Source organism: Rhodococcus sp. MPR-R1B (genome assembly GCF_058793255.1).
The window spans coordinates 1-57,671 of record NZ_JBXAFO010000022.1 but is presented as its reverse complement, the minus strand read 5'-3'; the positions used below and the strand labels follow the sequence as shown (position 1 = coordinate 57,671).

General features: G+C 62.1%; 50 protein-coding genes and 1 riboswitch (1 of these 51 running past the window's edge). Of the genes, 21 read left to right on the top strand and 29 right to left on the bottom strand.

Annotated elements, in window-relative coordinates; genetic code table 11:
• Nucleotides 1–1,274, top strand: the 3' portion of a protein-coding gene (locus tag AC1Q61_RS24950) for a PucR family transcriptional regulator (protein ID WP_054187874.1). The gene continues 244 nt to the left of window position 1, outside the view; the window shows 1,274 of its 1,518 coding nt (coding positions 245–1,518); its start codon lies off the left edge, out of view; it ends in the stop codon at nt 1,272–1,274.
• Here the strand turns inward: AC1Q61_RS24950 and AC1Q61_RS24945 are convergent.
• The 4 genes from AC1Q61_RS24945 to AC1Q61_RS24930 all read right to left on the bottom strand — a co-directional run bounded on the left by AC1Q61_RS24945 (nt 1,251) and on the right by AC1Q61_RS24930 (nt 7,869).
• Nucleotides 1,251–4,442: an NAD-glutamate dehydrogenase domain-containing protein gene (locus AC1Q61_RS24945; protein WP_042922730.1), complete on the bottom strand. Its 3,192-nt coding sequence runs from the start codon at nt 4,440–4,442 to the stop codon at nt 1,251–1,253. The two genes, AC1Q61_RS24950 and AC1Q61_RS24945, sit on opposite strands and share 24 nt — an antisense overlap.
• 127 nt (nt 4,443–4,569) lie before the next feature.
• The gene (locus tag AC1Q61_RS24940; protein ID WP_042452042.1) at nt 4,570–6,258 is read right to left on the bottom strand and encodes a flavin monoamine oxidase family protein; all 1,689 of its coding nucleotides are present in this window, start codon (nt 6,256–6,258) and stop codon (nt 4,570–4,572) included.
• Nucleotides 6,255–7,100 carry a carbon-nitrogen hydrolase family protein gene (locus AC1Q61_RS24935; protein ID WP_042922733.1) on the bottom strand — a complete coding sequence of 282 codons (846 nt, stop codon included), beginning with the start codon at nt 7,098–7,100 and terminating at the stop codon, nt 6,255–6,257. Before AC1Q61_RS24935 ends, AC1Q61_RS24940 begins: the two co-directional genes overlap by 4 nt.
• Before the next feature lie 133 nt (nt 7,101–7,233).
• Nucleotides 7,234–7,869 (bottom strand): helix-turn-helix domain-containing protein, encoded by a 636-nt coding sequence (locus AC1Q61_RS24930; protein ID WP_042922735.1) that lies wholly within the window; start codon nt 7,867–7,869, stop codon nt 7,234–7,236.
• 146 nt (nt 7,870–8,015) lie between these two features.
• Here AC1Q61_RS24930 and speB point away from each other — a divergent pair, with 146 nt between their 5' ends.
• The gene (speB, locus tag AC1Q61_RS24925) at nt 8,016–8,972 is read left to right on the top strand and encodes an agmatinase (protein WP_003941134.1); all 957 of its coding nucleotides are present in this window, start codon (nt 8,016–8,018) and stop codon (nt 8,970–8,972) included.
• Here speB and AC1Q61_RS24920 read toward each other — a convergent pair.
• On the bottom strand, nt 8,936–9,610 hold the full coding sequence (locus tag AC1Q61_RS24920) for a class I SAM-dependent methyltransferase (RefSeq protein ID WP_073512083.1): 675 nt from the start codon (nt 9,608–9,610) through the stop codon (nt 8,936–8,938). The two genes, speB and AC1Q61_RS24920, sit on opposite strands and share 37 nt — an antisense overlap.
• 91 nt (nt 9,611–9,701) lie before the next feature.
• Here AC1Q61_RS24920 and AC1Q61_RS24915 point away from each other — a divergent pair, with 91 nt between their 5' ends.
• Both AC1Q61_RS24915 and AC1Q61_RS24910 read left to right on the top strand, forming a co-directional pair.
• On the top strand, nt 9,702–10,157 hold the full coding sequence (locus tag AC1Q61_RS24915) for a hypothetical protein (protein WP_230359464.1): 456 nt from the start codon (nt 9,702–9,704) through the stop codon (nt 10,155–10,157).
• A gap of 163 nt (nt 10,158–10,320) precedes the next feature.
• The gene (locus tag AC1Q61_RS24910) at nt 10,321–11,922 is read left to right on the top strand and encodes an ABC transporter substrate-binding protein (protein ID WP_492651216.1); all 1,602 of its coding nucleotides are present in this window, start codon (nt 10,321–10,323) and stop codon (nt 11,920–11,922) included.
• Nucleotides 11,923–12,051: 129 nt separating this feature from the next.
• On the opposite strand, the gene AC1Q61_RS24905 is transcribed toward AC1Q61_RS24910, so the two are convergent.
• From AC1Q61_RS24905 to AC1Q61_RS24895, 3 genes are all read right to left on the bottom strand, one after another.
• Nucleotides 12,052–12,306: a hypothetical protein gene (locus AC1Q61_RS24905; RefSeq protein WP_225989420.1), complete on the bottom strand. Its 255-nt coding sequence runs from the start codon at nt 12,304–12,306 to the stop codon at nt 12,052–12,054.
• Nucleotides 12,307–12,313: 7 nt separating this feature from the next.
• Nucleotides 12,314–12,691, bottom strand: a complete 378-nt coding sequence (locus AC1Q61_RS24900; RefSeq protein ID WP_020906032.1) for a metal-sensitive transcriptional regulator — start codon at nt 12,689–12,691, stop codon at nt 12,314–12,316.
• 198 nt (nt 12,692–12,889) lie between these two features.
• Entirely contained in the window at nt 12,890–13,696 is an 807-nt protein-coding gene (locus AC1Q61_RS24895; protein ID WP_007727104.1) for a DUF8832 domain-containing protein, read from the bottom strand.
• A 251-nt stretch (nt 13,697–13,947) separates the two neighbouring features.
• On the opposite strand from AC1Q61_RS24895, the gene AC1Q61_RS24890 reads away from it, so the two are divergent.
• From AC1Q61_RS24890 to AC1Q61_RS24880, 3 genes are all read left to right on the top strand, one after another.
• Nucleotides 13,948–15,378 (top strand): MFS transporter, encoded by a 1,431-nt coding sequence (locus tag AC1Q61_RS24890; RefSeq protein ID WP_041814608.1) that lies wholly within the window; start codon nt 13,948–13,950, stop codon nt 15,376–15,378.
• A gap of 73 nt (nt 15,379–15,451) precedes the next feature.
• On the top strand, nt 15,452–15,979 hold the full coding sequence (locus tag AC1Q61_RS24885; RefSeq protein WP_020906029.1) for a carboxymuconolactone decarboxylase family protein: 528 nt from the start codon (nt 15,452–15,454) through the stop codon (nt 15,977–15,979).
• Nucleotides 15,963–17,285 (top strand): MFS transporter, encoded by a 1,323-nt coding sequence (locus tag AC1Q61_RS24880; RefSeq protein ID WP_178377292.1) that lies wholly within the window; start codon nt 15,963–15,965, stop codon nt 17,283–17,285. The genes AC1Q61_RS24885 and AC1Q61_RS24880 overlap by 17 nt, the downstream gene beginning before the upstream one ends.
• Nucleotides 17,286–17,363: 78 nt before the next feature.
• On the opposite strand, the gene AC1Q61_RS24875 is transcribed toward AC1Q61_RS24880, so the two are convergent.
• Nucleotides 17,364–17,642 carry a YHS domain-containing protein gene (locus AC1Q61_RS24875; RefSeq protein ID WP_073512084.1) on the bottom strand — a complete coding sequence of 93 codons (279 nt, stop codon included), beginning with the start codon at nt 17,640–17,642 and terminating at the stop codon, nt 17,364–17,366.
• 269 nt (nt 17,643–17,911) lie between these two features.
• On the opposite strand from AC1Q61_RS24875, the gene AC1Q61_RS24870 reads away from it, so the two are divergent.
• Nucleotides 17,912–18,871 (top strand): DMT family transporter, encoded by a 960-nt coding sequence (locus tag AC1Q61_RS24870; protein WP_334552260.1) that lies wholly within the window; start codon nt 17,912–17,914, stop codon nt 18,869–18,871.
• Here the strand turns inward: AC1Q61_RS24870 and AC1Q61_RS24865 are convergent.
• Nucleotides 18,861–19,535, bottom strand: coding sequence for a TetR/AcrR family transcriptional regulator (locus AC1Q61_RS24865; RefSeq protein WP_042450572.1), 675 nt, complete (start codon nt 19,533–19,535; stop codon nt 18,861–18,863). The genes AC1Q61_RS24870 and AC1Q61_RS24865 overlap by 11 nt on opposite strands.
• A 158-nt stretch (nt 19,536–19,693) precedes the next feature.
• On the opposite strand from AC1Q61_RS24865, the gene AC1Q61_RS24860 reads away from it, so the two are divergent.
• Nucleotides 19,694–21,196: an MFS transporter gene (locus AC1Q61_RS24860; protein ID WP_020906025.1), complete on the top strand. Its 1,503-nt coding sequence runs from the start codon at nt 19,694–19,696 to the stop codon at nt 21,194–21,196.
• 355 nt (nt 21,197–21,551) lie between these two features.
• Here AC1Q61_RS24860 and AC1Q61_RS24855 read toward each other — a convergent pair whose 3' ends face one another.
• Together AC1Q61_RS24855 and AC1Q61_RS24850 are read right to left on the bottom strand one after the other, a co-directional pair.
• Nucleotides 21,552–23,159, bottom strand: a complete 1,608-nt coding sequence (locus AC1Q61_RS24855; protein ID WP_218695577.1) for an ABC transporter substrate-binding protein — start codon at nt 23,157–23,159, stop codon at nt 21,552–21,554.
• A gap of 134 nt (nt 23,160–23,293) precedes the next feature.
• Nucleotides 23,294–23,872, bottom strand: a complete 579-nt coding sequence (locus AC1Q61_RS24850) for a CGNR zinc finger domain-containing protein (RefSeq protein WP_042450527.1) — start codon at nt 23,870–23,872, stop codon at nt 23,294–23,296.
• Nucleotides 23,873–23,935: 63 nt separating this feature from the next.
• Between AC1Q61_RS24850 and AC1Q61_RS24845 the strand changes: the two genes are divergently transcribed.
• Both AC1Q61_RS24845 and AC1Q61_RS24840 read left to right on the top strand, forming a co-directional pair.
• A complete protein-coding gene (locus tag AC1Q61_RS24845) occupies nt 23,936–24,313 on the top strand; it encodes a hypothetical protein (protein WP_042450525.1) in 378 nt (125 codons plus the stop codon).
• A gap of 93 nt (nt 24,314–24,406) precedes the next feature.
• Entirely contained in the window at nt 24,407–24,751 is a 345-nt protein-coding gene (locus tag AC1Q61_RS24840; protein WP_042450522.1) for a hypothetical protein, read from the top strand.
• Here AC1Q61_RS24840 and AC1Q61_RS24835 read toward each other — a convergent pair whose 3' ends face one another.
• Nucleotides 24,752–25,963: a saccharopine dehydrogenase family protein gene (locus tag AC1Q61_RS24835; RefSeq protein WP_192711815.1), complete on the bottom strand. Its 1,212-nt coding sequence runs from the start codon at nt 25,961–25,963 to the stop codon at nt 24,752–24,754.
• Nucleotides 25,956–26,954 (bottom strand): alpha/beta hydrolase family protein, encoded by a 999-nt coding sequence (locus AC1Q61_RS24830; RefSeq protein WP_042450570.1) that lies wholly within the window; start codon nt 26,952–26,954, stop codon nt 25,956–25,958. The genes AC1Q61_RS24835 and AC1Q61_RS24830 overlap by 8 nt, the downstream gene beginning before the upstream one ends.
• Nucleotides 26,955–27,097: 143 nt before the next feature.
• On the opposite strand from AC1Q61_RS24830, the gene AC1Q61_RS24825 reads away from it, so the two are divergent.
• On the top strand, nt 27,098–27,976 hold the full coding sequence (locus tag AC1Q61_RS24825; RefSeq protein WP_042450568.1) for a DNA-binding transcriptional regulator: 879 nt from the start codon (nt 27,098–27,100) through the stop codon (nt 27,974–27,976).
• Here AC1Q61_RS24825 and AC1Q61_RS24820 read toward each other — a convergent pair.
• The 8 genes from AC1Q61_RS24820 to AC1Q61_RS24785 all read right to left on the bottom strand — a co-directional run bounded on the left by AC1Q61_RS24820 (nt 27,955) and on the right by AC1Q61_RS24785 (nt 37,898).
• Entirely contained in the window at nt 27,955–28,569 is a 615-nt protein-coding gene (locus AC1Q61_RS24820) for an LLM class oxidoreductase (RefSeq protein WP_003941149.1), read from the bottom strand. The genes AC1Q61_RS24825 and AC1Q61_RS24820 overlap by 22 nt on opposite strands.
• A gap of 210 nt (nt 28,570–28,779) precedes the next feature.
• The gene (locus tag AC1Q61_RS24815; protein ID WP_192711813.1) at nt 28,780–30,105 is read right to left on the bottom strand and encodes an aminotransferase class V-fold PLP-dependent enzyme; all 1,326 of its coding nucleotides are present in this window, start codon (nt 30,103–30,105) and stop codon (nt 28,780–28,782) included.
• A 53-nt stretch (nt 30,106–30,158) separates the two neighbouring features.
• A riboswitch (SAM riboswitch) is annotated at nt 30,159–30,273 on the bottom strand.
• 60 nt (nt 30,274–30,333) lie between these two features.
• Nucleotides 30,334–31,869: a PucR family transcriptional regulator gene (locus AC1Q61_RS24810; RefSeq protein WP_228401772.1), complete on the bottom strand. Its 1,536-nt coding sequence runs from the start codon at nt 31,867–31,869 to the stop codon at nt 30,334–30,336.
• Nucleotides 31,866–32,924, bottom strand: a complete 1,059-nt coding sequence (locus tag AC1Q61_RS24805) for a DUF917 domain-containing protein (RefSeq protein WP_064111468.1) — start codon at nt 32,922–32,924, stop codon at nt 31,866–31,868. The genes AC1Q61_RS24810 and AC1Q61_RS24805 overlap by 4 nt, the downstream gene beginning before the upstream one ends.
• A gap of 6 nt (nt 32,925–32,930) precedes the next feature.
• Nucleotides 32,931–34,040: an S-methyl thiohydantoin desulfurase family protein gene (locus AC1Q61_RS24800; RefSeq protein ID WP_492651217.1), complete on the bottom strand. Its 1,110-nt coding sequence runs from the start codon at nt 34,038–34,040 to the stop codon at nt 32,931–32,933.
• Nucleotides 34,037–35,617 (bottom strand): hydantoinase/oxoprolinase family protein, encoded by a 1,581-nt coding sequence (locus AC1Q61_RS24795; protein WP_260646446.1) that lies wholly within the window; start codon nt 35,615–35,617, stop codon nt 34,037–34,039. The genes AC1Q61_RS24800 and AC1Q61_RS24795 overlap by 4 nt, the downstream gene beginning before the upstream one ends.
• 30 nt (nt 35,618–35,647) lie before the next feature.
• Entirely contained in the window at nt 35,648–37,015 is a 1,368-nt protein-coding gene (locus AC1Q61_RS24790) for a purine-cytosine permease family protein (protein WP_003941174.1), read from the bottom strand.
• 151 nt (nt 37,016–37,166) lie between these two features.
• Entirely contained in the window at nt 37,167–37,898 is a 732-nt protein-coding gene (locus AC1Q61_RS24785; RefSeq protein WP_070161574.1) for an SDR family oxidoreductase, read from the bottom strand.
• Nucleotides 37,899–38,142: 244 nt separating this feature from the next.
• Between AC1Q61_RS24785 and AC1Q61_RS24780 the strand changes: the two genes are divergently transcribed.
• Complete coding sequence (locus AC1Q61_RS24780) at nt 38,143–38,283, top strand: hypothetical protein (protein ID WP_003941170.1); 141 nt, start codon at nt 38,143–38,145, stop codon at nt 38,281–38,283.
• Here AC1Q61_RS24780 and AC1Q61_RS24775 read toward each other — a convergent pair.
• The gene (locus tag AC1Q61_RS24775; protein ID WP_370852740.1) at nt 38,271–38,735 is read right to left on the bottom strand and encodes a hypothetical protein; all 465 of its coding nucleotides are present in this window, start codon (nt 38,733–38,735) and stop codon (nt 38,271–38,273) included. The genes AC1Q61_RS24780 and AC1Q61_RS24775 overlap by 13 nt on opposite strands.
• Before the next feature lie 3 nt (nt 38,736–38,738).
• Between AC1Q61_RS24775 and AC1Q61_RS24770 the strand changes: the two genes are divergently transcribed.
• The 6 genes from AC1Q61_RS24770 to AC1Q61_RS24745 all read left to right on the top strand — a co-directional run bounded on the left by AC1Q61_RS24770 (nt 38,739) and on the right by AC1Q61_RS24745 (nt 48,899).
• Nucleotides 38,739–39,041 (top strand): ribosomal protein L7/L12, encoded by a 303-nt coding sequence (locus AC1Q61_RS24770; protein WP_256261735.1) that lies wholly within the window; start codon nt 38,739–38,741, stop codon nt 39,039–39,041.
• Between the two features lie 428 nt (nt 39,042–39,469).
• On the top strand, nt 39,470–41,323 hold the full coding sequence (locus AC1Q61_RS24765) for a BCCT family transporter (RefSeq protein ID WP_007727149.1): 1,854 nt from the start codon (nt 39,470–39,472) through the stop codon (nt 41,321–41,323).
• A 122-nt stretch (nt 41,324–41,445) separates the two neighbouring features.
• On the top strand, nt 41,446–45,339 hold the full coding sequence (locus AC1Q61_RS24760) for a Pls/PosA family non-ribosomal peptide synthetase (RefSeq protein WP_193595782.1): 3,894 nt from the start codon (nt 41,446–41,448) through the stop codon (nt 45,337–45,339).
• A gap of 11 nt (nt 45,340–45,350) precedes the next feature.
• Nucleotides 45,351–46,652 carry a M1 family metallopeptidase gene (locus tag AC1Q61_RS24755; protein WP_050655931.1) on the top strand — a complete coding sequence of 434 codons (1,302 nt, stop codon included), beginning with the start codon at nt 45,351–45,353 and terminating at the stop codon, nt 46,650–46,652.
• A 148-nt stretch (nt 46,653–46,800) separates the two neighbouring features.
• A complete protein-coding gene (locus tag AC1Q61_RS24750; protein ID WP_037129298.1) occupies nt 46,801–47,316 on the top strand; it encodes a DUF1449 family protein in 516 nt (171 codons plus the stop codon).
• Between the two features lie 11 nt (nt 47,317–47,327).
• Nucleotides 47,328–48,899, top strand: a complete 1,572-nt coding sequence (locus AC1Q61_RS24745) for a flotillin family protein (RefSeq protein ID WP_003941083.1) — start codon at nt 47,328–47,330, stop codon at nt 48,897–48,899.
• A 45-nt stretch (nt 48,900–48,944) separates the two neighbouring features.
• Here the strand turns inward: AC1Q61_RS24745 and AC1Q61_RS24740 are convergent, their stop codons facing one another.
• Entirely contained in the window at nt 48,945–50,219 is a 1,275-nt protein-coding gene (locus tag AC1Q61_RS24740) for an MFS transporter (RefSeq protein WP_221741676.1), read from the bottom strand.
• Nucleotides 50,219–50,863 carry a GntR family transcriptional regulator gene (locus AC1Q61_RS24735; protein ID WP_007727164.1) on the bottom strand — a complete coding sequence of 215 codons (645 nt, stop codon included), beginning with the start codon at nt 50,861–50,863 and terminating at the stop codon, nt 50,219–50,221. The genes AC1Q61_RS24740 and AC1Q61_RS24735 overlap by 1 nt, the downstream gene beginning before the upstream one ends.
• Nucleotides 50,864–51,038: 175 nt before the next feature.
• Here AC1Q61_RS24735 and AC1Q61_RS24730 point away from each other — a divergent pair, with 175 nt between their 5' ends.
• Nucleotides 51,039–52,160 (top strand): GGDEF domain-containing protein, encoded by a 1,122-nt coding sequence (locus AC1Q61_RS24730; protein WP_042450505.1) that lies wholly within the window; start codon nt 51,039–51,041, stop codon nt 52,158–52,160.
• Between the two features lie 14 nt (nt 52,161–52,174).
• Here AC1Q61_RS24730 and AC1Q61_RS24725 read toward each other — a convergent pair whose 3' ends face one another.
• The 4 genes from AC1Q61_RS24725 to AC1Q61_RS24710 form a co-directional block, all read right to left on the bottom strand.
• On the bottom strand, nt 52,175–52,972 hold the full coding sequence (locus tag AC1Q61_RS24725; RefSeq protein ID WP_042922761.1) for an SDR family NAD(P)-dependent oxidoreductase: 798 nt from the start codon (nt 52,970–52,972) through the stop codon (nt 52,175–52,177).
• 77 nt (nt 52,973–53,049) lie between these two features.
• Nucleotides 53,050–53,748 (bottom strand): class F sortase, encoded by a 699-nt coding sequence (locus AC1Q61_RS24720; RefSeq protein ID WP_042922789.1) that lies wholly within the window; start codon nt 53,746–53,748, stop codon nt 53,050–53,052.
• 129 nt (nt 53,749–53,877) lie between these two features.
• On the bottom strand, nt 53,878–55,323 hold the full coding sequence (locus tag AC1Q61_RS24715; protein ID WP_492651218.1) for a hypothetical protein: 1,446 nt from the start codon (nt 55,321–55,323) through the stop codon (nt 53,878–53,880).
• Nucleotides 55,324–55,942: 619 nt separating this feature from the next.
• Complete coding sequence (locus AC1Q61_RS24710; RefSeq protein WP_007727180.1) at nt 55,943–56,401, bottom strand: carboxymuconolactone decarboxylase family protein; 459 nt, start codon at nt 56,399–56,401, stop codon at nt 55,943–55,945.
• 47 nt (nt 56,402–56,448) lie between these two features.
• On the opposite strand from AC1Q61_RS24710, the gene pdxR reads away from it, so the two are divergent.
• Entirely contained in the window at nt 56,449–57,600 is a 1,152-nt protein-coding gene (gene pdxR / locus AC1Q61_RS24705; protein WP_492651219.1) for a MocR-like pyridoxine biosynthesis transcription factor PdxR, read from the top strand.
• Nucleotides 57,601–57,671: the final 71 nt, after the last annotated feature.

Genomic DNA, 57,671 nt, shown 5'->3' with positions numbered 1-57,671 from the left:
TCGGGACCGGCCTTTCCCACGAGAGTGTGCCCACAGACCTGATTGCCGCCGCCCGCAGCCGCGGACTCCCCCTGCTGGAAGTGCCGTTCACGACCCCGTTCGCGGCAGTCACGCGCGCGGTGATGACCCGTCTGAGCCAGCAGGAATACGAATCGGTACTCCGCGCGGCAGAAGTACAGACGCGCATCACCCGCGTTGCACTGCGCGGTGGCGTGTCTGCCATCGTGCGCGAACTGGCCACGGCCACAAAAACTTCGGTGGCGTTTGTCGGAGATCGGATCACCGCGGTGCATCCGGCAAACCAGAAGTCGTTGATCACCGAGGTTCGCGCGGTCGCGGCGACCACCCGCGATCCCAACGCTCCGGCGTCGATCTCGCAGAGCACACCCGAACGGACGCTGACACTGTCCCCCGTCGGCGTCACCGACAGCTGGCACGGCTACCTCGCCATGGCGGGCGCCGGGCCCCTGAGCAATATCGACAGAGTGTTACTCGGGCATGCGGTCTCGCTGCTCACTCTCGAACTCGAGAAACCGGTTCGACTACGGGCCGAGCGAACTCGACTCAACGCCATGGCTTTCGGGCTCTTACTCGACGGCCGAATCCCCGAAGACAGTGTGCCGTCGTACTTGGACGAGGCAAGCGACACGCACGGCAACATTCGTGTCGTCCACGTTCGCGGATCCGGACTCGGCCCCGTTCTTCGCGAACTCGACAACGCTCTCGCGCGAGCAGGCCGGCCGTTGTTCGCGCAATCCGAGGACGGTTCGCTGACCGTCCTCCTCCGCGGAACCGACACAATCGACACCGCCAAAACACTACTGGCGCAGCTCTCCCCCACCGAAGCGAAAGCCGTGCGTGCCGGAATCAGCACCCCTCACCGTCTTCTCGACGCACCCCGCGCACTCGTCCAGGCCCGCGCCGCGGCCAACCTCACGACGGCTACGGCGCGCATTCTCGAGTTCGACGCTCTGAGTGGTTCGACGATTCTGGCATCCGAGTCTGCCCGTGAGGCATTGATCGCCATGGCTGCGGACACCATCCCGGTGTTGACGGAACACGACCAGGCACACGGAACCGCACTGGCCGCGTCTTTGCGCGCCTATCTCGAGGCAAACGGCCAATGGGAGTCGGCTGCAGCCGAACTCGGTGTTCATCGGCACACCCTCCGAGGTCGCATCGCACGCATCGAGGAACTGCTGCAATGCGACCTCGGACAGGCCAGGGTCAGAGCCGAACTGCTGCTATCGCTACTCGCCTGGGAGGGCCGCTGAACCCTCCTCCGCGTGCACCGAAGCGAAGCTCGACGCACCGCGGACGAGTAGTTCGAGTTCGGCGTCGACCGTGCAGAGACGGGCGGTGTCCAGCGCTCCACTGCGGCTCACGCTCGACATCAAAGCCGTGAACCGGCGCACCGTTTGCGGATTGGCGGCGGTCCACAACTCGACGACCTCCGGAATACCTTCACCGAGCGCACCGGACACGAGGTCCGCGAAACGCGCCGTCAACCTGGCATGGACGGCAGCGCTGCCCATGACCTCCCAATGCGAGGCACCGACGGCGACGTCGACGCCGCCGAGAACATCGCCCAGATCGAGAGCGTCGGAGAGTTCCCGATAGATCGCGGCTGCGGCCGCGGCCGTCGTATTCTCCTGCAGTGCAATGTCTGCCAGGGCGAGCGCTCCGAAAGACGCCTCGATGCGCTCGCTTGCCGACAAACCGTCGGTGAGTTCCCGCACCGGGGCTGCCCACCGATCGATGTCGGCGCGCGGGTTCACGGTGAACCGGCCGGCAGCACCCGGGCGGCGCAACACCCAGCTCATTTCGGATTCCAACAGCTGCTGCAAGCGATCGAGAGCCTTCAGCTGTTCGGTGGCACTGAGATCGGAGTTCAGGATTTCACGTCGAAGGTCCTCCGTTCCAAGCACTTCGCTGACTACGGCGTAGGCCAGAGCCGCTTCCGGACTGCGAACTCCGAGGTGTTCCTCGAGCCGGAACAACACGCCGGGGCCGACGCGGTTGACCAGTTCGTCGACAACCGAGGTGATGATGATGTCGCGGCCCAACCGATGTGCGTGGACTGCGTCCGGTGCGGCCTCGACGACGGAGAGCGGGAAGTACTGCGGGAGACGATCGGCGAAGATCTGATTGTCCGGGACCGTCGATGCGCCCAGTTCCGCAGTCAGTACGTTCTTCGACTGCGCCACCAGCACAGCAAGTTCCGGCCGCAGGAGACCCTGCCCGGCACGCGCCCTGACCGCCAGCGCCTTGGCGTCGGGCAGAGATTCTTCCAGTCGCTTCATGGCGCCCGCCGAGACGAGGTTCTCGATCAACCGCTCGTGCTGATCGAGCAGGGCCGGTGCGCGGTGCTCGGCCAGGCTGATCGCGAGGGTCTGATCTTCACTGGCCTCGAGCACCGATGCGGCCACCTCGTCCTGGGCCGCCGCGAGTAGTTCATTGCGCGAGGTCGAGTCCAACGCTGCGAGTGCGATCTTGATGTTGACCTCACGGTCCGAGGTAGCCACGCCGGCCGCGTTGTCGATGAAGTCGGCGTTGATTCGGCCTCCGCCAGCGGCATATTCGATGCGGGCACGCTGGGTGAAGCCGAGGTTGCCGCCCTCACCGACCACCGTCGCACGCAACTCGTCAGCGCTGACGCGAACTGCGTCGTTGGACGGATCGGCCGCGTCGACGTTGCTTTCGGTCGACGCTTTCACGTAGGTACCGACGCCGCCGTTCCACAACAGGTCCACCGGAGCACACAGGATCGCTCGGATCAGTTCCTGCGGGGTCAAGTTCTCCTCGGTGATTCCGAGGGCCGCACGCGCCTCGAGCGGAAGGCGGATCGACTTCGCGCTCCGCGGCCAGACGCCACCGCCCGGCGACATCACGGTGCGATCGAAGTCGTCCCAGGACGAGCGCGGCACGGTGAAGAGGCGAGCGCGTTCGGCAAAGCTCGTCTCGGTGTCGGGGTTCGGGTCGATGAAGATGTGGCGGTGATCGAATGCCGCGACCAGACGGATCTTGTGCGAGAGCAACATTCCGTTGCCGAACACGTCGCCGGACATGTCCCCGATACCCGCGACGGTGAACGGATCGGTGTCGACATCGAGGTCGCGCTCGGCGAAGTGCCGTCGAACCGCTACCCAGGCGCCGCGAGCGGTGATGCCCATCGCCTTGTGGTCGTAGCCGGCCGAACCGCCGGAAGCAAAAGCGTCGCCGAGCCAGAAACCACGCTCGACGGCGATGCCGTTCGCGACGTCGGAGAACCGCGCTGTCCCCTTGTCTGCTGCCACGACGAGATAGGAGTCTTCACCGTCGTACTCGATTACTTCTGCCGGGTGTACCGCAGCGCCGTCGACGATGTTGTCCACCACGTCCAGCAGGCCGCGAATGAAGGTGCTGTAAGACTCCTGCACCTGCGCCGGAGTCGGTGACGACGTGCCCCGAACCACGAACGCGCCCTTGGCTCCCGAAGGAACGATCGGCGAATTCTTCACGCTCTGGGTCTTCATGAGACTCAGAGCCTCGGTGCGGAAGTCCTCGTATCGATCCGACCAACGCAGGCCACCACGGGCGACGGAGGAACTACGCAGATGCACGCCTTCGACATTGGTTGCGCTGACGTAGATCTCGCGGAAGGGAACGGTCTTCTGCGGAGTGGAGAGCAACTGCGAGTCGATCTTGAACGACGCGTACGGTAGCGGTTCGCCGCTCTCACCGCGGAGGTACCAGTTGGTGCGCAGAGTCGCCTGCAGGAACGAACGCACGCCGCGCAAGACGCGATCCTCGTCGAGAGTGTCTGCACCGTCGACTGATTCGTCGATAGCTGCCGTTGCGGTAGCCACAGCTGTCTCACGCACACCCGCCACGGCGGGGTCGAAACGCGCGGTGAAAAGTTCGATCGCCTGCCGTACGAAGAGTGGCTTCGCTGCCAACACTCCGACGATGTAGCTCTCGGACAAACCGATACGAGCCTGAGCGAGGAAACGGCACGCAGCGCGCAGCAACTCTGCATCGCGCCAGGTGATGTCTGCTCGTCCGATCAGACTGGAGAACGCATCCATCCGGGTCTGTCCGGCGATGACGGCTTCGAAGGCGTCCGCCATCTTCTCCAGCGCACTGCCGTCGAAGGTGCTCGGCTCGAAGGTGAAGTAATGCGCCGAACCCAGAACGGTCGGAAGCGGGCGGTGCGTCGAAACTCGGAGTCCGAGAGACTCGAAGTTCTCGCACAGATCGGAGAGGGAGGGCTCTCCGGACGGCCACAGCACCACGCAGGTCAGATCGTCACTGTTCAGGTTGTCACCCTGACGGAAGACGAGTCGCTGGCCCGCTGCTGCCAATTCGGCGACCAGTTCGAGCGCCGGGTCACCGGATCGATCACCGCCTGCCGGTCTCGATTCTGCAGCTGCGGTCTTGGTCGCCGATGATGTGCTCGCCATTGAACACCCTCCTGGAAATTATTGGATCCGAACACTTTCCAGTGTTGCGTGGATCACCGGAAAGAGGTCGTGCCCGATAGGAGTACCAACCCCCATCGGGCACGACATTTCGGCAGTTGCGGTGAGCTCAGTCGCCCAACCTGATCGGAGCAAGCTCCTCGAACACGTCGCCGGGTCCGGGATTCTCGGCAGGCGCAGCGCCGCCGAGATGGTTGACGACGCCCCATACCGCGTTGATCGCGGTCTGGATCGCGCCCTCAGCCCAGCCGGCGGTCCACGACACGTCGTCACCGGCGAGGAAGATTCCCCGATGACGCGGTTCGAGATCATTCTGCACGAAGTGGGAGAACAGGCGCTCCTGGTAGCGGTAGTGCCCCGGAAGGTTCGCCTTGAATGCGCCCATGAAGTCGCGCTCGGTTTCCCACGACAGCGTCACCGGGCTCGAGATGATGTGGCTGCGGAAGTCAACGCCGGGGTAGATCTCTTCGAGAGAGCGCAGCATGATGTTCATGCGCTCGGTGGCGTCGAGCGCCAGCAGCTTCAGCGAATCGTCCGACCAGGTGTACGACAAGCAGATCAGGCCTGGCTTGCCCTCGCCTTGATCGAGCAGGTAGGTGCCGCGACTCATACGGTCGGTCAGTGTCATCGACACCGAATCACGGCCGGTCACGGGGTCCTTGTCCTTCCAGAACGGGCGGTCGACGAGAACGAACACCTTGGTCGAACCCATGTAGTGAGTTCGCTCGATCGCAGTCCAGTGGTCGATCGGGAACAGATCGTCGTCACACCTGATATTGTTCAGCAGCATCCAACTCTGCACTGTCACAACGGCACTCGCATAGGTGCGAATGAAACCTTCGGAGTCGGTGACCGTGATGTTGCCGGGCTCGGTACGCCGGAGTTCGGTGACGCGGGGACGCGTCTCACCGTCGTTGAGCGAAGCGACCGTAGTACCGGCAGGCCAATGCGCCATGTGCGCCGGGGCGCGGTTCCACAACCGCATCGGCAGCTGCTGCGATCCACCGACGATGCCGCGGTGGTCGTCGTCGGCGGCCGTGATGACCACACGAAGGATTTCGAGGATCGAATTGGGGTAGTCGGTATCCCAACCGCCCGTACCGAATCCGACCTGTCCGAACACTTCCCGCATGTGGAAGGACTTGAAGTGCTTCGACGCGGCGAGGAATCCGTAGAACGTCTGGTCGTCGTAGCGCACCACGAGGTCGTTCCAGATCCGCTTGATTTCTGCGGTGTCGCGGTCACGAATGGCCTGCTGCAACGGAATCAGATCGGCATGCTCTTCGAGAGTGCGCTGCCAGGCCTGCGCCACCTCGGTGTAGATCGGCGGCAGATCCTCGAGAGTGTGCGCGTAGTGGCTCTCGCCCTTGAGATCGATGACGGTGCTCGGCGTGACCTCGGCAAGGGGATTGGGGAACTCTTCGGTCTGCAGACCCAGTTCGTTCAGGTAGTGGAACAACGTCGTCGACGACGGTGGGAAACGCATTGCGCCCATCTCGGCGACCACCCCGGGGTGCCCGTCGAACTCGACCGACCGCATCCGGCCACCGATCTGATCAGCTTCGTAGACAATCGGTTTGAGACCGACCTTGAGCAACTCGTAGGCCGCGATCATGCCGGAGAGTCCGCCACCGATCACGGCAACTTCTGTACCCAGTGCCAGATCGGGCACCGAGCCGAGTCCTGCCGGACTGGAAACGTAGTCGTCGTACGGGAACGGAAAATCCGGCCCGAACATCGTGAGGGGCGGCTGCTTGCCGGGTTCCGAGGAACTGTCCGGAGCTACTGGGATGGTCATCTACGGTTCTCCTTGGAGACAGTCGTGACAGAAAGGTCTGGATACAGATCGAGGCGTCGATCGTCGAGATGCGTGTTGAGGGTGCGCGATTGCGAGACGGTGGCGGCGGCGATATCGGCGAGGAGCAATTCCGGGCCGACCCCGGCCCTCGCCAACTCGGCACCGTCGGGCGCGATGGCGCACGAGAGACCGCAGTAGGTCAGCTCGGTTTCGGCGCCGCAGCGATTGACGTAGGTGACAAACATCTGACTCTCGTATGCGCGGGCCGGAACCACTTGCTGCGCAATGTGTTCGTACGGAGTCATCAAGCCTGTCGGCACGATGAGCCATTCTGTACCGGCGTCGGCGTGTGCCCGAACCGCTTCGGGAAACTCCACGTCGTAGCAGATCAACAATCCGCAGCGGATACCCTCGAAATCGAACCCGACCACCAAGGTCTCACCTGGCCGAAAGTGCTCACGGTCGAGCGTGCCGAACAGATGCGTCTTGCGGTAGTGCGCAAGCGAAGTGCCATCGCGGTCCACCACCTGCACGCTGTTGTAGACGTCTCCCCCGTCGAGTTCGGGGTAGCCGTAGACGACTGCGATGCCGGCACTTCGAGCAATCGCGGCGACGGAATCGAAGATGGGGCCGTCGGCCGATTCCGCGCGTAGCGACACCAGTTCGCCGATGTCGTAGCCGGTTGCGGACATCTCCGGCGTCAGCAGGATCTTCGCACCGGATGCTGCAGCCTCGCGGGCAGCAGTGTCGATTGCAGCGAGGTTGAACTCCACCGACGCAAAGGTGTCCGGGGTGGTGAGCGGACCTTGGAACAGGCCAACTCGAACTGAATCGACATGCATGGTGCGCTCCTTCAGGAGTTCCGTGACGCCAATTTTCGACGGTGTGTGTGACGGGGACAACTACCAGCGTGACGGGTGTCGCCAATCATGTCAACTCTTGTTTCCTAAGAATCAACATTCACGGATTCGAGTCTCACGAAGACGACGCGCGGGGCCCTTCCGGCAATGCCGGATTCAAGACCCACAGAACCTTCGCCAGAATTGAGCCTTCGGCCTGAAAACTATGGTTGTGCGTCGGCGTGAATGTGAAGGAATCGCCCGCCGCAAGTACGACGTCTTCGGCATCGACGGCCTCACCGTTCGGATCCGTCCGACCACCCTCGAACGAAACCCGCAAACCGCCCTCGAGCACGTGTACGAAGTTCACGTCGATCGGCAGACTGTAGAACTCCCGACCACTTCCGCCGCCTGGTTCCAGCTCGCCGAGCAGCACCTGGATTCGACGCTCGTTGGTAGGCGTGAGCAGGTACTCCGTCATCTTTTCGCCACCGAAGCTGATTTGCGGCATGGCGTCGGCGCGGACTACTTCACCGGCGGACGCATTCTCGAACAGGGATCCGACGGGGATCTCGAGCACCGCGCACACCTTGATCAGGGTCGCCACCGACGCGTTGACGTGATCGCGCTCGAGTTTCGAGAGATACCCCTTGGTCACACCACAGGCCTCGGCCAGGTCGTCGAGGGTCAACCGCTTCGATTGACGTGCCGCCTTGAGCCTCGCCCCGATGCGCGGTCCGATCGGCTCGACCGCTTCCTTCGCCTTGGCCACTGAACCCACTCCTTCACGACCGCCGTGTCCCTTTCAGGAAACAGGGGTTGACAACCGAGCCTCTTGAAGAAACCATACTTGCTCAGAGAGCTACATCACTGAAGGGCGCCCGGTGTGCGCCGAATCGAGAGCAGGGACCTCTGCACATGGCTACCAACAACCCCGGATCGTTCATCGGACCCGTCGACGCCACGCGCGTCCCCCGCTACGCCGAGCCGACCACCTTTGCGCGTCTCCCGCGCCTGGACGAGGTCTCGCGCGCCGACGTGACGATCCTCGGCATCCCCTTCGATTCGGGTGTCAGCTACCGCCCCGGTGCCCGGTTCGGTCCGGGGCACATCCGCGCTGCGTCGAAGCTGCTGCGTCCGTACAACCCAGCGCTGAAGGTCTCGCCCTTCGCCAACCAGCAGGTAGCCGATTTCGGCGACATCGGCGTCAACCCCTTCGACATCCAGGAAGCTCTCACGACGGTTCAGTCCGCCGTCACCGACCTGCGCGCCGACGGTTCCTCCGTGCTCACGCTCGGCGGCGATCACACCATCGCACTGCCGATCCTGCGTTCACTGGCCCGCGATCACGGCCCGATCGCCGTCCTGCACTTCGACGCTCATCTCGACACCTGGGACACCTACTTCGGTCAGCCTTTCACCCACGGCACCCCCTTCCGCCGCGCCAGCGAAGAGGGCCTGATCGACATGGAGCGTTCGCAGCACATCGGCATCCGTGGACCGCTCTACAGCGAGAAGGACCTCGAAGACGACCGCGTCCTCGGCTTCCAGGTGATCCGCAGTGACGACTACGAGGTCGACGGTGTCGCCAGCATCGTCGAGCGCATGCGTAAGCGCCTCGACGGTGGCCCGGTGTACGTCTCCGTCGACATCGACGTACTCGATCCCGCCCACGCTCCGGGCACCGGAACACCCGAAGCGGGCGGCATGACCTCTCGCGAATTGTTGAACACACTGCGTGGGTTGGTGGGGCTCAACGTGGTCGGCGCCGACATCGTCGAGGTAGCGCCGGCGTACGACCACGCCGAGATCACCGGTATCGCAGCGGCCCACGTCGCTTACGAGTTGCTGTCGGTGCTCGCACTCAATCGCTGAAGCAGCACAACGGTATCCGTCGTGTGATGCATCTCGGGGTTCGCGGGAAGATCACGTTCCCGCGACTCCGAGACCAACACCTTCCAACCATCGGTGAACAGCGACTCCACGTATTCGGGTGTATGGAGCATGGCCCGATGGTGCTCGGTCGGCGACTCGTGAGGTGAGTGGCCCACGATCAGCAAATGCCCGCCGGGCGCGACCAGATCTCCGAGAGCACGGAACAATTGCCCGCGCGCGGGTTCGAGCATATGGAAGAACTGCGCGGACACCAGATCGAACGAGCGCCCCTGCGGATCCCACTTCGTCAGGTCGGCTTCCAGCCATTCGATGTCGACGCCCTCGCCCTCGACGTGAGCCTGGGCGCGGCCGAGCGCAACCGACGAGATGTCGGTGCCGGTGACCTTCCACCCGCGACGCGCCAACCACAAAGCGTCGGCACCTTCGCCGCAACCGACGTCGAGTGCCGTGCCCGGTTCCAGGTCGGAGGCTTCGGCAATCAACTGTGGGTTGGGATTTCCGCTCCAGCGCGCGGGGCGTTCCTCGTACAGCGAGTTCCAGAACTGTGCGTCCGCCTTGGCGTACGGATTCTCGGTGGTATCGGAGTTTTCGTGGTGATTGTGGTGTTCGTGGCTCATGCACCCAGGATGAACGACCCTCCACAACTCACGCAACCATCTTTGCTGAAACAGCAACTTCTCCATTTCGACGCCCTGCTAACGTCACGTCGTGGCCGGTGGATTTCCCGTGTTTCGTCTCTACTGCAGCTCAGCGGGCCCATACGTTTTGTGTTGTGCGCATTTCCCCGAGTTCACCGGTTCGAACTCGGACGAAGAGTTCAGCGTCCAGCAGAGCTTCGACCGCGCAGTCGAGAAGATTCTGCGCGATGCATCCTTCGAACCGACTACCTTGACTTTGGTCGGCGAGCAGCAGGGCTATCCCGTCGGAGACCGACTGTTCGATACGACAGTTCCGCGTACCGGAACCGTCTCGTACGCGTTCCAAGAAGCCGGACCGCCGTGGATCGTTCTCGGCCTTGATGTTTCGGCGGACGAATTCTGGTCCGAAATCGACGACGACGCAGACCTCCACGGTCTCGGCCCCACCTCCCCGTTGAGGTCAGTTCCAGCAACCGTGCTCACGGAGACCGGGTGGCCACGACGAAGTGACCTCGACTCCCCGTGAACTGAACCAGAACTCCAACCTTCGTGAAATCGAACAAAAATCCGCCCGATTTTCGTGAGGATCGACCGAGATGCCCGTCACGTCCTACGCCAAGATTTAGCGGTCACACCCGACTGCGCCCTCACGATTCACTCCCGGGCCCCGGCTCCTTCACGGAGGCACAATGAAACACCGCTCCTATTCGACGCTTGCCGCGACCGCGGGGCTCGCGCTCGTATTGTCGGCTTGCAGCTCGGGAGGCACGTCCTCGGGCTCCGGCGGCGGTGAGCCTCTGACTGACAGAACCTTCCGGTACGCGTTGCAAGGCGATCCGGGTGCACTCAACCCGATCATGTCCGGCTCTGCGGCAACCGCGGAAATTTCGAAGCTGGCGTACGACTCCCTGGTCTACCAGGATCCTGAAACCAGTGAATTCAAACCATGGTTGGCCGAGAAGTGGGAAGAAACGCCGACCTCCGCGTCCTTCACCATTCGTGAAGGCGTGACCTGTACCGACGGGTCGACGCTGACTGCACAGACCGTCGCGAACAACATCAACTTCGTAGCCGATCCAGCCAAGGGTTCACAACAACGCGGCACCACAGTTCCCATCGGCGCTTCGGCCACTGCCGATCTCGCCACCCGCACCATCACGGTAACCACTCCGGCGCCGACCCCGTTCCTCCTCCTCACCATCAGTCGCCTCCCGATCATGTGCGATGCCGGTCTCGAAGATCCGACCGCCTCGAACAACAAGTCGCTGGGCTCCGGCATGTTCGAAGTCACCGAAGTCTCGGCCAATGACCACTACACGTTCGAGCGTCGTGACGGTTACAGCTGGGGGCCCGACGACACCACCTCCGACACACCGGGTGTCCCCAAGACAGTCATTGCTGTCATGGCACCCAATGTCAGCACCGCAGCAAACCAGCTTCTCTCAGGCGAACTGAGCGCATCTCCGATCGCCGGTCCGGACAAGGATCGCATCGATGCCGCCAATTTCGACTCGGTCCAGCGCCCACTTCCCGCCGGTCAGATGTACTTCAATCAGATTGCGGACAATCCGACCAGCGATCCCGCCGTTCGAAAAGCTCTCGTCCAGGCTGTCAATCTCGACGATCTCGCTGAAGTCATCACTGGCGGCCAGGGCACCCGTGCAACAAGTCTTGTCTCCGTCGAGCCCCGAGCCTGTGTGTACGACTCTGTCGCAGGCAACATTCCGGACTTCGACCTCAGCGCAGCAAAGGCAACACTGGACGCTGCAGGTTGGACCGCCGGCTCCGACGGCAAACGAAGCAAGGACGGAAAGCCGCTGACCCTCCGCCTCTTCTACGCTGCCGGCGAAGATGCGCGCAGCGCGGCAGCCGAGCTCACCCAGTCGGCATGGTCCGACCTCGGTGCGACCGTCGAGGTGACAGGAGCCGACCAGACCAAGGTTGTCGACGTCATGCTCAGTGGCAAGGACAACAACCAATGGGACATCGCGTGGATCCAGATCAACAATTCGGTTCCCAGCGGGTTCGTCCCGTTCTTCTCCGGTCCTGCTCCGGCAGCAGGTAAGAACTTCTCTTCGATCAACAACCCCGCCTACGAAGCAGCCGTTGCCAAGGCATCCGGCTTGACCGGCGAAGCAGCGTGCGCGGAGTGGGCGGACGCCGAGTCACAGATCACCAAAACGGTGTCCGCAGTCCCGTTTGCAGATACGGTCTTGAGCTTCTACTTCAACAAGGCCGGACTCGCATTCGGTAAGACCTTCATCGGTTCTGCGTTGCGCCTCTACCAGTAGGCCGGTCGACCGAACGCGGTGCGTCAACGAGATACGTCAGATCATTGTGATCTGACGTATCTTGTTGCCACACCGATCGTCTCGTTGTCGAGTTCGACGTAGGTCAGCTGAGGAATGCTGGACGCAAGTTCAGTGAAAGCCCACTTCGCAACGTTCTCGAATGACGGACTCGTCCAGAGCGTCCGTGTCGACAAACCATCCACGTTCTCCGAGTTGGTCGTCCTCGAACGAGAACGCCACTCGCATCGTCACGCGAAATCCGTCGGCAGGCATCAGCGGCGGCAAGTTCTTCGCGTCCCGCACCGGTGCCGGAAGCCCCTGCCTCACAGCGAATGTACGACGGATCTCGATACTGAACATGCGCACCAAGGTATCAATGTTCATCACAATTCTATGAGCGGACCAATCGCGCAATCGCGTCGTTCGCTTCTTTGATCTTCGCGTCCGCCTCGGGCCCACCGGCAACAGCGGCTTTGACGACGCAGTGGCCGATGTGGTCCTCGAGCAGGCCCATGGCCACCGCCTGGAGGCCCTTGGTCATCGCCGACACCTGCGTCAGGATGTCGATACAGTACTTGTCCTCGTCGACCATGCGCTGCAGGCCGCGAGCTTGACCTTCTATGCGACGCAGACGCGCCAGGTAGTCGCCCTTGGCGGTGATGTAGCCGTGCGAATCACTCGTGCAGCATGCATCGCCGGTCGCATCACTGCCTTGGGCACTGTTTGGAGCACTGCTTGGCGCACTGCCCACTTCTGTCGCTTCCGACATTCGATGTCCTCCTGTTCGTCAACGCGTGACTTCGCAACAATTCTCGTTACCGGGGCGATGTGCGGAGACTCTTCGACTTCCGTTGTCTTGCAGAGCAATCACTGCGCACATCGCCACGCATTTCGCTACGGCACGAACAGATGGATGCATGGCGATTGCCCATGCCCGTTTTCCCGTTGCTGCGAAACGCATTCGGTTTCAGTGCCCGTGGTGCGCGTGGCTCGAGTGTTCGGCCCCAGGCGTGGTCGCATTGTCGGCCGTCAGCGTGAATTCCGCCGTACGCACCACTCCGCCGTGCTTGAAGTCCAAAAACAACCGGTAATCCTCGGCGCTCGGCATGTTGGCGTAGAAGGTGATTGCCGGTCCAGCCGGCGTGACACCGTCACCGGGGTAGCCGTCCGGATGGACATGGAGATAGGCGAGGTCGGAGGCACGCAACGCGACCAGATGCCCGTATGCGGCAAGGTAGGGCTGCAAGTCCGTGACCGGGATTCCGTCACGACTGACCGAGAGCGTGAGCTTCGATGTCTGGCCGGCATGGGCCGCGCCTTCGAGGGAGACGGTATAGCCGTCGACCGTCGTGGCGGCAGCAGCAGCGGGCAACGGCCGAGGATCATAGGGTCCGGCGACGCGCACATCCGCACTGAGCGTGATTCCGTCACCACCGTCCGGAGTGAAATCAGCGAACACTCGATAGTCTCCCGCATGATCGAAATCGACTGACACATGCCAGTTTCCGTTCTCGTCCAATTCGGGATGCACGTGCTGGAATCCGGTCAGGTCCAGACCGACCACGATCAGATGCAACTGCTTGTCGTGGGTGTCCGTGTACCGGATCAAGGGAGTTCCAACCGGATCCAGGATCCGGAACTGCAAGGGGACATGGTTGCCGACGGTCGCCTCCGACGTTGCCAATTCCAGTGTGTAGCCGTTGTCGCTGAACATCTTGCCCTCCAAAGTTTGGGTCGGCAGCACTTTCGTTGCCGTCTGCGTCAGGTTCTGCACTCCTTGACATCGAACCTGTTGCAATTTGTACCATACCCCCCTAGGGTATGCAACGAACTACTCGAACACCCTGAATTCACTCGAAGGAGATCCGATGCGCATCTACGCAGAGCGCCGGCCGAATGAGTTCCAAGAGCAGCATTTCCCCGTGCGCCCCAACGAAGCGCTGCGCCGATGTCACCCAGGCCCGCTTACGACACCCCTTGACCACACAAGCATCACCTATACCCCGTACAGGTAAGGAACTCAGAATGTCCACACAACCGAAATCCACCCGTAAGTGGTGGGCGTTGGCGTTGATCGCCGCCGCTCAGTTCATGGTCATCATGGACACCTCCATCATCGGCGTCGCTCTCCCCCAGATGCAGAGCGATCTCGGCTTTTCCCAAGAAGGCCTGACCTGGGTCTTCAATGCGTACGTCATCGCGTTCGGCGGGCTACTCCTCCTCGGCGGCCGCCTGTCCGACCTGTTCGGCGCCCGCAGAGTGTTCTCCGCTGGTTGGCTGATCCTGCTGATCGGTTCCGTTGTCGCCGGTGCCGCCGGTAACGTCGCCGTCGAACTTGCGGGCCGCGCAGTTCAGGGTGCCGGTGCCGCACTCATCGCGCCGTCGGCGCTCACCTTGCTGATGATGCTGTTCGGCAGCACGCAGAAAGAGATGACCAAGGCGCTGTCCATCTACGGCGCTGCCGCCCCGGCCGGCGGTACGGCCGGCGTGTTCCTCGGCGGCGTCATCACCGAATACACCAGCTGGCCTTGGGTGTTTTACCTCAACATTCCCATCGCTGTCATCGCGCTGATCGCTACTCCCCTCCTGATGCCGAACGCACCGGCACGTACCGGGTCGATCGACTTCCTCGGCGCACTCGCTGTCACCGCAGGTCTTGCTGTCGGAGTCTTCGGCATCGTCAGAGCACCTGATGTTGGATGGGGATCCGGGCAGACGTGGCTGGCGCTCGCCGTTTCGGCCGCTCTGTTGGGTGCATTCGTGTTGATCCAGTCCAAGCGTCGGGAACCTCTGGTGCGTCTGGGAATCTTCAAGGCGCCCAACCTCGGTGCCGCGAACATCGCTCAGCTCGTCCTCGGCGCTGCCTGGATACCGATGTGGTTCTTCCTGAACCTGTACCTGCAGCAAGTGCTCGGATACAGCGCCTTCCCGGCCGGTGCGGCGCTGCTGCCGATGACGATCTTCGTCATGCTCGGCATGGTCGTCGTGGCACCACGGGCCATGGCACGCTTCGGTGCAAAAGCGATGATCGTGACCGGATTGCTTGTACTGGGAATCGGTTTGGGTTGGATGTCGTTGATCCGGCCCACCGGCAACTTCTGGGTCGACGTACTGCCGGCATCGCTCGTGGCTGCGGCAGGTATGACGCTGGCGTTCATTCCCTCACTCGGTACGGCGATTTCGGCTGCGCGCCCGGAAGAGGGCGGATTGGCTTCCGGCATCGTCAACGTCAGCTACCAGGTCGGCTCGGCTGTCGGCCTCGCGGTGATGACCGCGATCGCAGCAGTGTTCGGCGCTGATCAACTCGGTGACCTGACGGAGTTGACGAACGGTTTCTCCGCCGTGTTCCTCGGAGCAGCCGCCATCGCAGTGGTTGGCGCAGCAATCACCGCGATCGTGATGCGGTCGACCAAGGTCGACGATCCTCGACCCGTTCAATCCACCGTCAATTCTTGACCAACTCCGGTGGTGGGTTCGGCCGGCTGTCACCAGCCGAACCCACCACCGGCGGAACCACTTAGGACTCGTTATGTCGCGCCTTGCTTCTCTCACGCCCACCACCGCTGTCGGTGCATCGAAAGACCTTCTCGCCGAACTCGTCAACCGTCACGGACAGGTCGGTGACATGGTCGCGGCGATGGCTCATTCGCCCGCTGTGCTGGGCGGCTATCTGCAACTCAGCCGAGCAATGAAGCGAGCGAAACTGAGCCGCAAGATCACCGAGCGAATCTCTATCGCTGTGCAGGTCCAGCAAGGTTGCGCTGTTTGCCTCGAAGCCCACGTGGCCGCCGCGCACGCCAACGGCGTCGAGGCGGACGAGATCGAGCGTGCCCGCGCGGGCACCTCGGCCGATCCCGCCATCGCGGCAATGATCGACCTCGGGCTTCGCGTCTATCGGGAGCCTGCCTCGATTTCAGACGAACACATCACGGGCCTTCGAGCGCACGGCTACGGTGATCGCGAGATCGCCGACGTAGTCGGAATCGTCGCCCTCAATGTCCTGACCGGAGCTTTCAATCTTGTCGCGGGAGTGAAACCAAATGAACCGGATCGCTAACTCCGCACCGGAACGGAACAGCCTGCGTCTGTTCTTGATTCGCGACTATCGCCTGCTCTTCAGCGCCCAGATCATCGCGCTGTTCGGCACCGGGTTGGCGACGGTTGCGCTGGGTCTACTCGCCTACGAACTCGCCGGACCGAGCGCCGGAGCCGTGCTGGCCACCGCGCTGACGATCAAGATGTCCCTGTACGTCGTGATCGCTCCACTCGCGGCGGCGTACGTAGACCGGTTGCCGAGGCGGGCTTTCCTCGTTGCCCTCGACGCCATTCGTGCAGCGGTCGTGATCGCATTGCCCTTCGTCAGCGAGATCTGGCACATCTACGTGCTGGTAGGCGTTCTCCAAGCTGCGTCGGCAGCGTTCACTCCCACGTTCCAGGCGGTCATCCCTGACATCGTGACCGACGAGGCCGATTTCACCCGCGCACTGTCGGCATCGCAGGTCGCTTACACGATGGAAAGCCTGCTCAGCCCTGTTCTTGCCGCGGTCGCACTGTCCTTCATGACATTCAACCTGTTGTTCGTCGCCACCTCCGTGGGCTTTGCGGTCTCGGCACTGCTCGTGCTGGCCACCCGAATCCCCAACGCTCGCCGAAGTACTCACCGCAAGGCGTGGGATCGGATCGCGTCGGGGGTGCGAATCTTCGTGACCACGCCGCGACTGCGCGGCATCATGGCACTCAATCTCGTGGCGGCAGCAGCCGGATCGATCGTGGTGGTCAACACCGTCAACTACGTCCGCGACGAGCTCGGTGGAACCCAATCCGACGTGGCGTGGATGCTTGCCGCGTCAGGCACCGGCACGTTGGTGACCGCGCTGCTTCTTCCACGCGTTCTCGACAGAACCGCTGAACGCACTGTGATGACAGCAGGTTCCGTTGTCTTGGTCGTCAGTGCCAGCGCGGCAGCAGCCCTCGCCGTGGCCGGTGCATTCACGTGGATGCTCACTGCCGCAGTGTGGGCACTCGTCGGCGCCGGGATGGCCATGCTCGTCACGCCGACCGGAAAAGTACTTCGGCGCTCCGTCGACCCCGCAAGTATTCCGGAGGTGTTCGCAGCCCAGTTCTCCCTGTCGCACCTTGCCTGGCTTGTCACCTATCCGATCGCCGGATGGGTTGGTTCGAGCGCGGGATTTGCGGTCACCTGGAGCATCCTTGCAGCGCTTGCCGCGGTGGGAGCCGTTGCAGGATTTGCACTTTGGCCTCGGGAGACGGTTGCTGAATTGCCCGTACAGGCGACGTACGAAACCACCCGAGGCGAATGCACCTTGGCGGCTGCCCAGTGCGCGTGCGCTCGCGCCGTCTGATGTCGACGGTCCGACTGCCCCCGACAGGGCTACAACGAAAGTGGTGGTGCAGCCATCGCCTGCACCACCACTTTTCGCTCAGCTCACGTCGGCATACTTCCTGGGATTTGCGTCGAACCGAGGACCACATCCCTTGCAGCAGAACCAGTACCGATTTCCTTCGAAGTCACGAAACAGGCCTTCCGCTTCGGCATGCACCTTCTCGATCACGCTGCCCGGCATGACCCGACATTCGACGAGTTCACTACTGCCAGCGGTGAGTAGGTCTTTCCCACCGGTCGGCATCGCCGTACCGACAGTGCCGACATCGCCTTTGGCGTCAGACTTCGGGGTGTTGCCACAGCCACAACTGCTCATTGGGATTCCTGTTCTTTTGCTGGACGGATGTGGCCCGGAAAGCGAGCCCGACACAATCAATATACCCCCTATAGGTATATTGGAGATAACTTGAAGGTCTGCGCGTACAGCATCTCGGCACATAAACCATTGCAGGAGAACGAATAATGCGTCCCCAGCCTCGGGTCACCTACAGCATCATGACACACTCAACCTTATACCTACCGGGGGTATAAGGTAGGTCTGGCATCGACCATCCATGTCCGCGTGGTCGTCGACGAAGAGGAGCAATGAAGAACTGGAAAGCAATCGGCAGCAGCCGATTCGCCGTAGTTGGAGCTTTGCTGTTGGTCGGCATGCTTTGGGGAAGCTCGTTCCCTCTGGTTGCTGTGGCAGCACCAACTCTCGGCGCCGTCGGCACGACGCACGGCCGCTTCATTGTTGCAGCGTTGGTTCTCGCGCTGATAACTGCTTCCAGCAGATCGACCTGGCGCGCGGTCCGTCATCGGTTTCCTGCATTCCTACTGCTGGCTGCCCTCAATGTCGCTGGGCCCCTGACACTTGTCGCAACTGCGATCGTCGGCCTCAACTCGTCGACGGCGTCGATCCTGAATGCCACGACTCCGATGTTCACAGTATTCGTCGCCGCTTTCTGGCTTCGACAAAAGATCACCTGGCGAAAACTCTCGGGGGTCGCGATCGGCATCGTCGGCGTCTCGGTGCTTGTCGGCGGAATTCCGTCAGCGATCGACAGTCGCGCAATGCTGGCCATTGGCGCATCTTTGACCGCGGCGCTGCTGTACGCAGTCGGAGGTGTCTACGCACGAAAGTCGTTCCAGGACACTCCACCCCTGACGCTGGCCCTCGGCCAACAACTTGCCGCGGTCGCCCTCTTGGTGCCGGTGTCCGCCGTCGCTCCCCCTCCGGGGCCCATAACCGTCGGCCCACTCATCGCCGTGGTAGCCCTGGGGCTGGGGGCTACCGCCGGTGGCTACCTGGTCTACTTCTGGATAATTCGTCAGGCGGGTCCAGTCGCGGCATCGGCCGTCACTCTTCTCGTTCCGATTTCGGCATCAGCCATCGGAGTGCTGTGGTTGAACGAGCCTGTTACCTTCGCGCTCGTTGGCGGTCTTGTCATCATTCTTGCCGGAGTCGGCTTGCTCCTGGATCTTCCGCCGACGCGAGATCCATTGCGCAGGGTTGACCCGGACCGGGCGGCTAGCGCGGACAAACGGCCGGTCAGCGGCTGATCGGAGCCGTCCAAAGTCCGACCAGCGCGTCGACGAGGTCGGTCGTGAAGTCCTCCCATGACGTGACCGCGTCCGGCCCCTCTTCGGCAAGCGTGCGCTCGCGTTCGGCGAACATGTGCACGATCGCATTACGCCCGATGTCCGCGCGGGCGCGTCGAACACTCATCGGCATGTCAGTCAGACAGGCTGAAAGTCCGCGAAGCGTCTCCTGCAGAGTAGGCGAGGCCAGCACCTCGTCGTAAACGATTTTCCGCAGGACCGGGTCGGTGAGAATCTGCGCGCTGAACCGCGCATACCAGGTCGGGCCACCCATTTCGGCGTAGTGATCGGTCGACGCCCGAACCAGACACGAAATCCAGTCACGAACATTTGTGGACCCTTCGATCTCACGCAGCAGTTCGCCACGGTTCTTCTCGACCTGCTGGGAATGCTTGTTCACGATCGCGCGGACCAGATCGGTCTTGGTTCCGAAGTGATATCCGACGGCAGCATTGTTGCCCTGACCTGCCGCGTCGCTCACCTGACGGTTCGAAACCGCGAAGACTCCATGTTCTGCGAACAACTGCTCGGCGACGGCGAGAATGCGGTCTCGGGTTGCAGCAGAGCGCGCGGAATTTGCGGCGCCGCCGACATCGGCCGACGCGTCCTCAGTCCTCGTAGTCATGGACACCATCATCCTCGACCATCCGAAGCTGCTCGGCACCGGAGATATTCGTCACGATCGGAGACACAGCCTTCCGTTAAGTCAGTCACTTGATTTAACTTTAGTTCAAGCAACTGACTTAAACTATTATTCGTTCTTCCTCCGATGGAGTTACCGCAATGTCGTCAACCACTTCACCACCACCGACAACGCCGCCACAGACAACGAAGTCGCCAGCCACCACCGCAGTGGTGGCTGTTCTGGCGTTTTCCGGCATCGTCGTCTCGCTCATGCAGACGCTGGTGATCCCGATCATCCCGCATCTGCCCGAGTACCTGAACGCGCCGGCGTCCGATACCGCGTGGGCTGTGACCGCCACGCTGCTCGCAGCTGCCGTCGCCGTCCCGACCATGGGCCGCTTGGGCGACATGTTCGGCAAACGGCGTCTACTCCTGATCAGCATGGCGCTGTTGGTAACCGGTTCGGTGGTCGGAGCACTCAGTTCGAGCGTTATCCCCCTCGTTGCCGGCCGAATCCTGCAGGGCCTTGCTGCCGGCGTCATTCCGCTGGGCATCAGTGTGATGCGCGACGTGCTTCCGCCCAAGAAGCTCGCCGGCGCTGTTGCGATGATGAGCGCTTCACTGGGAGTCGGCGGCGCTCTAGGTCTTCCGATCGCGGCTTTGATCGCCGAGTACGCCGACTGGCACGTCCTGTTCTGGGCGTCAGCCGTGCTCGGCGCTCTTGCGGCCGTTCTTGTTGTCGTCCTGGTCCCCGAATCGACGGTTCGCACAGGTGGCACGTTCGACTTCGGCGGGGCAATCTCGCTCTCAGCCGCCCTCATCGCTCTACTACTGGCCATTTCCAAAGGTGGCGACTGGGGTTGGACGAGCACGCTCACGCTTTCCTTGTTCGGCGCCGCGATCCTGATATTCGGATTCTGGGCTTGGTGGGAACTACGCACCCCCAAGCCGCTGGTGGATCTACGCGTATCCATCCGCCGCCAGGTGCTCTTCACCAACCTCGCATCGATCGTGTTCGGATTCGCGATGTTCGCCGCCAGCATGGTCTTTCCCCAGGTAGTCCAGTTGCCTGAAGTCACTGGTTACGGCCTAGGCGGTTCGATGCTCACCGCAGGTCTGGTCATGGCTCCCTCCGGCATCATCATGATGCTGATCTCTCCGCTGTCCTCACGCATCACCAATTCGCACGGCCCCAAGGTGACGCTCATGCTCGGCGCCGTTGTCGTCGCAATCGGTTACGGCATCGGCATTTTCGCCATGCACTCGATTTGGGAACTGATCGTGATCGCCGTGATCATCGGCGCCGGTACCGGTATGGCTTACGGCGCGATGCCCGCTCTCATCATGGGGGCTGTTCCTCCGTCCGAGACCGGTGCAGCCAACAGCTTCAACACCCTGATGCGCTCCCTCGGTACATCATTCGCCAGCGCCATCGCGGGTGTCGTCATCGCCCAGATGACCATGTCCATCGGTGGGGCAACGCTGCCGTCGGAGAACGCTTTCCGCGTCGTCATGGCCCTCGCTGCGGGATCCGCCGTCGTCGCACTCGTCCTGGCCGGTTTCCTCCCTCGGTTCAACAGCTCCAACTCCCGCAAGGAGATTGGTAGCCAGCACACCGATACGTCCCCGACCACGTCGAAGGAATCCGTTCCGACACACTGAGCCAGCGCGCAATACACACTGCGCTGTACACACAGCCCGGCCCCGGCGGAGTCCAACTCCGTCGGGGCCGACGCGTTTCACACATTTTGCTGTTGATACACCTGCGGACGACAGTTTCGTGACATGCTCCGTTGAGATGGGTGCTCGTTCGATACTCGGGGAAAGGATGCCGCGATCGCCGCTCCTCGTGCTGACGTAGCCCTTGCTGTCGCCGCCGCTGCCGTCCTGGGCATAGGCGTCGGTGTCCTTCTTGCCGATGTCGTCGCCGGCCTGGCTGCAGGTGCGGGTGCTGCAGTGGTATTTCGGTTTGCTCTTCGGATGATCAATACCCGAAAGTGAGCGGTTGTCGAGGGTCCTACTTCAGGACACGGATCGCCGAGCCCGGAAGGATTCCGCTCGATGGCGGGTAGATCGACGTTGCGCCGTTGAAGAACATGTGAGCGGGAGTCGTGGATACCGGCAGCAGGTCGATGTCGTTGAACAACGCGCGCTCACTTTCCTCCCAGACCTTGCAAGACTCGTCACCGGGAAGAAGCGAAGCCTCAGTGGACAATTCGATGTACTTCTTGTTGTCGAGGGAAGCGAAGTTCACTCCTTCAGGTTTGGGCGGGCCGGTGAAGTACTTGGCAAAGATGCTCGGCGTATCACTCCCCAGCGTCAAACCGATGGAAACGTCCCACGACGACAGGTCGGTGGTGCTGAATGTGTTGGCGATGACAAAACTGTAGTCGCCGCCGGTCAGTTTCACATTCGCGCCCAGTCCTTCCCACTGTGTTGCCACGTATTCCGCGGCGGCAGAGTTCGTATCGCGTGAGTTGTTGAAAATCACGTTGAGGGCAAGCGGTCGACCGTCCTTCGTCAGGATGCCGTCGGGACCCGCCTTCCAACCTGCGTCGGACAGCGTTTTCTTTGCTGCATCGACGTCGAAATCGGGGATCGTCCCTTCGACACTGTTGTAGTCGCAGGCAAGGGGTTCCGAAACCGCGAGGGCGCGTGCGCGGGTTCCTTTACCGCCGGTGGTGATCTCGGTGTAGTCGTCCAGGTCTACTGCCTGCACGAGGGCCTGCCGCACAGCACGGTCTGCCGTGGGTAGGGCCGCGAAATGATTGAAGATGAACTCGCCGGACAACGTGGTGTAGGTCTTCGAATCCAGACCCGCGGCCAAGACTCGTTCCTCGTCCGAACCGGTGACCGCTGCGGCATTCACTCCGCCGGTGAGAACAAGATTCGCCGTCGTACTGGGATCGGTGACAATCTTGATCGTCACTGTCTTCGGCACTCCGAGAGTGTCGGAAGTGGTCTCGCCGTTCGGACTCCAGGTGTAACCGTCGCGGCGTTCCATCGTGATGTGATCGTTCGGAACAACTTCGGTGACCTTGAACAGACCCGTTCCGTTGCTACTCGAACGGATGCTGGCCGGGTCTTCGAGCGTCGCAGCGCACGGAAGCCGCAACGCGCCGATTCGAGAGAGCAGGAAGGGCGCTGGCTCGGCGGTAGTCACCGTCAGTTCGTCACCGTCCGCTGAGGCCGAAGTCGACATCGGCACAGTGGATCCGCGTAGCGGTGAAGCGTTTTCAGGATCCATGACCCAGTTGATGTCATCGGCCGCGGTCTGTGCGGTGAAGGAAGTGCCGTCGGCACAAGTGATGCCCTTCTTGAGCACGAACTTCAGCGTGTTCCCTTCTTCACTCCAGCTCTCCGCCAGATAGGGACGCACAGTGCGTGTTTGCGCGTCGATGTCGATCAACGAATCGTACGAGTACGCGTTCACGATCTGAGTCGACGTAAGGTTGGTGATCAGAGGGTGCAGATTTCCGGGATCGGCGTTGATGACAGTCGTGAAACTGCCGTCCTTTGCATACTCACCGACCGAACCTCCGGGACTGGATGCGCCGCCACACCCGGCCAGGGTGAAAACCCCAACGCTGATAACTGCTGTCGCGGAGACAGAACGGGCTTTCATACGAGCCGCCATCTACTAGGAGTTGCCATGGCGACAATCGTGCGGGATTGACGTGGTCTGTATCTCGTTGAAGTTCCCCATACAGTCGGCCGTACTCTGTTCGATTGTCACTATCGACCGGGCAAGCGCAGACGCTAAGTACGACGCTGCCGTTGACGGTGATTCGCGACGTTGATTCGGTTGCCGCACAACGCCGGCATGCAGTAGCGGCGTCGCCCTCCACGGCTTGTATCGACGAACACCCCGTTGCACGTCGGCGAGGCGCATGGGCGGAATCGTTCGTACCCCAATGTGCGCAGAGTCCCCAGCAACGAGTAGCCGATCAACAGCGCAAGTTCGCCGGTGAGATTGATTCTGCTGTCCGGTACCGCATTCCATCGATAGTCGGACCGGGCATCAGGCACGAGTCGGACGTGATGCGGGACGGTCTGCAGGAGTCGATGAGTGCGATCAACGAGCTCATCGGAAGTCGGAGCATCGAGAATCGAACGAATCCCCTCTCTGAGTTCCTTGACCTCAGCAAGTTCACCGCTGGTAAGCCGACGTCCGTTGGTGAGCGCATCCGGCGAGAGTCCATGTTCGTCCAGTAGATCGTGAAGCGCCTGAGGGGCAGCCAACGCGTCACCTGCCTCCACCCACACGCGGGGCGAGGTATTGACCAAGTCGGTCGCAAACGACGCACCGGCGACGTAATCGTCTAAAACTACTTGCATCCCTTACCGTCCTGCCCTACCGTAATTGAATAACCTAACTTTACACCTTACGGAGGCGGCGGGATGGAACATTGCGCAGACCACAGGCTGCCCGAGATACTCCGAGACACTCACCACCGATTGCGCCGCGCCGGTACCGTGGCATCGCAGACACCCGTCGTCGCTGCCGATCTCTACTGGTCGATCGGCGCGCTCGCCCAGTGCCTGACCGCGATGGACGAGGTCATTTCACAACTTGGAATCAATGCCCGAAAGCAGTTGCGCGCTGGAAAGTTCGACGTCCAGAGCGGACCGTTCGAAGGAGAGCCCGACGCCGCCCTACTCACCGCAGTTCTTGCGCTCGCCAGAGCATCGAGTAGTTGCGAACCGGTTCAGGCGGCAATCGGCAACGCTCAGATCGCGGTGAGTGATCTCGTCGTCTCAAGGCCCACCAGCGCTTGACGCCCGCGCTCGCAGCCTGTCCCAATAGAGACTGTATGGTTGGTTTTCAGGCAGCCATCGAGAGCATCGACCAGCAGGAACCGGGTTATCACTGTGAGTGCAGGAACATCGACAATCTACGAGGACCGAACCGTCCGGATCGACGATCAGGGCGTCACGATCCGCCACTACTACTTTCCGTTTGTCAGCAAGTTCGTCCTGTACTCGCAGATCGAATCCGTCGACCTCGGAGTCATGTCATGGCTGAGCGGACGCCTACGAATCTGGGGAACAACAGATTTCAGCTCGTGGTACAGCCTGGATCTTTCACGCCCGTGGAAGGAGACCGCGGTGGTACTCACTCTCGCCGGCCACGGATCGCCTTCGTTCAGCCCCAAGGACGCCGATCGCGTCGAGACCGAAATCCGCAGTCGCATCGGATCACACGCCGCGAACTGACTAGCGGAACTCGGATTCGACGGTGACGATCTCACTCCAGTCGGTTCGATCGAACAACCGCGCCAGCGCAGTGAACAGAACTTCCGGGTCGACGACGCTCTCGGGTGAGTGCACACCGATCCGATCCGAAATCGTTCCGTCGGCGAGCCGGGACACCACCTGAGCAAGGCCGAGCGCCAAGGGGATTCCGGTTGCACCGGCCATGTCCGACAGCAACTCCGACACCGGTGAATCGTCGGCAATCCGGGCCACGACGCGCATCGCTCTTCCGTCGAACATTCCTGTCGCCGAGGCGAAGAACAACGGCAGGGATCCGTGGCCGGCGCGCGTGAGCATTCGAGGCGCAGCACGGATCATCCGTCCGAGCGAAGGCTTGCCCAATTCTTCGGCGGCCGAGTCGAGATCGATTCTCCCCTTGTCGATGTCGGCGCGGAGAACGTCGAGAAACGCCACGGTTTCCGGTGTGATGACCATCAGATTTGCCGAATGCCCCGCAGGATTGATGGTCCGATGAAACATCACCGGCTCCGGATGCCCGACCACGTAAGCGTTCCCCCGACGTCCGCCGGGCAGTTCGAGTGCGATGGAACGCAACGGTTCTTCGTTGACGATTCGCCCCGCACGAACCACCGGAACCTGGCCGCTGATCTGCTGCATCCAGTGAACGGCGGCTGCACTCAATGTGTCCACCGACTCGTCCTCGCCCTCGACATCAACCGGCCAGGCTGTATACAGATCGTCGACCACGTCCAATCGCGAGACTGCCATCGCGGCCAGGAGGTTACTCATCCCGGGACTTGCGCCCATGCCGACTACCGCACAGATTCCGGCTCCCCTCGCGGCACAGTCCAATTCCAGCATGTCGACGGCCGGCTCCCAGTCGTCGCAGATGTCGAGATAGTGAGTCCCGGTCCCGATCGCTGCCTGGAGAATGCCGACGCCGAAACGGAAAAACGGTCCGACCGTATTGACGACCACGTCTGCGCCGTCAAGCAATTCACGTAGCGTGCGACCGTCCGTGACGTCGATGCGGCGCGCCTCGACTTCCGCTGACGCCTGCGCCAGTTCAACTGAAAGACGCTTCGCAGCATCGATATCGCGATCCGCGACTACTACCTTGCTGATTCCCGGCAATGTTGCGGCCAGACGAACTGCTGCCGAGCCCATGGCACCGGCACCACCCAGTGCGACAACCGTGATTCCGTCAGCCATGAATTCCCTCCAAAAATGCAGTCTGATCCGCTAGATAGCCGGGAGCGAAGATCGAACGGGGAGCAAGGACGGCCACCAGAGCGGACCTCACTTCCGAGTCTTCGAGATCCTTGTCCACGATCGAATGCGTAGCGTCGGGGTACTTCTTGACCACCAATTGCCCTGGAGTGTCCAACAATTCGCGATACACCCTTTCGGTATCAGCCACGTCGACGTTGACGTCTTGTCCGCCGATGATCAAGAGCACCGGAACCTTCACGGTTTCGAGATCGGCTCGCGCATCCGAGAGGTAGTTCTTTCGGATGAAGTTCCACCGGTCTTCGGTGAGACCGTCGGCCTCGCCGGAGGCCACGAGATCGTCGAACGATGCATCACGGGCCAACTGATCCAAGTTCTTCGCACGATCGACCCGCGCTTTCTCGAACTCGTCGGCCGACGCATTTCTCTCGGAAAGTTCGGCTAGGGTATTGAATTCGCCTTGTTGGAGCCAGTTGATCGCGGGACCCACGGCAATGACGAACGCTACGTCCGGGTCGAGGTTCACCACCTTGGGCATCACCCACCCTGCCTGGCTTGCACCCCACAGACCGATCCGAGACGGATCGATATCCGAACGTCCCCGCGCCCACTCGATTGCCGCTTCCGTTTCTGCCGCGCGATCGTCCATGCTCTGGTCGAGCCAATTGCCCGGTGCCCCATTCACCCCCGGCTTGTCCCAGGAGAGTGACGCGTACCCCGCCTTTGCGAACGCCTCCCACACCGGTCGATAGAACGTCTCATGTGTTGCATCGACCGGGCCGTCTCCGTGGACGAAAACCACGAGCCCGAAGGGACCGTCACCGTGTTCGGGCAGTGCAAGGACTCCCTGGAGCGGCACCGATCCCCCGGTGATCGTCACTTTTTCCTCACGGATGTCATAGGTGTTCTGGTACAGCGTCCAGCCCACCAGAGTCGCGATCAGAACAACGACCACCGCCAGGGAAGTAACCATCCACCTGCGTAAACGAGGCTTACTCTTGCCCTCGCTCATCGATTCCGCTGCCATCTTCCCGCCCTAACGTACGAATTTGAAACGATCGTATTGCATTCGATAGTACAGTTGTGGGCGAAGATGTCGAGAAGCGAGGAAAGGACATGGCGATGACCGACAGGGACGTCGATGTACCCACGAGGATCTTGATCGAGGGACTACTGCGCACGGACGGAACTGTCGACGGGCACACCCTCTATGCCACCGCCGACGCCCTCGGCAAAACTGATCAACAGGTTCGGCTGTGCATCAAGCGGTTGGTCACCGAGGGGAAGTTCACTCAGGAAGGTCGCGGGCGGCAGGCCACGCTACGAGCAACGCCGAAAGCCCTGCGCGAGATGGAACCCGACGTCGAATTCGTTCGGCTGGCCTATCGACAAGACCGCGACACTGTGACGCCGTGGGACGGGTACTGGCACCTGGCCGGATTCGCAATTCCGGAGTCGTCACGGAAAGGGCGAGATGCGCTGCGCACCAAGGTCGTTTACCTCGGCGGCGCGCTCGTCCAGGGCGGTCTGTACGTCTCGCCGCACGCCTGGGAACCGTATATTCGCGATGCGGCCGCCGAACTCGACGTCGAACAGCACCTGTCTTCTCTCACCACTCGAGATCTGAAAGTGGGCACTCTCGAAGACCCCGTGAAGATTGCCGCGCAGTTGTGGCCACTGGACCAGATCGCTGACGGATACGAACGGCTACTCGACATAGCGACCGCACGCCTGCACAAACTGCAGAACAGTCCGGGTACCGATGCTGTCACGATGACCATCGAACTCGCGGCGGAATTCACGCGAGCCATGGAACCGGATCCGCTGTTGCCGCCGGAACTACTGCCCACCAACTGGATCGGCACGAGGGCTCGGTCGATCACTGCGCAGTGCTGGACGCTTCTGGCACAGGTGGACGGTGCCGACGAATTACCGTCGCTGTTCCACCTGTACGCAGATGCAATCGGTGACGATCAGGATGCAAGCGTGCGCTGACGGGGCGGCAGTCCGAAACGCCCGAGAACCTCGTCGACTGCGGTGGACGGTGTGACAAGTCCGCGATCCTGAAGCCACGGAATGGTGCTGTCCACCAGATGCTCGAGCGTTCGAGGCAATGCGAGAGGCAGCAACGTAACGCCGTCGGCGACCTCCGCAGCTCGGATATCGGCGATCAAACTGCCGAGACCGGAAGGCGTTCCGACGTAATGAAGCGAAACGGGAACCCGCGGCGAGGTCAACGCGCTGTCCAACTGCGCAAGCTCCTTACGAGCGGAGCGAGCCTCCGGCGCGATCAGAATCTCGAGATCGACCAGCACTGCGACGCTGTCGGGATCGCGTCCTTCTTCGGCGACGGCAGCGCGTATCCGTGCGCGTTCGAGCTGTGCCTCACGCAGATCCGCAGCGCGAATCCGAACCACATTGGTAGGGAATGAAGCCAAATCGAGAGCCTTTTCACCCTCGGTGAGGTCCACCCAGTAGTCGCCGCCGATGATGGGCAGGTTGCCGGGTGCGCCCTCAGCGGCCGGATGGTGACCGGATCCGGTCAACTCGACCGCTACGTGCAGAGAATGCGAAGCGAGTGAAGACATGTGAGACCTCCGAAAATCAGAAAAGTATGGGATGAGCGAGACGAATCGTCAGCTCGAACACATTCCTGAAGAGGTGCGGCACAGATCGACATGGCGACGGCACCACTGACCGAGAGTGATGCTCACTCTCGAAGGGGTGGCGGGAAAATCCGCTGGTGCCATGGCTGCCATGCTAGTTGTCCGTTCGAGTTTTCGGGGACCGAGCTCAGCTCAGACGCACTCGGCTGCGCCGGCATTGTCGTCTGCGGCTCCGAGGAAGGGGCGGGTCTCGGGCACAGGGTTCCACGCACCTGCCGTCTTCGCGTACTTCCAATCACGCTGATTCGAAACCAGGATGTTCACGGCGTCGACCAACCGCGTCACGTCGTCCGAGCTGCTACCGAGGCCGAGGCTGGCGCGAACTGCACCGCCGGAGAGGCCGAGGCGCGCGAGAACCGGATGTGCGCAGAAGCGACCGTCGCGAACTCCGATGCCGTGCTCGGCGGAGAGGAATGCGGCGATCTCGCCCGCTTCGAATCCGTCGACGGTGAAGGTGACGATTCCGACGGCGTCGGGAGCGTCGTTCCACAGTCGCACGAGTGAGACGCCCTCGATGGCGGACAAGCCGTCAGTGAGCTGGGCGGTGAGCGCCTTCTCATGCTCGGCGATCACGTCGAAGTCCAGGGCGTGCAGGGTTTCGCAGGCGGTCGCGATGGCTGCCGCACCGAGCACGTTGGGGGAACCCGCCTCGTGGCGTGCGGGCGCGCAAGCCCACTCGGTGGATTCGATGGTCACCTCACGCACGGCGCCGCCGCCGGCGAGGTACGGCTGAGCTTCGTCGAGCCAGTCACGGCGGCCGACGAGAACGCCGGCGCCGAAGGGCGCGTACAGCTTGTGGCCCGAGAACGCTACGTAGTCGACGCCGCATTCCTGCAGGTCGATGCGACGGTGGGGAGCCAACTGAGCAGCGTCGACGAGGATACGTGCGCCGCAACGGTGAGCGATGTCAGCCAAACGTGCAATCGGCAGGATCTCACCGGTCACGTTGGAGGCCCCGGTGATTGCGAGCAGCGCGGCAGGCTTGGTGCACAGTTCACCGATCAGACGCTCGATCGTTTCTTCGATGGTGTCTGCGGCGGTGACGATACGAGCGTCGTTCCACGGCAACAGGTTTGCGTGATGCTCGACGTCGAGGACGACGGTGCTGCCGGGGACGCACTGCGCAAGCAGGTTCAGCGAATCGGTGGTGTTCCGGGTGAAGACGACAACCTGATCGTCGGCACAGTTCACGAAACGAGCAACGGATTCACGAGCGTTCTCGTAGGTGAGCGTGGAGATCCGGGACGCGTAGCCGGCACCGCGGTGGACGCTGGCGTACGTGGGCAACAATTCGGCGATACGGTCGGTGACCTGGGCCAATGCCGGCGCGCTGGCCGCGTAGTCGAAGTTGGCGTAGGAGCATTCGCCGCCCTGAACCAATGGAACCTGCAGGTCGGCACCCGAAACCTTGGCAATCGCGGTGGTGTAGCAGGTGTCGGCACTCAATACAGCAGTCATCGAAGACAATCCTCACGTTCAAGGACTCGTTCGTCGGGAGATGGCCCCGGAAGAGTCCGCGCTTGCCGCATTCGTTTTCGAACGCAGCCGGGTCGTCACCCGGAGCACCCCACCGCGGAGGAGGGTTGCCGACCAGCAAGCCGGGGCTGAACACTGGTACTCGTGACCTGGCAACGAGGATGGCAGGAACCTCCCGCGCTTGTCAAGACGAAGCTGCGAAGACCGTCGTCACGGCGCGATCGTCCGGCAGGCGAGGTGGAGCGCAAGCCTGGTTTCCGGATCGGCCAGATCGACCGAGAGAAGGCGCTGAATTCTATCGATCCGACTCGATACCGTGTTGCGGTGCAAGCCCATTCGGGTTGCGGTGTGAGCCAGAGACGATTCTTCGTCGAGGTACGTCGACAGAGTCTCGAGCAACTCTCCATTGGAATCGCGTAGCGGTGCGAGCAATGCCGCAGCCGCAGGCTGGAAGGTGTCGGTTCGCGTCCACGCCAGCAGCAACTGCGCCAGCCCGAGGCGGTCCACGTGCAGGAATCGACCTGTTTGAGATCGGGAACCGGCGAGCCGAGCGGCATCCCCGGCCTCCGACAGGGACGAACCGATTCCAGCCGGACCGTCGTGTGCGCGTCCCACACCTACCCAGGTCTCCATCGTGGGTTCCAACCTCGCCTGAGCTGCACGGATGCACTCGGCGATCCTGGTGATCGCCTCCGGTCGCGGCTCGCCTGGCAGAGTCGTCCACGCCGCCCAGCCGTCAGCCTGTTCCACGACATTGGCGTCGATTCCCTCGGCGGCGAGAGCATCTGCAACCTCGCTGCGTCTTGCCACCAGGTCGACCTCACCGACCGCCAGGACTTTGATGCCGATGTGCCATCCGTCCAGCATCCAACCCGCGTCGAGTGCGCGCCGGAGCAGTCCGGGTGTGGCGTCTGCTGACGTGTCGATCAGTTCACCGAGCAACGCGCTACGCCGGCGCGCTTCACGCTCGTCGACCATGCGCGCAACGGCCAGTCGGTGCCCGGCAGCCAACGAGGCCACGTCGAGAACCACTGAGAGAGAAGCCTCTTCGACGCTTTGACGCACCGGGAGCAGCACCGCCAGCCAGGGCTCTCGGGCTGCGCCGGACATCACCGGGCACGCAATCAGGACCCCGCCGGAGTCCAATTCGACCGTGGTGGGCGCCCCGCGACCCGACAACATACCGGCAGCTGCTCGATCAGCGTCTGACAACAGGTCGGCGCCGGTCATCGGACGTCCGGACGTGTCCAGGAGAAAGAATGAACGCTGAAAGGTGTTCAGTAGCACCGACAGAAGATTCTCGACGCTTCCTCCGGCTCGTTGGCCCGCGTGTGTCGCCCGCAGTACTGCGTCGGCCATCACCGCCCGCGAATTCGAGAGAAGATCACGAAGATCCACGCTGAACTGCCACGGGTCGGATACTCCGAGCACCACCAGTCCGAGCCGATCGGCAAGCAACGAGAGATTCGCATCCTCCGCCGCAGTGCTGTGCACAGCGACCACCTGGCAGCCGGTCGCCGCTGTGCGCCGAAGGAGAGCGTCGAATCTCCACTCCCCGATGTCGATTCGATCGAGAATCACCAGAACTGATCCTGAACTCGCCGCATCCGACACGGCCTCGGCCGACTGTGCCGATTCCCCGGTGAGTGCTCCCACTGTCGTCACGACGGGATCACCCTCCCCGGCCAGTCGATACAGCCCGACAAAGGCCGGGTTGTTCAGCAACGCCGAAACACTCGCGCTCATCGCGCCTCCATCAGCACTGCGTCGTGGTCGATCCCGAATGCCCGCGGGCCGACAACTTTCAATCTGCCCACTTCTTCCGCCCACCACTGTGGACCGGGAAGAACCAACACGGCCACATCGTGCCCCTGGTGCACGGATTCACACGAGACGAAGGCGCCGGTCCGCACGTCGAGCAACGTCACGATGTCCGGGCACGTTGCAATCATCTCGCCGTCCAACGCGACGGTCAGGAACTCACTCTCGAATTCGACTCGTATCACCGCGGAATCGTGTTCGAGAATCACGCTGCCCCGACGATCGCCGGTGTCCGGACGACTACGACGGACCGCACGCACCCGGCCAGTCCCCATTACCAGGGCCCCGGAGCTCTCCGCGATCTCCTGCCAACTGCCCAGGGCCCCGATGTGCTGACCCAGTTCGTGTGCTCGGGAGAGAGTTCCCGGAATGCACGCCTCCTGCACCGTCCGCGCATCGATCGACGCGATCGCCAGAGCGCCCCAACCGCTGGTTCTCCCGATCAACGACCGCACTGCTACCTCGGCGCCGAGCACATCCACTCCGTCGACGACGGTAATGAGGCCGCCGGGCTGGGCGAGTGTGACCGGGCACAATTCCAACCCGGCTGCGGCGAGAGAGAAGTGATCGAGCCGCGGCATCGCTCGACCCAGCAGGTCCGCGTCGACCACGGGAATTCCCAACGCCAACGCCGCCGCAATTCCGGAGAGAGCGTTGAGTCCACCGCCTTCGAAAGTCATCACCGCGGTCGGACGCTTCCCGGTCCAGCGCGTCAAAGCTGCTGCAGTATCTGCAAACTCACGCCCGGAGGGCAATTGCTCCTCCAAAGCCAGGGCCGATCCGACGATTCCCACCGGCATCACCAATGCCTCCTCCGGCAACTGGTCCGGCGCGATGACCTCCACCGAAGTAGACGTCATCAGTGGACGCAGCAATTCCACGAACAAGCGTGGATCGCCGCCCCCGCCGCAGCCCAGGACCACCGCCCCCGCTGCGATCGCGTCGAGGTCGGCCTCCCGGACCGCGTGCAGCCTGCTCACGGCTCGCTATTCTGCCAGTACAGGTTGCTCGAGTGTCTCCACCGGCAGGAACGGGCGATCGAGCCCGAAGCTAGCCGGGCCGAAGACCGCCAGTGCCTCCGGGGTTCTCATGATGGGTGGGGTCGCGATCCCGATGACCGCAACGCGCTGCCCGTACCGCAAGCCCTCGGTGGTGATGGGTTCGGCGGTATCGGCCTCGACGATGCAGATCAGGTCTGGCACGATCGCCACCATCACTCCGGATTGGACGGCGATCAGATTTTCGTTCTGGAACTGAACTTCCAGCTCTTCGTCTCCGACGCCGGCGATCCGCACCGAACCCCGAGCGAACCCCTCATCGGTTCGCCGGTCGACATCGATCACCTTGCCGTGAAAGAGAACTCGCCCGTATCCGTAGAGCGTGTCGGCGAGACTGTCGACAAGCGCCTGCACCGGGTCCACCCGCTGCTCACGTGAAAGTCTGATGGACCGGCCGATGGTCAGGGCCAACGACAGAGTCCGTGGGATCGCCGTCCGCTTCACATCTGCACCCGTCATCGAGTACTGCGCGATGTGCGCCATCCCACCGAACCTCGACGTCACCCCGCGGGCGAGGCCCTCCAATCTGCTGTTGTCACTTCCGGTGTCGAAGATCGCCACCTCGTCGTGCTCGTTCGCCATGGCGAGCGGACTCGCCGAAATCCCGTACACCGAGAAGGTTTCCATCTCGAGCTGAGGAAAGGCTCGTCCCATCCCGTCGGCGTCGACAACCGGCAGGCCGCGCCGCGCGGCCACCAGCAACGGAATCATCGAATTGATTCCGCCGCACTCCATCGGCATCGTGGCATCTGCAGTTCGACCCGTGTGCTTCTCCAACGTGATCAGCGCCAGCTCGGGTTCGGTTCCGCGCGGCATCTTTTCGACCACGACGGTCGGGGCACCCATCTGCGCGACGGGAATCACCCATGCGTCGTCGTCAAGCTCCTCCGGATCGAGAATTGTGATTTCACCGGCGTCACCGAGCGCCTGCGTGACCAACATCTTGCCGACGAACGGATCTCCCCCGCCGCCGGTGCCCAACAAGGCTGCGCCCCTGGCGAGGTCGTCGAGGTCCGCCGTTCGTAGTGTCCAACTCATCGTGAGCCCTCCTGACCGGTGGAGACCAAACCACTGTGCAGTGCCAAGTCACCGACTGCCTTCACTCGAATACGCGTTGCGTTGCCCGGCAGATACGGAATCGGGACCTCGTCGAACTCCACGATCTGCACCGACTCGGGCCGTGCGCCTGCTGCGACTGCCCGATCGATCGCCTCCTGGCGAGCATCGTCGGCAAAAACCTGCCGGTGCCCGTCCCGCACCGCTTCGACTCGATCTACCTCACCACTGACCTGCGCGATCGCAGCGCCGATCGCATTGGCAACATCGAAGCGCTCAGGACGAATCACCATTCCCAGGCCCGGGAGTTCACGCTCCAGCAGTACCGATCCCCCGCCAACCGCCACAACGGGAAGTGGATCCGACGTGGTCCGCATCTGTTCCACGGCGTCGGCGACTCGGCGCGAGATCCGGTCGAGTGCCGTCGACACCAGGCCGCGGTCGAGGTGCGCCACCGCACTGCGATCTCCGACGTCGGCCAAGCCTGCCGCGACGGCTATGTCGGTGGCCGTCAACGTGTCACCGCCGAATACGAGTGCCCGTGAACCCAATTCGTATCCCACAGATTCGGGTCCGACTGTGAGTCCGTCTGCATCCACCAGCGAACCACCACCGATACCGATCGAGAAGACGTCCGGCATACGGAAATTGGTCCGTACCCCGGCGACCGTCACCTCCGTGGTGGCTTCTCGCGGGAAACCGTTGGTCAATACGCCCACGTCGGTAGTGGTACCTCCGATGTCGATCACCGCACAGCTGGCCAGACCGGACAGCACAGCGGCGCCTCGCATGGAGTTGGTCGGTCCCGATGCGAAAGTCGCCACCGGATAACGCCTCGCGTACTCGATGTCCATCAAGGTTCCGTCGTTCTGGCTCAGGTACAGCGGCGCGACAATGCCGTGCTCGACCAAAGATCGGGCAAGACCGTCGACGATGTGATCGGCGAGCTCGCGCAGCGCAGCATTGATGATGGTCGCGTTCTCCCGCTGGAGTAGACCCACTCGACCGATCTCGTGCGAGAGCGAAATTGCGACGTCCGGGCCGAGTTCCTCACGCACGATCTCCGCGGCGGCCGCTTCGCATTCGAGATTGACCGGAGAGAACACCGAAGATATTGCGACCGAACGAGTACCGCTGCGAGCCATGTCGGCGGCATGGCGGCGAATCTCGTCGGGGTCCAGCGGCGAAATACGACGACCGTCGAACTCGTGCCCACCGTGAGCGAGGTAGTGCCTTCCTTGCACAGCGGAGACCAGGTCTCGCGGCCACCCCACCATCGGCGGAAGCGCCGCGGTCGCCGGAAGCCCCAATCGCAGAGCCGCTGTCGGTGCAAGTCCGCGTTGCTCGATGAGAGCGTTGAGAAAGTGCGTCGTGCCGATCATCACTGCTTGAACAGCGCTGGGAGAGAACGAGTACTGCTGCTGCAGCGCCGTCAGAGCTCCGCCGATTCCGCCGGTGATGTCCTTGCTGGTCGAGTGTTTGACATGCCCGATGACGGTGGTCCCGTCCATCAGGACCGCATCGGTGTTCGTACCACCGACGTCGATTCCGATTCGCATCGCGAACTCCCTTCTACAGTGTGTGCCGTGCTAGTGCGTGAGCGCAGATCTTCCCGAAGTCTCTTGCGGCGCTTCGGTTGCGGTGCGTCCGACTCCGCGAATCAGGCCGAGTCGACCCGCGACGACGTAGAGAACGAAGGCCGAGGCCACCGCGTTGATCGACGGCAGGCCGAAGGTGCTGTAATGACCGATCAGCGCCGAGACGATCCAGATCACCAGCGTGGCCGGTACCCAAGTGGGTGCCGAGTTCGGGAGGGTACCCGCAGCTCGACTCTCCTCCAGATCCTTGCGCCATGTCTTGACGATGAAGTATTCCGCCACCATGATCCCGGCGATCGGCGGGAATCCGACGCCCAACAGGATCAGGAAGTCGGTGAACGAGTTCAGGATTCCGGCAGCCGCGAGGACCGAACCGGTGATGCCGACAACTGCTGTGACAACTGCGCGATTGATCCGTCGACCGAACACGACGTCGATGAAGTTCACGACGCCGAGCCCCGAGCTGTACAGGTTCCAGTCGTTGATCTTGAAGGTGCCGAGAACGATGATCAGAACGCCGACCCAACCGACCGACGAGAGAATGATCGTGGCGATGTCGGAACTGCGAACGGCATGGGCAAGAAGAACACCGGTCAGCCCGATCACGTATTCGCCCAACGTTATTCCGACGAGCGTCTGCTTCACGACATCGCCTGCCGTGCGGTTGAAGCGCGTCATGTCAGGTGTGATCACTGCTCCGGCAATGAAACCGCCTGCGACGATGGTAGTTCCGGCGAGGAAGCTGAGCTCCGGCCCGGCCGGCGCAGATGTCATCAGATCTGACAGCGAGTGATTACGCAGTTCGGCGATGACGGCCCAACCGACCAGGATCAGGAACAGCGGAACGGTGATGTTGGCGATCAGTTGCATGGATCCGAACCCGCGAAGGACTATCGCGGTGATCAGGAGACCGAAGGCCAAAGCCCACGCCCACTGCGGCAGAAACGGCATGATTCCGTGCAAACCTGATGCAGAGACAGCAGATTGAATGCCGAACCAACCGATCAGGCTGACCCCGATCACCAAACCGATCACCGCGGAACCTGCGTGCCCGAATCCACACCAGCGTGCGACCACCGATGTGTTGAGCCCTTCACGAACCCCGATGATGCCGATGAAAATACAGACGACCTCGAGAATCACCGCCCCGACTGTCAATGCCCAGAAGGCATTCCAGAACGTCATTCCGTAGCCGAGCGTCGCACCGAGCAAGAACTGTGCGAGTGCCGATACCTGACCGAATCGCTGTACTGCCACCGAGAACCACGAATATCGTGCTTCGTCGGGAACGCGGGTGAGCGCGTAGTCGTCACCGTCGGACACTTCACCGCCGGCGGCGGTCGCTGACGTGTTTTTCATGACGGACTCCTCGAATAGTTGGGAAGTGTTCTCGGAGAAGACGGTACGAATGTGGCCAGGGTCACGCCTATGGGCGAATTGGCGTTTCTTCGTGTTACGACAATGCATTTCGCACAGTCGTCATTTCACACAGTCGCCAAATCGCACGGGTCTAACGCAACGCGTACCCGCCGTCGGGGTACAGCGTGGAACCCGTTGTGTACGTGTTGGTGAAGAGATAGAACACCGCTTGTGCAATCTCGTCTTCGTTCCCGACGCGGCCGAGCACGTTGTTCTCGGCACTCCAGGTGAACGCGGCCTCCCGAACCTCCGCCGGGCGCTGAGCCCACAGATGCCCGTCGATGGTTCCGGGAGCGACAGTGTTGACGCGGATCGGCGACAGTTCGACCGCCAGCCCCCGCCCGAGCCCCTCGATTGCCGCGTTGGCTGCAACGTATGCCGCGGCAGCTGCGGGTGGCCGCACACTGGCAGCGCCGGACATGAGGACCACCGATGCGGTGGGTGTCAGCTTGTCGAGCGCAGCGTGCACGACGCGGTACTGCCCCCAGAACTTGGAGGTGAACGGCGACGCCGCTTCCTCGACGCTCTGTTCACGGAACGAGCCGACCTGGTAATCGGCAGCCGTCGTGAAGAGAGCATCGACGCTGGGGATGTTGGTGAAGAATGCTTTCACCGAGTCGTCGTCGGAGGTGTCGACGGTGAACCAGTGCGCAGCCTCACCCAGCTGCGCGGCCGCTGCTTCGAGCTTGGATGCGGTTCGGCCACCGAGAACTACCTGCGCGCCGGCGTCGACGGCAAGCTGCGCCACTCGCAGCCCGATGCCTGTTCCGCCGCCGATCAGTACGACGGTCTTGCCTGCGAGAGGAGAAGGTGTCGTTGTCATGCAGCGACTGTAGGGCTCACCGAATTGTCCCGACATGTGCAGAATGCACAGATTTCACTACGGCACAGTGCTAAGTATCGAGACTTAGCTGTTAGAGGACACCGCCCCCGGGGATCTCGCTTGACGACGTTTGCTGCGTCGAAACTGCCTTCACATGTACCCCTCCTTCGAGTTCGCTTGTAACAAAACAACTCCCACGACCGAAAATGTCGGTGAACCACAACAGCGAAGGGAAGTAACGACTATGGGATCAGCAGACGTCATGGCCTGGCTCGCCGAGGGTTACCTCGCCGGCGATCCGATTCGCTATCCGCTCTACGTCGGATCGATGTTCCTCGCGATGCCGTTCCAACTGATCGGCGTAATTCTGGGTCACCCCTTCTGAATCGTCACATCAGGCCAGGGCGGACGACGTAGAACGGCCAGAGTTGCGATCACTGCGGCCGCCAACCCGATGAACTCCCCCATCAAAGCCGCCCTGGTGTGATCGACGGCCGGTGACCACGACGGCTCACCCTCGTGGATCGAGAACACTCCCACTGGCACCGGTATCGGGTCGCGGCGCCACCGCCGGTGCAGACGCGAAACCGTGATGATCGTCGATCCGTCGCTGGTCTGGTGCGGTTCTCCGAAGATCGTCGAGGCCCCTGATTCCCCTCGAAATCGCTCCACCGCATCACGAATCTCCATGATCTCCATCGTCGCATCGAAACCGCAGCACTGTGCGAGTATCGACCGATGGCCGAGTGGTGGGTACCGAGCAGGCGCGTCGAGCGATGGGGCCAGACGATTGGCCTCGTCCTGCTCGTAGTCGTAGTCGGTCCGAGCACCATCCATACAGTGGCCACGGAACCGACAACCGGTAATTGGGTTCGCCTGGCAATCTGGCTTTTCGCGACGGCCGGATTTGCCTACGGAACCGTCCAGGCCTGGCGAAACCGGAACAAACCTCAGTCGGTGTGGTGGGAAGGGACAACTGCCCCCACCGAAGTACCCGCCGACGACATCCGTAGCGCACTCGCGTCGACAGACGACCGCATTCCCGCAATCAAGGCACTACGCGAACTGCATCCGGGCTTGGGTCTGAAGGATGCGATGGATCTGATCGACGCTCAGCGGGGCGAACAGGGCCCGCATCACTGATAGTTGCGACCATCACAATCACAGTTAGGTATCGACACCTGACCGCCACGATCGGGCAAGCACACCAGGAGTTAACCACCTGACAGACAGGCTGTTTCGCCGAGTTTGACAAATGTGGTCAATCGGTGAGCGTCGACTCGACCGATTCAACTCACCGTACCAATCGAATTCGCCGTTCAGCATTCCACTCATGGCCCAATGCCACTATTACCCAACGATTTACAACCGGAACTACGGCATCCAGTGAGAACTTTCGCGACAGTGCAGCATCTTTCGTCCAGTTGAGTTGACCGAAACTTGACGTTACGTTGAATTTCAAAGCAATAGCACGGGCTTGACCTGCGATGGTGTGAGCGAAACGCCCACCTACGCGTGACACGTGGCCGCCCTGATGGGCGCTGTGAATGCCTGAACGTTCGAGGAGTGGAATGACTGCGGTCAAAACTGCGTGGCGTGAACTACGGAAACCCGTGTTCATCCCCGCGTCGATAGTGATCTTTGCCCTGATCGCCTTTGCCGTGATCTACGCGGGAACCGCCGCGGATGCTTTCGAAACACTCAACAACGTGATCAGCGACGGCGTCGGCTGGTGGTACATCCTCTCGGCCACCGGTTTCGTCATTTTTGCGCTGTACTGCGGAATCAGCCGCATCGGCAACATCCGATTGGGACGTGACGACGAGCAGCCCGAGTTCGGGATGCTCTCGTGGTTCGCGATGCTCTTCAGCGCCGGCATGGGTATCGGGCTCGTGTTCTACGGAGTAGCCGAACCACTTTCGCACTACGTGACCCCACCCGTCGCCGGGCAGATCGCCGGATCCACGGACGCCGCAGCCAATCAAGCCATGGAACTGACGCTGTTCCACTGGGGCTTGCATGCATGGGCGATCTACGTCGTCGTCGGCCTTGGTCTGGCGTACATGACCTACCGAAAGGGTCGCCCGCTGTCGATCCGTTGGCTGCTCGAGCCGCTCCTCGGACGGGCTCGCATCGAAGGAAAGATCGGCCACGCCATCGATGTCGTCGCCATCGTCGGCACGCTGTTCGGTGTCGCGACGTCGTTGGGCTTCGGTGTCCAGCAGATCTCGGCCGGCCTCGACTACCTCGGCTGGGTGGAGACCGACAACTGGTTGGTCATCACCATCATCGTCATCGTGACGGGCATGGCGACCTTCTCGGTCGTCTCCGGTGTCACGAAGGGCCTCAAGTGGCTCTCCAACATCAACATGATGCTCGCTGCCGCGCTGGCACTGTTCGTCCTGATTCTGGGACCGACGCTGTTCCTCATGCAGTCGTGGGTGCAGAACCTCGGCGGATACGTCCAGGCCTTGCCCGAACTGATGCTGCGTACGTCCCCGTTCGCCGAAGACGGCTGGCAGGGCGCATGGACCATCTTCTACTGGGGTTGGTGGATGAGCTGGGCACCGTTCGTCGGCATGTTCATCGCGCGCATCTCACGCGGCCGCACCATCCGCGAATTCGTCTTCGGTGTGCTGCTGGCCCCGACGCTGGTTGGTTCGTTGTGGTTCACGATCTTCGGTAACTCCGGCATTCTGCGTCAGCGCAACGAGGGCACGATGCTCGACGCATCCGGCGCAGTGGACACCAACACGTCGCTGTTCACGCTTCTCGACGGACTTCCGCTCGGAACGATTTCGAGTGTTCTCGCGATCGTCGTGATCGTCTTCTTCTTCGTCACGTCCGCGGATTCCGGCTCGATCGTCATCGACATCCTTGCGACCGGTGGCAGCTTGGAGACCTCCAAGATCACGCGTGTCTACTGGACGTTCCTCTCCGGTGCCGCGGCCGCAGTTCTCCTCATCGTGGGTGGCAGTGGATCGCTCACGGCGCTGCAAACCGTTGCCATCGCCACGGCGGTACCGTTCTCGGTCATCATGGTGCTGGCATGTCTGTCGATGCTGAAGGCGTTCCGATACGAGGTCGCGTCGGCACCACGCTACCTGCGGGTTTCTACAAATGCCTCGGCATCAACCGACGTTCCGCAACCCACCGAAAAGCGGCTCCGCGATCTGAAGATCTCGTCGACCTTCGCCGGGCTCACTCCGTCACAAAGCGGGATCATGACGGATCCCTCCGACGCCCACATGCTCGTCGCGGTCCACGAAGTCCCCGCCCATGCGGTCAACATCGACCCGGATACCGGCGCCGTCGACTTCTCCGAGGAATCGAAGGTCGTCGATCCACTGGGCGGAGAGGTGTTCGACACACCCGAGTTCGCCGACTCGGCAGAAGGCCACGCGCAAGCTGCCAGTACGGACTGACCGGCACGTTCGGCATGTTGCATTAGGCATATCTGTTCACCAACTCGCAAACTTGTCATGAGACTTTCAACTCGACAGTTCGCAGGACTCTAAGTTTCGTGAGTAGAACAGGACCAACGGGTTTGCCACTCCAGTCGCAGTCGGAGACGGAACAATCTTTCGGGATTCCGTCCGTATTCCTACGGTCGGCGCATGCACCTGCGCCGCGCACGCTCATCGACATCGTGCGGGCCTCAGCCGAGGCCAACCCGGAAGCACCTGCCATCGACGACGGCGACACCACACTGTCGTACTCGGAGTTGCTCGACGAGATCGCGCTCGGTGCGCGCTGGCTCGGTGATGCCGGCGTCGGCGCAGGTGACCGCGTCGGAATCAGGATGCCGTCAGGTTCGCGTTCGCTGTACGTGGCGATCCTGTCGATCCTCGCGGCGGGCGCCGCCTACGTTCCCGTCGACGCCGACGATCCGGAAGAGCGCGCCGAGTTGGTGTTCGGCGAGGCGCAGGTAGCGGCGATCATCACCGGCGACGGAATCCAGCCGGGGACGGCGCCGAAGCGGCTCGAACATCCACCGGTTCGCGAACCCGAACCCGAGGACGACGCCTGGATCATCTTCACCTCAGGATCCACCGGCACCCCCAAAGGCGTCGCGGTCACTCACCTCAATGCCGCGGCGTTCGTCGACGCCGAGGCGCGCATGTTCCTCCAGGACGAGCCCATCGGGCCTGGTGACCGCGTCCTCGCGGGGCTGTCCGTGGCATTCGACGCGTCCTGCGAGGAGATGTGGCTCGCGTGGCGTCACGGCGCCTGCCTCGTCCCGGCGCCTCGTTCACTGGTTCGCAGCGGCATGGACCTCGGCCCGTGGCTGGTCTCGCGTGACGTCAGCATCGTCTCCACTGTGCCGACGCTTGCGTCTCTGTGGCCGGCCGAGGCCCTCGAAGCCGTTCGACTCCTGATCTTCGGCGGCGAAGCCTGCCCACCCGAACTGGCCGAACGCCTGGCCGTCGAGGGCCGCGAGGTCTGGAACACTTACGGCCCCACCGAGGCAACCGTCGTCGCCTGCGGCGCACTGATGGACGGCAAGAGCCCCGTCAGCATCGGCCTCCCCCTCGACGGCTGGGACCTTGCCGTCGTCGACGCCCAGAGCAATCCCGTCGCGGTCGGTGAGGTGGGCGAGCTGGTGATCGGCGGCGTCGGCCTCGCCCGTTACCTCGACCCCGCGAAGGACGCCGAGAAGTACGCGTCGATGCCCTCGCTCGGGTGGGAACGCGCCTACCGAAGCGGCGACCTGGTCCGGCTCGAAACCACCGGCCTGATGTTCCAGGGCCGCGCAGACGATCAGGTCAAGCTCGGCGGCAGGCGCATCGAACTCGGTGAGGTCGACAACGCCTTGCAGAACCTGCCGGGTGTGAGCGGCGCTGCCGCAGCCGTGAAGAAGACGGCAGCCGGCAACCAGCTCCTCGTCGGATACATCGCCAGCACGGATCCCGACTTCGATCTCAAGGCCGCTCATGCACTGCTCAGCGAGCAGCTACCAGCAGCCCTCGTGCCGCGTCTGGCGTTGATGGACGAACTTCCGACGCGTACGTCAGGCAAGGTCGACCGCAATGCGCTGCCGTGGCCGTTGCCCGGCGCCGGTGAAGATGCCGGGGCCGCGTTGGGCCTCGACGGCACCGCTGCCTGGGTTGCCGGCCTGTGGGGATCGATCCTGGGAGCCCAGATCACCGGACTCGACGACGACTTCTTCGAAGTGGGCGGCGGATCCCTCTCTGCTGCTCAGTTGGTGACCGCCCTGCGCGAGCGGTTCCCAGAAGTGACCGTCGCACAACTCTACGACCATCCGCGGTTGGGATCGCTCGCCGAATATCTCGACGAATTGGCACCCACCGAAACTGTGGAGCCGCGCATCGTCGCTCCGACACCCTTGAAAACTCAGCTGGCGCAGATCGCCGTCACCGTTCCACTCACGACGCTCACCGGACTGCAGTGGGTGACGTGGCTGGCGATCGCGAACAACGTCCTCGGCTGGTTCGTCGACGTCCGCTGGGCGCCCACGGTCTCGTGGTGGTGGATCCTGTTGGCGTTCATCGTGTTCATCACGCCGATCGGCCGTATGACCATCGCCGTCGTCGGGGCGCGCCTGCTCCTACGCAAGTTGGAGCCAGGAACGTACCCGCGAGGTGGTAGTGAACACCTGCGTCTGTGGATAGCGCTGCGACTCACCGAAGCCAGTGGCGCAGCCAACCTTTCGGGCGCACCGTGGATGCTCTACTACGCCCGCGCCCTCGGCGCCGACATCGGCAGCGGCGTCGATCTCCACACCCTTCCTCCCATCACCGGCATGCTCGAACTCGGTGACGGCTGCTCCGTCGAACCCGAAGTCGACCTCTCGGGCCACTGGATCGACGGCGACGTCATCCACATCGGTGAGATCAAGATCGGCGACGGCGCCTCCGTCGGTTCACGCTCGACGCTTCTGCCCGGCGCGCGTATCGGTCGCGACGCCGTCGTCGAACCCGGATCTGCGGTGTTCGGCCGAGTGAAGGCAAACCAGCAGTGGGCCGGCTCCCCCGCCACCAAGGTCGGGAAAGCGAATCATCCTTGGCCTGCCGAACATCCGAAGCGTGCACCCGGCTGGGTGCCGGTATACGGCGTCACCTCGGTCTTCCTGGCCGGTATGCCGATCTTCGCGCTGATGGCCGGGATCGCATTGATCGGTTGGTGGATTCGCGACACCGACACGCTCGCGAGCGCAGTGCTCCAATCGCTGATCATGCTTCCCGTCGCGACCATCCTGAGTTTGCTCGTCTTCGCAGTCGTCACCCTTGTGGCCGTTCGTCTTCTCTCGATCGGGCTGACCCCCGGTTACCACCCTGTCCGCAGCCGCATCGGCTGGCAGGTGTGGGCGACCGAACGCCTGCTCGACTCGGCCAGAACCTTCCTCTTCCCGCTCTACGCGAGCCTGCTGACGCCGGGATGGCTCCGCCTTCTCGGCGCCAAGATCGGCAAGAACGTCGAAGCATCCACCGTGCTCCTCCTTCCCAAGTTCACGACGGTCGCCGACGGTGCATTCCTCGCTGACGACACCATGGTTGCGAGCTACGGCCTCGGCGGCGGCTGGATGCACATCGAACAGGCGAAGATCGGCAAGCGCGCGTTCCTCGGCAACTCCGGTATGACCGCCCCCGGTCGACGCGTCCCCAAGAACGGTCTGGTGGCGGTTCTGTCGGCTACCCCGTCCAAGGCCAAGTCCGGATCATCGTGGCTGGGTAGTCCACCGGTACGTCTGAGAAGGGCTGCCGGAGACACCGACGCCGCCCGCACGTTCAATCCGCCCATGCGCCTCAAGATCGCCCGCGGAGTGGTCGAAACCTGCCGACTGATCCCCGTCATGGTCACGTTCGGCATCGGTCTCGGTGTTCTGTTTGCACTCGAAGCACTGGTCGGCGCAGTCGGATTCTGGTTCGCGGCTCTGCTGAGCGGCGTAATTCTGCTCGTCGCCGGAGCAGTGGCGGGCGCGATCACCATCGCCGCCAAGTGGATCGTCGTCGGACGCATCGCCAAGGTCGAGCATCCGCTGTGGAGTTCGTTCGTCTGGCGAAACGAGGTAGCCGACGCCTTCGTCGAGACCGTCGCGGCGCCGTGGTTCGCTCGCGCGGCGACTGGTACGGCCGTACTGAACATCTTCTTGCGTGGACTCGGGGCCAAGATCGGTAAGGGCGTTTGGTGTGAGTCGTACTGGCTACCCGAGGCAGATCTTGTGACTTTGGGCGACGGAGCGACAGTGGAACGGGGGTGCGTCGTGCAAACTCATCTCTTCCATGATCGGATCATGTCCATGGACACCGTCACTTTGGGAGCAGGAGCAACGCTGGGACCGCACTGTGTCGCGCTACCCGCAGCCGGCATCGGCGCGGGAGCGACGGTAGGGCCTGCATCTCTGGTGATGCGAGGTGACACCGTTCCGCCCTCCACCCGCTGGCAGGGCAACCCGATTGCACCGTGGGTGGCGTCGTGAAGCCGAACCGAATGCTCGAGGAGCCGATCGATCCGTACCTGCCGCTCAACGGCAACCGCGGGTACCGCGTGTCCCGGTACGAACTGGAACTGACGTACAAGGTCTTCAGCAACCGTCTCGCCGGCAAAGCTGTCATCACCGCTGTCACCACCGAGAGCCGATCCAAGTTCAGCTTCGACCTCGCGCAGAACCTGCAGGTGTCCAAGGTGTCCGTCAACGGTGCCCGCGGCACCAAGTACGCGCACTTGAACAACAAGCTGATCCTCACGCCGTCTACCAAGATCCCCGCGGGCGGTGCCCTGTCGGTCACCATCGCGTACAGCGGCAACCCCGAGCCGATCAAGAGCCTGTGGGGCGAAGTCGGCTGGGAGGAACTCGACGAAGGAACTTTGGTCGCAAGTCAGCCCAACGGCGCGGCGTCCTGGTTCCCGTGCGACGACCATCCGATTTCCAAAGCGTCGTACCGCATCTCGATCACCACCGATTCCCCGTTCTATGCCCTCGCCAACGGCAAGCTGATCCGCAAGCAGACCCGTGCGAGTCAGACGACGTGGGTCTACGAGCAGACCGAACCGATGGCAACCTACCTGGCAACCATTCAGATCGGTCAGTACGAGCACCGACAAGTGAGCGCCGGGCCGGTACCGGTCTTCGCCGTTCACCCACCTCGGCTGCGAGCAGCGTTCGACGTCGACTTCGGGCGCCAACCCCAGATGTTGGAGGTCTTCGGAAAGCTGTTCGGACCGTATCCCTTTGCCGACTACACCGCTGTGGTCACCGACGACGAACTCGAAATCCCCATCGAAGCGCAGGGACTCTCGATCTTCGGAGCCAACCATTGCACGGGCAGGCGCGGTTCCGAACGTCTTGTCGCACACGAGCTTGCCCATCAATGGTTCGGCAACAGCCTCACTCTCGGGCAGTGGTGCGACATCTGGCTGCACGAAGGCTTTGCCTGTTACGCGGAGTGGATCTGGTCCGAGAATTCCGGTGGCCCGTCCTCGAACCAACTCGCGACCAACGCCTATCAAGGGCTCGGGCGTAAATCTCAGGACTTGATCGTCGCCAATCCCGGTCCTGCCCTGATGTTCGACGATCGAATCTACAAGCGGGGCGCATTGACTCTGCACGCCCTGCGCGGCGTTCTCGGAGACGAGAAGTTCTTCGAACTGATCCGTCAGTGGACCACGAAGCATCGACACAGCACGGTCAGTACCGAGCAATTCACCGATCTCGCTTCACGTTTCACCGACACTCCATTGCGCCCACTGTGGGATGCATGGCTGAATCAGCGCTCCCTGCCTCGTCTCTGACGCTCTCTCACCGCGATATCACCACGCCGAAACATTCCGAATGCGGCGATTATCTTTGTCTTACCTTTACTATAGAGGTGGGCCGAGGGACGACCCCGACAACACAATTCTCAGGGCACGCTTCCTCGACAGGTAGATCGGGGGATCGATGTTCGTTGTATTCACAATATGTTTCGTGATCGGGGTCGTGGCCCTGGTCGGAGCCTTTGCCGTCGGCGAGGTTGCAGATCTGGGCGGCGGCCACGCAGACGGGCTGCCATTTCTGAGCCTGACAACCTTGGCCACAGCACTTTTCGGCTTCGGCGCCGGCGGCGTAGCTGCCACTCTCGCGGACGCTCCGACATTGGTAGCGGCGATTGCAGCACTCGCACTCGCCGCCGTTCTCGTTGTCGTCACGCGCGGCCTACTTCTCCCCTATCTCCTTGAACAACAAGATAATTCGCACATCGGACGAGCTTCGTACTCCGGGCTGTTGGGCACCGTCACTCTCACCATTGCAGCCGAAGGTTGGGGAGAAGTCTCGTTCGTCGACGCCGAAGGCAATCGCGTGCAGGCCAAGGCCGTCAGTGCACAGCCGATGGCGCTCACCACCGGCACCACCGTCTACATCGCCGATGTAGACGATCAATACCTTCACGTCGTCACGGTTGACGACGCGATCTAAGGACTCGATACATGCTGCCAATCATCATCATTGCGGTTGTAGTCGCAGTAATCATCTTCATCGTTCTCCCCGCGATCTACGTGAAGAACTACGTCAAGGTCCCGCCGAACGAAGTGGCGGTTTTCACCGGACGAGGCAAGCCGAAAGTCGTCCGCGGCGGAGCCCGGTTCAAGATTCCGGGAATCGAACGCGTCGACATCATGTCGCTCGAGCCGTTCAACGTCAGCATCAATCTCAAGAATGCGCTCTCCAACGACGGTGTTCCGGTCAACGTCGAGGCAGTCGGCCTGGTACGAATCGGTTCCGCCGACGAAGCGGTTCAGACAGCGGTGCAACGATTCCTGACCTCCGACCTGGACGAACTCCAGCAGCAGATCAACGAAATCCTCGCCGGCAGCCTGCGCGGAATCACCGCGACCATGACGGTCGAGGATCTGAACTCCAACCGCGATTCGCTCGCACGCAGCGTGGTCGAGGAGGCAGGCGGCGACCTCGCACGCATCGGCATGGAAGTCGATGTCATCAAGATCGCGGGAATCTCCGACTTCAACGGCTACCTCGAATCGCTCGGTCAGCGCCGCATCGCCGAGGTCAAACGTGATGCCGCGATCGGAACTGCTGAAGCAGAGCGTGATTCGCAGATCCAGTCGGCAAAGGCGCGACAGGCAGGCTCCGTCGCACAGGCCGAGGCCGACACTGCGATCGCGAGTGCAAATCAGAAGCGCGACGTCGAACTCGCTCGCCTTCGAGCACAGACCGAAGCCGAGAACGCCGAAGCCGACCAGGCCGGACCACTCGCGCAGGCAACGGCCGAGAAGGCCGTCGGCATCGCACGTGAGCAGGCCGAGGCGGCCCGCGTCGAAGCTCGCACCGAGGTCGAGCGTCGTCGCGCCCAGCAATCGGAAGCGGCATTGCAGGCAGATGTCATTGCACCGGCCGAGGCCGAACGCCAAGCCTCCATCGCACGCGCAGAGGGTGAGCGACAGGCCGCGATCCTCCGCGCCCAGGCACAGGCCGAGTCAGCAAGGCAGGCCGGCGGGGCTCAGGCCGATGCACGAAAGCTCGTCGCCGACGCTGTTCGCTCCGAGCAGCAGGCTGATGCCGACGGCCTTCGAGCACGTCTGGAAGCCGAAGCTGACGGCCGCAAGGTAGCGGCCGACGCCGTTCGCGCCGAACAGCAGGCCGAAGCGGATGGTTTGCGCGCCAAGCTCGAAGCCGAAGCTGCCGGTAAGCGTCAGATCGCCGAGGCGCTCAATTCCTACACCCCGCAGGCCGCGCAGTTGCTCACTCTGCCTGACGTTCTGGCAGCACTGGTCGACGCCACCGCAGCAGCAGCGAAGCCGGTCGGCGACATCGATCGGATCTCCATCGTCGGCGGCAGCGACGGGGCGCAGGGTTCGATCGGCTCGATCCTGGGCATCAGTCCCCAGGTGATTGCCGGTGTCATCGAAACTCTCGAAAGCTCAGGCGTCGATATCACCGGTTTGCTCAACGGCCTGAACAAGACCGCATCGGTTCCGGCTGGTTCGGTACACAATTCGGTCCACAGTTCGGAAAACGGTTCCGCAACCGTGGACGCGTGATTTCGCCCCGGTCCGCCGACTCTCGCAGGAGTCGGCGGGCCGGCTTCACGCGCTCGGAAGATGTGAACGCGACTTGAAGAGAATCAGAATCAAGCAGGCAGCGGCGGCGGCTGATCCGAACAGCAGAGTCACCGTGTAGCTCAGTGCCGGAATGCTTTCCGACAGCATCGCCAGCAACGCAGGCACCGCGAACCCGATGTAGGTGATCGAGTAGAACACCGCGGTCAATCCTGCCAGATCGTCCGGCCCCGCGATTCGCTGGATCTCCAGCAACCCGGACACCAGTGCCATGCCGTACCCGCAACCGAGGATCGCTGCAGCCACGATCGCGATCGCCACGGTCAGCGTCGACGCAACCAGAGCAGCACCGGCCATACCGACCACCAGAAACACCAGAGCCACAACGGCGCCACGAGCACTGCGGTCGGTGTCGATCTTGCGCCCCAACGACTGAATCGCGAATCCGCATGTCAGCGCGACCATGCACAGCAGAGCCGAAAAGGCCACGGGCGCATCGCCACTGTGCCCGGTCATGAGCGCCGGAATAACTGCATACGCGACACTGGCGGCACCGAACACCCACGGCGCCAACGGAACGACGACGTAGAGGAATCTGCGGTGACCTGCCGAGGGGATCTTGAGGTCGTCGATCAACCTGCGACGGTCGGATTTCGCCTGTGCCGGTCGTGTTTCGGGCGCACGCCACAGCGCCATGGCGGCGAAGACGGTGATCGCGATGTGCAACACGTACGCCAACACACTCGGCATGGGCGCCCACTGCGCCAAGATTCCCGCAGCACCCGCTCCCAAGGCGAAGCCCGCGGTCAGACTCATCGCTGCTCGCCGAGCACCTGCGCCTTCCGACGCCGTCGGATCCCAAGGTTGCGTGGACAACTCCTTGACCCAGGAGCCGCCGACGGCCATACCGATCCCCAAGGCGATGCCACAGAGGATTCTTCCCAGGATGAGAGCAGCGGCGGAGTCCGCCCCGAAAGCGAGCAGCGTCGAACCGGCGATCGCGATGATCGGCGCGGGGAGCATGATCGGGCGTCGACCCAATCGATCGGACAGCGGGCCGCCGAGCAGCAGGGCCGGCACAATTCCGACGACGTAGGCGAAGAGGAAGAAATCGACCATCACCGGCGAATAGCCGTGGTCGAGTCGGTACATCACCAGCAGTGGGGTGAATTCGTTTCCGCCCCAGGCAGCGGCGAACATACTGGCGGCAACGGTCAGCCACAGCCACTTTCCGCCGGAGAGGCGTTCACCCTCGAGACGAGTTTCGGCCGCGGTCCCAGCGCCGATCGTTTGGGTGCTCATCACAGAGTTCCTTCGAAGCCGAGGCCGTGGACCTGGCGCATGTGTGTGAGGACGGCAGTGTTGTATCCGTCGGCATCGCCTGTGTCGACGAGGTCGGTAAGCGCGGTGTGATCGGCAAGGATGCGCGAGAGTTGGCCGGGGTCGCGTGAGATCGACCGAGCTGTCATCCGTCGTTGCCTGTCGCGCAGACTCGCGTAGAACGAGTCGAGCAAAGGGTTCCCACCGGCGGCAACGATCATCTTGTGGAAGTCTGCATCGATTGCGCTGAACGCGGCCACGTCCCCGCGATCAGCAATCTCACGTTGCTCGATCAGATTCGCGCGCAACGCTGCGACAAGCGCTTCCCGTGCGTGCGGTCGGACCGACACCACTCGAACGCTCTGAGTCTCGACGAGCTGTCTGGCACTGACTACGTGTTCCGCTTCCCCATCCGCGACCGGGACGATCAGCGCCCCCTTCTTCGGATAGAGGCGCATCCAACCTTCCGACTCGAGACGCAGAAACGCCTCACGCACCGGCGTTCGGCTCACATTGGTCCGTGCAGCGATGTCACCCTCACTGATCAGCTCCCCGCCGGCGAGCTCGCCGGAAAGGATCAGCTCCTTGACTTCGCGGAAGACGGTTTCGGAAGCGGAATACAACATAGACACAAGATGTATTTATACTCCACGCTGGCGCAACGCAGACATCCGGGTCGCCGATCCGAACATCTCGGTCCGATGCGGCATCGATCCAGTTAGCATTGCAAGGTGCCAGACAGAAGAGGAATCAGTTCGCGATGAATGGCGCACGCTCCAGCCTTCGAGGACTGATGCACTCATGACATCGCAGATGAAGTCGATGAGGACGCTGACCCGCGAGTGGTTGATTCTTCCCGATCAATACGACCGCTTCACTCGCTATCTCCGCGACAACGGCCTCACGACCGCAACCCGGCTATTACTTGGCATCATTGTCATCGGACTGGGAGTGTGCGCACTACTGAACAGATTCAGCCCTGCCGGTCCGACAAGCACGATTGCGCTGTTCTTCAATACTGTTGTCGTGATCTCGTGCTTCGTAGTCGGAGTCTCATGGTGGGTCTTCGGCCCCACAAAGCGTCGCTCGTTCGGTTTCGTGGTCTTCTGCGACATCGCGGTCACGATCTCCGTCGTTGGAGATTCCTCCCAGCTCGCACGATTGCTCACCTGTGTCATTTTTGCTCTGGTCGGCATCTACATCGCCTACTTCCACAACCCGAAGTTGCAGATCGCGCACATAGCTTTCTCGCTTCTTGTGATCGCGGTGGCTGCGCAGCCAATTCTGTTCGGGCCGGATCGCGATCCAGCCCTTGGTGTTTCGAAAGTACTGGTCGTCATCACCGCGTTGGTGGTCTGCGCATTCATCTCGCAGATCGTGCTGACGATGCTCAGCATGGATGCTTCCAGTTCCGACCTCGATCCTCTCACCGGCCTCTTGAACCGTCGTGGCCTCGACCGCCACGTCGAGAAGGTACTCGAGGGGTTCCAGCGTCAAGAATCTGCGGCACTACTCGTGATCGCGATCGACATCGACCGGTTCAAGACGATCAACGACGTGCACGGCCACGACGTCGGCGATCGCATCATTCTCCGGGTATCGCAGCGGTTATCCGCCTGGGCACACGCCGATGCTGTCGTCGCGCGGGTCGGCGGCGACGAATTCATCCTCGTTCAAAGACTTTCCGTGCCAGCCATCGGACCGATGCTCAACTCGATCGGACCGGCAATGCACTCGAATACCGACGAGATACCGTCGACTTCGAGCATCGGAATCGCCGTGCGTACCCACAAATTCGTCGCCGGAGAAGACCGCGCAGCTGCGTTCACGGACATGCAGAAAGTCGCCGATTCGGCGATGTACGAAAGCAAGAGACTCGGCGGCGGACGCGTTCACACGATCGTCACCACCGCCGGCAGGTAGCAGTACGCACAATTTCAGTAGTAGACCGGCCCCGGCACTCCTCCACCCGCTGCCACCGCGTCACCGGTGATCGCGATGCTTCGCGGCGATGCCAGGAAGGTCACGACATCAGCCACCTCTTCGGCGTCGATGATCCGGTGTATCGAATTCGTCGCGATACCCCGCTCCACCTCCGCCTGCGAGCGGCCGTATTCTTCCGACTCGCGCGCAATCCGCGCGGTCAACCTCTCGGTCCGCGTCACGCCCGGATGGACGACGGTGACGTTGATTCCCTTGGGGCCCAGCTCGTCTGCAAGATTCTTGGTCAGCGCAGACACACTGACGTTGCGGATCGTGTGGGCGATCGAAGTGGCCTGTCTGGCACCCAAACCGCTGATGTTGATGATCCGACCCCAACCCTGATCGATCAGATACGGCGCTACAGCACGCGCAGTGCGCAGGTACCCCAGCACTTTCACTTCGACTTCGTCTCGCACGACGTCGTCTGTGGTCGCCTCGAAATCCGTCGGCTTTCCGGCGCTGAACGGAGTCGCTGCCGAATTGACCAGAATGTCGACGCCGCCGAACTCCTCTACTACTTGCCGCACCGACGCCTGAACCGCGTCGTCGTCTCGCGTATCCGTCACGACTCCGATCGCACGAATTCCGAACTCCGAAACCAAATCTCGTGCAACGCTTACGACGGTTCGCTCAGTGCGCGCGAGTATCGCGATGTCGACCCCTTCAGCGGCCAGACCTCTGGCGATTGCCAGACCGATCCCCTTGCTACCACCGGCAACGATCGCACGCTTTCCAGACAAGTGAAGATCCATACCTGCGACACTATCCAACAGGCGGTCCCCGATCTCTACGAAGAGGGATCGGGGACCGTCGGAATCATTCCTGTGTCTCAGACCATCAGATCCGCGTACAGGTAGACGTTGTCGGCGTAGTTGCCCACACCGTCCTCGAATTGCAGTTCGCCGCCGCAGGTTACGACTGCCAACTTACGAGGGCCCTCCGGGCCGGCCAGCACGCTTTCTTCCACACCATCGGCCTTCGGGCGCGTCGTCACCGCAGTCACCTTCCACGACGTGCTCTTACCCGTCGCGTCGGATGTACGGATCACTTCACCCGGCTCGATCGTGCCCAGGTCGAACAGCGCGCCGTTACCCTGGCCGGTCAGATTGACGTGTCCGGCAATCAAGGTCGTGCCGGTGGCGGAATCGAGAGATGCACCGTCGAGCCAGATTCCGACGTTCTTGACGTTCTCCGGCGGAGTGAGAACTCCTTCCGGCACGGTGGCGTCCACGATCGGCGCCTGAACACCGACCGGGTCGAGCGAAAGGGTGTTGGGAGTCATCAACGCATCCGTAGGCGTTGCCGGATTCACGGAGTGCGACATGACAACTCCCGGACTCGGCGGGATCGCAGCATCGTCATCGGAGGATCGCAGGCCGACGAAGGCCATGGAAGCACCGGCGACCAACACCGCGATGAGAGCCAGAATGAACGCGACACGACGCCCTTTGCCTGGACTCGCGGGCTGATCGTGGTTGGGATCGTCGTATGGATTGGATGGATTGGGATCCGACTCGTACATGGTCATCGAACTGTCTCCTGCGGGATGAGGCGCCCCCGGCACCTCGTGCGAATTGACGCCCCCTGCGTCTGATCAATGTCGGCACCGATCACACGAATCGTGATCGGTGCCGACGTCTACTACACGTGCCTGGTGTCAGGATCGCTTGCGGCGGAGAGCAACTGCTCCGGCAGCAGCCATTCCGACAAGCCCGAGGCCCGTCACTGCGACGGCGACGTTGCGGCCTGAATTCTGTTCAGCAGCACCACCGTCGATGGCAACCGGGCGGGGGCCAGTGGCCGGCTTCGGAGCCGACGGCGCCGGAGTTGCAACCGGCTGCGACGGAACAGGTGCACCCGGAACTACAGGCACGACCGGCACGACCGGCACGATGGGCACGATCGGAACAATCGGCACGATCGGAACGACCGGGGTTGCAGGCGTCGTGGTGGCCGGTGTGGTCGTTGCCGGTGTCGTTGTTGCCGGCGTGCTCGTTGCCGGTGTCGTCGTGGGTGCTGCTGCATATCCGACGCTGGCAGATGCATTCATCGAAGCCGGCCGAACGGTGTCGAACGACGCGAAGATCTGGCACTGTGCGCCTGCCGTGTTCCAGTGCAGGTTCTCGACCGAATCCGGAATGACGCTTGCAGTCACCGAGTAGTCCCCGCCGGCCGCAGCGGTGAGGCAAAGATCAACAGCAGTCGGTGCGTCGCCGCGGCCGTCGACCGTCAGTTGATTTGCAGTCAACGTCGCCGTGGCGTTGTCACCACAGACGGTCAGTTCGGTGCCCGCCGAGGACTGAACAGTGATCGGCTTCCGGTACATATTCGTATTCAGGGTGAAAACGGCAGTCTCGCCGGCCTTCAGAGTCCCCGTCGCGGGTGTCTTGCGAACGAGGTCGAGCGTCTGCGTGACGTTCATGATCTCGACGATGCGAGCTCGCTCGTCGTCGCCGATGTTCCTGTCGCACAGGCTTTTGAAATCGGCCATCAGCGGATTGTCGTAGTCCGAGACACACCACACAAGCGTCTGCCGCGCCGAACGTGCATCCTCGCTGCCATTTCCCGAAACGACACCGTCGAGTTTGGCGGGATTCTGCAGCAACCAACTGATGACAGCGAGATCGTCGGCTGACAGATCGGGATTGTCCGAAGACGGCACCGTCGCACCCATCTCGTCGTTGTGCTTGTCAACCGGCAAACCGTTCTCGTCGACACCGGCACACGGATCGAGATCGAAGTCCGTGCAGTACATCCATTCCGACTTCGCAATTCCGTCGACGTCGCGGACACCGCAGACCGGAGCATCCACCGCGGCCGAGGTACCCCGATCGGTGGTGCCGTACATCGGCACGATGTTGCCGTCGTTGTAGTGATCCAGCCGAATGCCGGAGATGTCGAGCATCTGCTCCGAGGGCGTGTACTCGGTGCCCTCACACAACCCGGCGGTGAACGCCGGAGCGGCCGCGGTTCGCACCGGCATCGGCGCGGACACAGCTGGCGAAGCAAAAGCAACGCTACTACCGGCGACCGTTACGGCAATAGCTGCAGTTAGCGAGAGCCGGAGAACAAGCGGCCTACGCCGTGAACCAGACACAGTCATCAAAGCTTCCCTTTCAAGACATTTCGGTAGCGGGACGGTTGCCTGGATCCCAATACCACGCCACCCAGCGCTCACTTCCGAGAGGATCAGCCGATCACTTTTGGCAATCAGCCAGTTACTGAATGGCAATGTAGTGCATGTTTCAAGAAAGATCACCCAATCGTCGAGCACCCAGGGCTCAGCTTGGACATTCGGATGACGAGTTAGCCACAAAGGTGACTGAACCTTTGTCCAACCGCACAACAATCGCGATCCCCCCAAAATCTGCTCATCCAACCGCGGCGTTCCCGACATTTCGCCAACGCTAGCCAGTCGGTAACTTGGACATTCTGGGGAAACTCACAGGAAGGGGCGTTTTCAGCTCGCACGCAAAAGAAGGGGCCCGCTATGCGGACCCCTTCGCCGGAAACTTCCGACCGAGACTGCTTTGTCGGGATTCGGGCAACTTGTAGATGCTCCAGAACAATCTCCACTCACATTATGTGATTTACCTCACATTCAAAGAATCTGTTGGTTTTGTTCACACCCTGAACCAATCTTTTGGTCCTCTTTGCGGCGATTATCCAGATCTCCGACGGCGGAAATCTGCCCTGCCGTAGAGCGGAGCACGAGCCTCGGATCAGTCTCGGACCGGAGGCGCCTTCCTCGTGGTAACCGCAATGCGATTCCACGCATTGATCGTCAAAATGACGCTGATGAGCTGAGCCAGTTCCACGTCCGAGAATTCGCCGGCAGCCTCGCTGTACACCTCGTCCGGAACGAAACCGTCGGTGAGGACTGTCACGGCCTCGGTCAAGGCGAGCGCGGCACGTTCACGATCGGAGTACATCCCTCGCGCTTCTTCCCACGCGTTCAGTAGGTAGAGCTTCTGCTCCGTGACGCCGACCTTTCGGGCGTCGCGAGTGTGCATGTCTAGGCACCATGCGCAATGATTCAGCTGCGACGCACGCGTGAGGACCAGCTCGACGAGCGTCGGCTCCAGCCCCTTGCGCGCAGCGGCATCCAACGCAATCATCGCCTTGTAGACCTCGGGCGCCAGCTTTGCGATATCCAGTCTTTGTCCTGTTGCTGTAGTCATAACTCAAACGGTAATCCCGGAAAGACCCGGAAACATGGTTCAATCCGGTGGTGAATTCGTGGGCCAATCTTGGGTTCGATCTACATATCGAGCTGCCACAGGGAATCGGGGTTCGCGCTGCACTGCTTCAGACCCTTCGCGACGCGATCGACAGTGGACTGCTGAAGCCCGGCACCAGACTCCCACCTTCCCGCACCCTCGCGCTCGACCTCGGAGTTGCCCGAAACACCGTTGCGGACTGCTATGCCGAGCTCGCCGCAGCTGGGTGGCTTGTCACACGGCCTGGTTCCGGGACCCTGGTCGCCACGCTCGCCAGCACACACACCCGCGAGGTCGAGCCATCACCGACTCGACGACGCTGGACCTACAGCCTTCTCCCTGGATCGCCCGACGCGTCGGCGTTTCCCCGCGCTGCATGGATTTCGTCCGCCAGACGTGCTTTGACCACCGCGCCGACCGACGCGTTCGCGACTACTGATCCCAGAGGCCGAGCCGAACTCCGAAACGCCCTCACCACATACCTGAGCCGCACCAGAGGCGTTCGCGTCGATCCGAACTGCATTGTGATCAGTGCCAGCTCGGGTCACGGGATCTCCCTCCTTGCCCGCGCACTCGGAGGAACGATTGCGGTCGACGCTTTCTGCCTTCACCTGCACCGGCAGTTGCTCGCCGACGAAGGGCTGCTGACAGTTCCCATATCGGTTGACGAATCAGGCACTTGCACAGACGAATTGGCGTCTACATCTGCTGAAAGTGTTCTGCTGACGCCGACCCATCAGTTCCCTCTCGGCGGTCCCCTCACACCGGCGAGGCGCGCGACCGCTCTCGAATGGGCCACGACTACGGGCGGCGTCATCATCGAGGACGACTACGACGGCGAATTCCGTTACGACAGAAAACCTGTCGGTGCACTCCAAGGAATCGCACCGCAGCACGTTGCGTACCTGGGCACTGTCAGCAAGACACTGTCGCCGGCAATTCGCATCGGATGGATGGTGTTGCCGGACAGGCTGATCGAACCTGTCCTCGCAACAAAGGGACCCTACGAACGCTGGGTAAGTTCAACGGATCAATTGACCTTGGCGGACTTCATCGAATCCGGAAGATTCGACAGCCATATTCGAAAGATGCGCACCTCGTACCGACGACGACGCGATCAACTGGTTGCGACACTTGCGCAGCAAGTACCCCAGTGGTAGGACCCCGTTTGGTGAGCCACTCGGTATCAGAGAATCAATGCGTGTGAATGCAGCTGGCAGCGTACTCATTC

Excerpts from the sequence above, each read along its gene's own strand:
- AC1Q61_RS24945 (WP_042922730.1), bottom strand. The coding sequence starts at position 4,442 with ATGGCGAGCACATCATCGGCGACCAAGACCGCAGCTGCAGAATCGAGA.
- AC1Q61_RS24940 (WP_042452042.1), bottom strand. The coding sequence starts at position 6,258 with ATGACCATCCCAGTAGCTCCGGACAGTTCCTCGGAACCCGGCAAGCAG.
- AC1Q61_RS24935 (WP_042922733.1), bottom strand. The coding sequence starts at position 7,100 with ATGCATGTCGATTCAGTTCGAGTTGGCCTGTTCCAAGGTCCGCTCACC.
- speB (WP_003941134.1), top strand. The coding sequence starts at position 8,016 with ATGGCTACCAACAACCCCGGATCGTTCATCGGACCCGTCGACGCCACG.
- AC1Q61_RS24920 (WP_073512083.1), bottom strand. The coding sequence starts at position 9,610 with ATGAGCCACGAACACCACAATCACCACGAAAACTCCGATACCACCGAG.
- AC1Q61_RS24910 (WP_492651216.1), top strand. The coding sequence starts at position 10,321 with ATGAAACACCGCTCCTATTCGACGCTTGCCGCGACCGCGGGGCTCGCG.
- AC1Q61_RS24905 (WP_225989420.1), bottom strand. The coding sequence starts at position 12,306 with ATGAACATTGATACCTTGGTGCGCATGTTCAGTATCGAGATCCGTCGT.
- AC1Q61_RS24900 (WP_020906032.1), bottom strand. The coding sequence starts at position 12,691 with ATGTCGGAAGCGACAGAAGTGGGCAGTGCGCCAAGCAGTGCTCCAAAC.
- AC1Q61_RS24890 (WP_041814608.1), top strand. The coding sequence starts at position 13,948 with ATGTCCACACAACCGAAATCCACCCGTAAGTGGTGGGCGTTGGCGTTG.
- AC1Q61_RS24885 (WP_020906029.1), top strand. The coding sequence starts at position 15,452 with ATGTCGCGCCTTGCTTCTCTCACGCCCACCACCGCTGTCGGTGCATCG.
- AC1Q61_RS24880 (WP_178377292.1), top strand. The coding sequence starts at position 15,963 with ATGAACCGGATCGCTAACTCCGCACCGGAACGGAACAGCCTGCGTCTG.
- AC1Q61_RS24875 (WP_073512084.1), bottom strand. The coding sequence starts at position 17,642 with ATGAGCAGTTGTGGCTGTGGCAACACCCCGAAGTCTGACGCCAAAGGC.
- AC1Q61_RS24870 (WP_334552260.1), top strand. The coding sequence starts at position 17,912 with ATGAAGAACTGGAAAGCAATCGGCAGCAGCCGATTCGCCGTAGTTGGA.
- AC1Q61_RS24865 (WP_042450572.1), bottom strand. The coding sequence starts at position 19,535 with ATGACTACGAGGACTGAGGACGCGTCGGCCGATGTCGGCGGCGCCGCA.
- AC1Q61_RS24860 (WP_020906025.1), top strand. The coding sequence starts at position 19,694 with ATGTCGTCAACCACTTCACCACCACCGACAACGCCGCCACAGACAACG.
- AC1Q61_RS24855 (WP_218695577.1), bottom strand. The coding sequence starts at position 23,159 with ATGAAAGCCCGTTCTGTCTCCGCGACAGCAGTTATCAGCGTTGGGGTT.
- AC1Q61_RS24850 (WP_042450527.1), bottom strand. The coding sequence starts at position 23,872 with ATGCAAGTAGTTTTAGACGATTACGTCGCCGGTGCGTCGTTTGCGACC.
- AC1Q61_RS24845 (WP_042450525.1), top strand. The coding sequence starts at position 23,936 with ATGGAACATTGCGCAGACCACAGGCTGCCCGAGATACTCCGAGACACT.
- AC1Q61_RS24835 (WP_192711815.1), bottom strand. The coding sequence starts at position 25,963 with ATGGCTGACGGAATCACGGTTGTCGCACTGGGTGGTGCCGGTGCCATG.
- AC1Q61_RS24830 (WP_042450570.1), bottom strand. The coding sequence starts at position 26,954 with ATGGTTACTTCCCTGGCGGTGGTCGTTGTTCTGATCGCGACTCTGGTG.
- AC1Q61_RS24825 (WP_042450568.1), top strand. The coding sequence starts at position 27,098 with ATGGCGATGACCGACAGGGACGTCGATGTACCCACGAGGATCTTGATC.
- AC1Q61_RS24820 (WP_003941149.1), bottom strand. The coding sequence starts at position 28,569 with ATGTCTTCACTCGCTTCGCATTCTCTGCACGTAGCGGTCGAGTTGACC.
- AC1Q61_RS24815 (WP_192711813.1), bottom strand. The coding sequence starts at position 30,105 with ATGACTGCTGTATTGAGTGCCGACACCTGCTACACCACCGCGATTGCC.
- AC1Q61_RS24810 (WP_228401772.1), bottom strand. The coding sequence starts at position 31,869 with ATGAGCGCGAGTGTTTCGGCGTTGCTGAACAACCCGGCCTTTGTCGGG.
- AC1Q61_RS24800 (WP_492651217.1), bottom strand. The coding sequence starts at position 34,040 with ATGAGTTGGACACTACGAACGGCGGACCTCGACGACCTCGCCAGGGGC.
- AC1Q61_RS24795 (WP_260646446.1), bottom strand. The coding sequence starts at position 35,617 with ATGCGAATCGGAATCGACGTCGGTGGTACGAACACCGATGCGGTCCTG.
- AC1Q61_RS24790 (WP_003941174.1), bottom strand. The coding sequence starts at position 37,015 with ATGAAAAACACGTCAGCGACCGCCGCCGGCGGTGAAGTGTCCGACGGT.
- AC1Q61_RS24785 (WP_070161574.1), bottom strand. The coding sequence starts at position 37,898 with ATGACAACGACACCTTCTCCTCTCGCAGGCAAGACCGTCGTACTGATC.
- AC1Q61_RS24780 (WP_003941170.1), top strand. The coding sequence starts at position 38,143 with ATGGGATCAGCAGACGTCATGGCCTGGCTCGCCGAGGGTTACCTCGCC.
- AC1Q61_RS24775 (WP_370852740.1), bottom strand. The coding sequence starts at position 38,735 with ATGGATGGTGCTCGGACCGACTACGACTACGAGCAGGACGAGGCCAAT.
- AC1Q61_RS24765 (WP_007727149.1), top strand. The coding sequence starts at position 39,470 with ATGACTGCGGTCAAAACTGCGTGGCGTGAACTACGGAAACCCGTGTTC.
- AC1Q61_RS24755 (WP_050655931.1), top strand. The coding sequence starts at position 45,351 with ATGCTCGAGGAGCCGATCGATCCGTACCTGCCGCTCAACGGCAACCGC.
- AC1Q61_RS24750 (WP_037129298.1), top strand. The coding sequence starts at position 46,801 with ATGTTCGTTGTATTCACAATATGTTTCGTGATCGGGGTCGTGGCCCTG.
- AC1Q61_RS24745 (WP_003941083.1), top strand. The coding sequence starts at position 47,328 with ATGCTGCCAATCATCATCATTGCGGTTGTAGTCGCAGTAATCATCTTC.
- AC1Q61_RS24740 (WP_221741676.1), bottom strand. The coding sequence starts at position 50,219 with ATGAGCACCCAAACGATCGGCGCTGGGACCGCGGCCGAAACTCGTCTC.
- AC1Q61_RS24735 (WP_007727164.1), bottom strand. The coding sequence starts at position 50,863 with ATGTTGTATTCCGCTTCCGAAACCGTCTTCCGCGAAGTCAAGGAGCTG.
- AC1Q61_RS24730 (WP_042450505.1), top strand. The coding sequence starts at position 51,039 with ATGACATCGCAGATGAAGTCGATGAGGACGCTGACCCGCGAGTGGTTG.
- AC1Q61_RS24725 (WP_042922761.1), bottom strand. The coding sequence starts at position 52,972 with ATGGATCTTCACTTGTCTGGAAAGCGTGCGATCGTTGCCGGTGGTAGC.
- AC1Q61_RS24720 (WP_042922789.1), bottom strand. The coding sequence starts at position 53,748 with ATGACCATGTACGAGTCGGATCCCAATCCATCCAATCCATACGACGAT.
- AC1Q61_RS24715 (WP_492651218.1), bottom strand. The coding sequence starts at position 55,323 with ATGACTGTGTCTGGTTCACGGCGTAGGCCGCTTGTTCTCCGGCTCTCG.
- AC1Q61_RS24710 (WP_007727180.1), bottom strand. The coding sequence starts at position 56,401 with ATGACTACAGCAACAGGACAAAGACTGGATATCGCAAAGCTGGCGCCC.